This is a genomic window from Psychrobacter sp. M13, from assembly GCF_030718935.1.
GTDB lineage: Bacteria > Pseudomonadota > Gammaproteobacteria > Pseudomonadales > Moraxellaceae > Psychrobacter > Psychrobacter immobilis_G.
The window spans coordinates 3,113,329-3,170,999 of the sequence record NZ_CP132194.1 but is presented as its reverse complement, the minus strand read 5'-3'; the positions used below and the strand labels follow the sequence as shown (position 1 = coordinate 3,170,999).

The following is a 57,671-nucleotide window of genomic DNA, read 5'->3' as shown; positions in this document are numbered from 1 at the left end:
TATCACAGGTAGTCAGACGGTTATTGCTGATAATCCTAAGCTAAATGTACGCTCAACCCACTTAGGCATAGACGTAGAAAAGGTTCCTCAGCCACTGGTTGTGATACTCGATAGAAGCGAGCGTTTGGCTTATGATACTAAGTCATCTTATAAACTCTGTCAGCAAGCCGATACCTTATATTGGCGCGATGATGATCTATCGATGTTGCTAAAACGTTTGGTCAGTGAGCATCAGTGCTATGATGTTTTAGTTGAGGCAGGGGCTAGTGTCGCAGGTAGCTTTATAAGCCAGCAGTTAGTTGATGAACTTATTGTCTATCAAGCACCTTGTCTGTTGGGGTCGCAAGCGCAAGCTATGATTAACTTCAATCCTTTGACGTTAGCTCAGCAGCTGCGGTTTAAGTATCATAACGTTGAACATATGGAATCAGACATTAAGATTACTCTGACAGCACTCTAAGCCACTGGGTTAGTCAAATCGTTCATTGCCAAATAAATGTTTAAAATTGAAATATAACTAGATATTGATAAGTGTTTGATAGTTTCACATGAAACTGTGTATAACTTTGTTTCATGTGAAACTAAACTTGTAAATATATTTTTATTTAAATCTCGAAAACGTTATAGCGCAAAGGGTCTACTACATATGTAGCTATATTTTATTTTTTTCACAAAAGCATACTTGCTGTGGATAAGTTTGGAAAACCAACCTTTTTATTATGAAGTTATACAAATAGCTTATACTTATCCACAACTTATACCATTGAAAATTTCTGCAAGAATAGGTATTTTAATTAGAAATATAAATAAGATAACAAAGTGAGGTTCTATGTTTACTGGCATTATCGAAAGCGTTGGCAAAGTGAAAGCCATGCAACCTACTGGTGGGGATATTCGTCTGATTATAGAGTCGGATGAGCTGGATTTCTCTGATGTCTCTTTAGGGGACTCTATTGCCTCTAATGGCATATGCCTAACGGTAGTAGAGCTAGGTGATAATTATTATGCAGTCGATGTGTCACGTGAAACCATCGCACGTACCGCACTACAAGATCTAAAAATAGGTCACAAAGTAAACTTAGAAAAAGCGATGCTACCGACTACTCGGTTCGGTGGTCATATCGTTTCAGGTCATGTTGATGGGGTAGGCGTGGTCAGTAAGCTACAACAAGACGCTCGCTCTATCTATATAGAGATTGAAGTACCGCATGAGCTGGCACATTATACGGCGACTAAAGGCTCTATTACCCTTGATGGTATTAGTCTGACGACAAATTTAGTCCGCGATAACATCGTCTGTCTTAATATCATTCCACATACAGCAAAGATGACCAACATCTCACAGCATTGGCTGGTTGGCGATAAGGTTAATGTTGAGGTGGATCTAGTTGCTCGTTACTTGGAGCGGTTATTGACTAAAGCGCAAACAGGTACTATGAATGCCTCTGATTCTAAGAGCAATATTACCGAAGACTTTTTGGCTGATAATGGCTTTATGAAGTAATTGATTTAGCGACTTTTGAAGAGGGTAGTCTGAGAGCTCAGGAAAGCCTATAAGGGTGATTAATCAACAATAAAGCGTTTTAGTGCTGCCTCAAGTTGTTCTTTATTGACAGGCTTTGGCAAAAAGTCATCCATTCCTGAGGCATAACAAGACTCCTCATCTTCTTTTGAAGTATTAGCTGTCAGCGCTACGATAGGTATAGAGTCACCTTGTGCTCGAATAGCTTGCGTAGCTTGTAGGCCATCCATCACAGGCATTCGGCAGTCCATCAAGATAAGTGAGATTTGCGCTCTTGCCGCGGCCAACTGCTCTAGAGCTTGCTGGCCGTCTTCAGCTACGATAGTTCGATATCCTAAGCGATCTAATAGTTTACAAGCTACTCTTTGGTTGATCATATTATCTTCAACAACAAGAATAAGAGGTGCTGTCAGTTTATCTGACTTTGAGGTATCAGTACTATTTGCCGTAAGAGGAGTAGAAGTTGACAAGGCTATTTTCTCATGAAAGTTTTTGCGTTTATTATCGGTAATACTGTTCGATATATAAGCGGGCTGGGTTAAAAACTTAGGCTGGGTTAAGCGCAGCAGCTCAGATAACAGTAGTGTAACATCTAAAGGTTTATTCAAAAACCCGTCAAACTGCTGCAAATAATCTAATGAAATATCACGTTCAGGCTTCATACTTAGCAATATTTTAGGTAATGGCAAAGTAAGTAGACGATTCAAATCGCGATAAGGTGTTGTATTTTTGCCATTTTGAACATTATGCCTATCAGTATCAGTATCAGTCTTATAACTATGATGCTCTTCACTTTCTAACAACAGTATAGGAGCGAAGACTGCTCTTTTATCGGCTATATATTTGGCAAGCTCGGCGCTACTTGGCGCATCACTGATAGTATAGATACTAGCACTAATTGAGAGATGCTGGCAAAGCCGCTGTAAATAATTTAAGCAGATATCATGTTTGACCAGCGCAATAAGATAGATAGGCGTCTGGCTAGGGTGAAAATCATAGGCTGGCTGATAGATCGGTGCTAGGCAAGGTAAGTATAAAGAGAACACGTTTTCTGAGCTATTATTACTGTCGAGCTGAACAAAGCCGCCAAGTAGTTTTGCAAAACTATTAGATATCGTCAGTCCTAATTGTTTGTCATCGAACTTATGACTCGTTTTAATATTATCCTGATCAAAGTAGGAGAACAGCTTTTTTTGTTCAGCTTCAGTGATACTATTACCAGTGTCTTTAACACTGAAGCGTATCCAATGTTGATGAGTGGTAATCTCAGCTTTATCACCATTGACATCAGCAGCTTTATTAAAATAAATACTCAAAGGTTCAAGCCTTTTGCTGCTAACTGATACAACCGCCTCATCAACCAAAGAAAACTTGTCCTCACTAAAATGACTACTGAGCAAAGCCTTATTTGCATTAGGACTCTGCCGCCCAAATACTGGCTCTATCACTAAAGATACGTAACCTGATTGAGTGAGTTTTATAGCATTATTCATAAAGTTGAGCAGTATTTGCTGTAGTCGCTCAACATCTGTGCTAATAAACCGAGGACACTCAGGCATGAATAAGTACAGCAGTTCGATATCTTTTTGACGAGCATGATTCACTATCGACTCGCTAATTTGCAATCCTATCTTAAAGATATCTGTCTGTTCATTCACTATTTGTACTTTGCCTGCTGCTACCTTGGTCACATTTAACATGTCATTTAGCATAGCCAACATAGACTGGCTAGACTGCTTGAGAGTACTCAGGATCTTTTGCTGCTCGTTAGACACAGTAGAGGGTATGACAAGCTCAAGCGTATTAATAATAGATCTTAGCGGAGTGCGCAACTCATGACCTACAATAGATCTCAGGTGAGCAAACTCTTTTAGCTGTATTTGTAATTGCTGATTTTGTGAGCGCATATCATCAGCTTGCTTGATAAAAGTGCTAACTGGGCTTAGTAATGCTGTAAAGCCATGGACTTGCTCATGCTCATGCTCACCGAACCATGGAGTGATATGCAAATGATAGGCGAGTTTATTTTCGACACCATAAACGAGTAAGGTACGTGTCACACGCTGTGTGGATATTTTCTGCAATAGCTGCTGAGTGGCTTCGTTATTGCTTTGCACAAAATCTGATAAGCTATAATTGTTATCTTTTTGAAAAGTAGTCGCAAAGACTTGCTCAAAACGCTGATTAAAAAAACTAACCTGACCTTGGCTCATGATCATCAACATAGGTAGCGGCGCTTGATCCACGAGACGCTCTAAGCGATGACTTAAGGTTTTTATACGACGATAGTTGCTATGTAATTGGTAGCTGACACGACCTAAAGCATAACCTAGACGTATAAATTCAGGAGTAGAGTCTTTTTTAATGAAAGGAGAGAGAGTATGAGCCTCTTTAGCATTAGTCGGCATGTCTTCGATATAGCCTAGCAACTGTAGCCAGTTTAATCGGCGCTTAAACATATATAAAACGACTGTAGAAAATAAAGCGATAGCAATCAGTATGGGTAACCAATACTGATAAGACAGCCACTGTATATCCAAAGGCTCGTGGCGTAATACTACGTAAAGTTGGTGACCGCCTACCAGCTTGATCGCGCCCGTTAAGGTATTATCGGTCAGCTGATAATTGTTATTAGCATCTGAGGTGCTAAGGGACGGAAAAATAACGGTAGTAAACTTTTTTTCTTGAGGCCCAGTGTAGCGATGGATGTAACTTTTCCCAGAAGGCAACTTTAAAATGATCTGATAGCTCATATCTTGGAAAATTGGCTTTTTTAAGATAGCTACGATTTCGGTGTCCGTTAGTGTAGTATGTTGCGTCACCTCATAATGCAGGGCATCAAATACGGTTTGACTATGATGCTGGCTATCATTTTTTAACATTGAAAATATCATGACATAATATAGAGCTAGCATAATCAGCAAGCTTAAGGCATAAAATATAAGTAAGCGTGTTAACGACTTAAATTGGCGCATATCACTTGATCCCATATTTGTATGCAGTAGTTAAAATACCAATGACCCTATATTACTAGCAGCTAGCAACGAGCTACTATAAATTGAATAGTAAGTTTTAGTATATTAGCATGGACGACTGCTTTGAGTGCAGCATATCCATCATCATGAACTATGAATCATGAGTAATAGCACATCGCTACAAACTCACCTATAATGCATTAAGTGTTTATTCTCAACACGCCCTATATCTACTATGACTACTATTATGACTGCTACTAAGACTACTTTTACAAATCCTACTGACGATCTATTAGCTGAGCCGTTAGCTACTGACAATAAACTACAGCCACTAAGAGTAGTATTTGCAGGGACGCCTGAATTTGCGGCTATTAGCCTTAGCGCTTTGATTGCTCAGCAAGACGCGCTAAATATAGAGATAGTAGCGGTCTATACGCAGCCAGATCGTAAGGCGGGACGCGGGCAAAAGCTATCAGTATCTGCGGTCAAGCAAGTGGCGCTTGAGTATGATATTCCTGTCGAACAACCTGCTACCTTCAAAAAGTCAGTGACCGAAGGTCTTGCGGCTAGAGAAGTCTTGCGCACTTATCAGCCTGATGTGATGATCGTGGCCGCTTATGGGCTTATTCTGCCCATTGGCGTGTTAAGTATACCGGAGCTTGGCTGTCTTAATATTCATGGTTCATTATTACCGCGTTGGCGCGGGGCGGCGCCTATTCATCGAGCGCTACTCGCTGGTGATAGTGAGACGGGCATTACTATTATGCAGATGGATAAGGGCTTAGACACAGGTGATATGCTCTTTAAGACTAGCTGTGCTATCGAGACTACTGATAGCGCGGCAAGCTTACATGATAAACTGGCAGAGCTTGGCGCTAGCGCTATTGCTACTGTACTAAAAGATATCTCAAGCTATCAAGCACAGGCGCAAGTCCAAGATGAAGCCCAAGCTAATTATGCCCAAAAGCTAATCAAGTCTGAAGGCGAAATCGACTGGTCGAAGTCTGCAACTCATATTGAAAGACAAATTCGCGGCTTGAATCCATGGCCAGGCGCTTATACTTTTTTAAACGGTCAGCGAGTTAAAGTTTTAGCCAGTTTACCCGTGAATCATACTCAACCAACGGATAAACCAGCGGGTACGATTATCAGCGTCGGTCGTAAAGCAATTTTAGTCGCTTGCGGTGCAGATGAATTGGTCAACTCTACTAACAGTGACAAACCAAGCAGTACACTCGCTATCACAAATTTGCAATTTGCAGGTGGCAAACCTGTTAGCGCAGAGCAAATTTGTCATGGTAATCAGCTCGATGATGGTGACCAATTTAGCGCTGAACTTGGCACTGACTGAATGTAACACTGATAATCATAAATAATTCAAAGTACAGATCAATCAACTCAATAAGTCTATGTAAATGCCCTAATACGGCACAGGAAATTAAGTCATATGAGACAACCCGCAACCGCTAGAAACAATAAGAACAAACCATCCAGTAATCTAAAAATGATCGGCAGCGTACGGGTGCGGGTGATTCGCTGTTTGCTAGCTATTCAAAATGGGCAGTCTTTATCTAATGTCCTCGACCCGTTACTTAATAGCTTACATGAAGGTGATAAAGGCTTTGCCCATGCCTTGCTGCTAACTACTTTACGTCAGTGGTACGCGCTTGAGCGTCTGCTTGATAGCTTAGCGGATAATCCTATCGACGAGATAGAAGTACGCACGACCATCCAAGTTGGCTTGACGCAACTGCTGTATCTAGAAGTGGCTGACCATGCGGCGATTCATGAGACCGTAGAGTCGGTCAAAGAGATTGAGTTCGCTCATGCCAGTGGCTTAGTCAATGCTATCTTGCGTAAAGTCGCCAAAAATCCTAGCAAATTCCGTAAAAAGTGCGATAAAAAACATAGCCTGCCCAATTGGCTCGCCTATCAGCTAAAGCATGACTGGTCTGGTGATTATGATGATCTCATGCAAGGCCTGCGACAGCCTGCGCCGATGTTTTTGCGAGTCAATACTACAATCAATTCTGTAGAGAGTTATCAGCAGATATTGGTAGATGCAGATATTAGTGCTGATTTGGTTGAGATAAACACTAGCTTAAAGTTGTCTAGCGAAGCTTCTGAGGCGGCTACTGTAACTATACCAGTATTACGTTTAGAGCAAACCACAGCGGTCAGTGGCTTACCGTCATTCGCTGAAGGTGTCGTTAGTATTCAGGATATGTATGCTCAGTTGGCAGCGCCTTTGATCAATCAAGCGCTTATCAGTAAGATTAGTAGTGATAACAACACCGATGACTTACAGATATTAGATGCTTGCGCCGCCCCTGGTGGTAAGCTTGCCCATTGGATAGAGTTATTAAATTCCGATAAGCAAGAGTCGTTGTTTCATGTGAAACAGTCTGATACTGAACAAACCGATGAGCAAAAGCACACGCTTAAGCTAACGGCTATCGATAACGAAGCGCCGCGTATTACTCGTATTCATGAGAACCTTGAGCGTTTAAATCTTAAAAATACCGACAACGTGCAGCTTGAGATTGTTTGTGCGGATGCTACGCGCTGGCAAGGACAGAATAAAGCCAAAGACAATAATGCACCCGTATTTGACGCAATATTGTTAGACGCGCCTTGTACGGCGACTGGGGTTATTCGTCGCCATCCTGATATTAGTATCTTGCGTAGTGAAGAAGATGTCGAGCAAACCGCACGTTTGCAAAGCGAGATATTAGATAATCTATGGCCACAACTCAAAGTGGGTGGTTATCTGCTCTATATTACGTGTTCAATATTAAAACAAGAAAACGTCGAGCAGATGCAGGAGTTTGTTAATCATCATACTGACGCTAGCGTTATCGAACTTACCGAAGAGTGTAATTGGGGTATTGAGCAAGATATCGGTCGTCAGTGTTTGCCTATAGACGAGTTAAAAGGTGATGGCTTTTATTATGCGTTGCTCAAAAAGCAGTAGGATAATTAGATGAATAAGCTTTCAGTTATAACCGTGCAGAATAAATGGCGTCCTGAAATTTTTTATTCTACGTTTGCTATTGATTATATAGCTATTAATGAATGGCTTGCTCAATATACTGACAATCATAGTAAACCTTATAATGAGGTTAGTGATAGCAGCTTATCCATCGCTTTAGATTTATATGATCATGCAGAGACGGAAGCTGTCTGGCAATACTTGGGTTTGCCAGAGAATAGATCAGTTACCTATGTTCCTATTCTAACCTGCCCTGATGACGTGGATTTGGATTGCACTGTTAGAGTTGTCGAACAGCGCTACGACAAAAAATTTGTCTATTGGGAAAGATTTGGTGTTTTAATTGATGACATAGAAAAACAAAATGCTGAAGCAGTCGAATGGTTTATAGGTATTCCTAAAGTGATTTTTGACAGAGACAATTTTATACAGGTTTTTAAACAACTCAATTCAGAAATTAGTAAAGAGTATTATGATAGAGGTGAGGAGATAAACATACCTTTCCCTGCAAAACCAATAAAAGAAGAGTGGGAAAAGATTGTAGACAGCTGGTTTTAAGTTGCATAGGTTGCCTTGTGATTTGGTTAGTTAACATTACGTAGGCTGGGTTTTTAACCCAGCATCTTGATTTAGCAAAGTTATTAGCTGGGCTGAAAGCATTAGCCTACGACCAATACAAATTTCACAATCTCATATTTAAAAACGATCAAAGACAGGACAAAACATGAAATATATCAGTACCCGTGGTCAGACCGAGCCGATGGATTTTAGTGATGTGTTATTAATGGGGCTAGCTCCTGATGGTGGCTTGATGCTGCCTGAGCACTATCCAAATGTTAATGAGGCTACTTTAGAAGAGTGGCGCTCGCTGAGTTATCCAGATTTAGCATTAGCCATTATGCAACGCTTTGCCACTGATATTCCTTATGCAGATCTAAAAGATATTATCGAGCGTACTTATACTGCTGAAGTATTCGGTGATGCTGAGATCGTTCCTGTGCGTAAGCTTGAAGATGACTTGTATATTTTAGGCTTATCCAATGGCCCAACGCTCGCCTTTAAAGATGTCGCCATGCAATTCTTGGGTAATGCTTTTGAGTATGTGCTTAAGCGTCAAGACGCGCGTATTACTATCATTGGCGCGACTAGCGGCGATACGGGTAGTGCGGCCGAATATGCGCTACGGGGTAAAGATAACATCGAAGTCTTTATGCTCTCGCCGCATGGCAAAATGAGCGAGTTTCAGCGCGCGCAGATGTATAGCTTGACCGATGCTAATATCCATAATATCGCCATCGACGGCATGTTTGATGATTGCCAAGATATCGTCAAAGCGCTGCAACAAGATGCTGAGTTTAAAGCCGCTTATAACTTAGGTACAGTCAACTCTATTAACTGGGGACGGATACTGGCACAGATTGTTTATTACTTTAAGGCTTACTTTGCGGTAACTGATAGCAATAATGAGCAAGTTAGCTTTAGCGTACCATCTGGTAACTTCGGCAATATTTGCGCAGGTCACATTGCTCGTGAGATGGGCTTGCCTATCGGACGCTTGATTGTGGCCACCAATGAGAATGACGTACTTAATGATTTTTTTAATCAAGGTGCCTATCAGCCACGCGCTACGGACAAAACTTATGTCACTTCAAGCCCTTCAATGGACATCTCTAAAGCGTCTAACTTTGAACGCTTTGTCTATTTATTACTCGATAAAGATAGCGCTCGTGTACATGAGTTATTTGAAGGGGTGAAGTCAGGGCAGGGCTTTGATTTAGCAGAGCTAATGGAAGCGGTCAATTCACGCTATGGTTTTGCCGCTGGCAAATCAACTCACGCTGACCGTTTGCAAACCATTGAAGCGTTATATGAGCAACATGGTGAGCTGGTCGATCCGCATACGGCTGATGGTATTAAAGTCGCTAAAGAATTGCAGCAAGCAGGAGAGGTTATCATCTGCGCTGAAACCGCTCTGCCTGTTAAGTTTGCAGAGACGATCGTCGAGGCTATCGGCCCTATAGATATTGCTCGTCCTAAGCATACCGAAGGCTTAGAGGACTTAGAGCAGCATGTGGTTATCTTAGACAATAAAGCCGAATTAGTCGCTGAGCAAATTCGTCAAAAAGTTATGGCTAATCCAGCTTAACACTAGCTATATAGAACATTGATGCTACCTTGTTAATAGTATTTATAGACTTAGAAGCTCAGCGATATGAAAATTTTGTTTCATGTGAAACACTATGAGTATTCTGTATAAAAGTGTTCATATCTATAAGCCATAAGTTTTCTATAAAAAATCGCTAATATTATGCTATGGTACAGTTAGCTTACAGTAGTGTTAAGCTTAGTAAATTACTATTAAACGTAAGCCAGAATTTAAATTTTAATAGAGCCATTATCATAGCGTCTATTGTTTAAACGCTATACCTTAACTCTTATGGATATAATAATGAAAATAAGCTTTAACGGTTTAGCGAAAGCGCTATTGATGACCACCTTTAGTGGTGCGCTATTAATGGGCAACGCGCATGCCAATAATCCAGCGCCTACTATCAAAGCCGATGCTCCCAATCGATATATCGTCAAAAAAGGCGATACTTTATGGGATATCTCAGGTCGCTATCTGGACAGTCCATGGCGCTGGAAAGAGATTTGGGCAACTAATAAGCAAATAAAAAACCCTAATCTTATTTATCCTAATGACGTGCTTATTTTATGTATTATCAAAGGTAAAACCTTGATCGGTGTTGATACCGGTGAGGGCTGTGCTGGGATTGAAAAACAAATGAGCGGTGTGGCAGTGAGTAGTGCAGTCACTGTGACCTCAGTTGCCAACAGCATTCCTGCTATTCCACTCTCTGCTATTAAGCAATGGCTCGACAAAACCGTAATCGTCAATCCACAAGACTTTAACAGCACACCTTATGTATTGGCCTCAAAAAACCGTAATTTAATCACTGCTAGCGGTGATAAGATTTATGCCAAAGGAATACCGCTTATTGTCGGTCAGACCTATGGGGTTTATCGTGAGGGTGAGTTATATACTGATCCAAAAACCCTAAGAGTCATCGGCTTAGAGGTGACCCAAGTAGCGACAGGATTGGTGACGAGTTCCACGACAGAGGGCGTCTCTAGTATTCAGCTGACAGCCAGCTATGGCAAAGAAGTCCGTGAAGGGGATCGAGTATTCGTCGAGCTTAATAATAACATCGCGCCAGTATTCTATCCTGAACCTGCAACAGTCACGCGCGGTGGTATGATTATCCGAGTCATGGACTCTATTAGCTCAGCGGCTCGTGGTAGCGTGGTTGCCATTAATTTAGGGAGCACACAAGGCGCAAAACCTGGCGATGTATTAACCGTCTATCAAAAAGGGCCACTAGTACGCGATACTATCGATAACGACACCCCAGTACGCTTGCCAAGCGAGCCTAGCGGTATGGTCATGGTATTCAACACTTTTGCCGATATTAGCTATGCTTATGTTCTAAGCTCGGAGCTGCCATTAGGGGTAGGGGATCAATTGCTACCACCGCCGTATCTGTAGTGATTAAGGATAGTTGCAGTCGTTATGCAATGAATTAAAAGTCTGAGTAACTAAAGATAATAGTAACTAAAAGTCAGGTTAACTAAGAGCTAAGAATTATGACGGCATCTAAGCCCACCTTGTCAGCAGATCAGCGCGCAACAGTAGCGCTGTGGTATGAGGTGAATGCGTCATTAAAGGCTTTTCATAAGCTAATTAGTTATTTTGGCGGCGCACAGCAAGCATGGTCTGCGACGCTAAGCGCTTGGCGAGAGTTAGGTATTCACCAGACCCATCTGGCACGTCATGAAGAGCCTGAACAAACTATCGCTAGTATTGATAAGATTGTAATAGCGCTAGATAGTGGTAAGTATCAGATACTCTTCGCCGATCAGCCAGCATATCCTACTCAGTTATTACAGATCTACGATCCGCCGCCACTGCTATTCTGTCGCGGCAATAGTGCGCGCCTGCAACAAGCACAGATAGCTATGGTCGGTAGTCGTAAGCCGACCCCTCATGCACAAAAGACTACTTTTGATATGGCGCAGTATCTAGCTCAAGTCGGCTACGTGATTACTAGTGGCTTGGCAGTAGGAGTAGATAAATGCGCGCATCTAGGGGCGCTGACACAAGCTCATGTCGAGCATCAAGGGCGAACTATCGGTGTGATGGGCACAGGTATTGACGTCTGCTATCCTACTCATCATGAGCAGCTATTCACCCAAATCATAGAGCAAGGCGGCTGTCTCGTTAGTGAGCTACTCCCGCACACTCTTCCGCATAAGCATACTTTTCCGCGGCGCAACCGCTTAGTTGCAGGTCTCAGTCTAGCCACTATTGTCACCGAGGCGACTATAAAAAGCGGCTCGCTGATCACAGCAAGATTGACCTCCGAGCAAGGCAAGCAAGTCTTTGCTATTCCCAGTCATATCGATAATAATAATGCGACAGGCTGTCTGCATCTGATTCGCGAAGGCGCAACATTGATCTATCATCCTGAGCAAGTGCTCGATGATGTCGATGCGCAGCTCACTATCCCAGCAGGGTACTCTAGGTCAGACCACTCTAAGGCAGATAGTGCTAAGCGACCAGTAGGCTTCTCTTCTCAATCTAAAAATTCTGAGTCTGTCAGCAAGCAGAGCACTCAGGTCCAGCCAGATAGTAGTACTGATGTTAGTAGCGATAAAAGTAATAATAACAATACCAGTATCAGTACCGCTATAAAAATGAAAGTGACCATTCCTGAGCATTTGACTGACGTTTATGAGCAGCTAGATTGGCATGGGCAGGATTTAGACGCGCTACTTGTTACCACTAAATTAAGTACCGCTCAGCTCATCGCTCAGCTCATGGAGCTAGAGTTATTAGGGGTTATCAACGAGCAAGGCGGTCGCTACTTACGCCTATAAAAGCTTAAAGTTAGTCTTTATTATCCTATAAAGTCATCTATCACTCTCTATTTTCCCGTATTGATTCTTATGAAACCATCTGATCCTCTATCAAACCCAAATATTACGACCGATATCAGCCAAGCTGCTAGATGGCTAAAAGCGGGTAAGCTGCTTTGTTACCCGACTGAAAGCGTTTGGGGTATAGGCTGCGATCCGTTCAATGAGACGGCAGTAGCGCAGCTTTTAGCGATTAAACAGCGCCCAGTGGATAAGGGTATGATCGTAATCACTGATAATATAAAGCGGATTGCGCCATTATTAGCATCCTTAAATGCTAAACAGCGTCAAAGCGTAACGGATAGTTGGCAGCCTCTTTTAAATCATTATCCTATTAATCAACAAGCTGTAAGCTCACAAGTACAGCAGGCACAAACTTGGCTACTGCCGTTACCTGAATCGCTTGAGGTGACTATTCCATCTTGGATTACAGGTATTCATAATAGCGTTGCGGTGCGATTGATCGCTCATCCCATGATCCAGCAGCTCTGCGCGCAGATGGTCACGCCGAATAACCCTTATGGCTTTGTCGTATCGACCAGTTGTAACCCCGCAGGCAAGCCGCCAGCTTCAGGGTTAGCGCAAGCACAAGCTTATTTTGCAAATCTAGATATAGATACAGATAAAAATGATAACTATGCTAATAATGTACGTTATCTAACAGGTGAAACTTTAAATTATCAGCGACCTAGTCAGATTAATGATGCACTGACGGGACAAGTTATACGCTGACTCAAACTATAGTTGTGGAATCATCTGAATAACATATTTTCACTGTTGACAGAAATAATAGAAAGGTGCATGATGGTTTTAAGCTGTTTATATATAACCTATAAATAAAAACCTTTTGAGTACTTAGATTAATCAATAAAGAGCAAGTACTACTATGAAACTTAACCCAGTTACCGAAAAGTTCGTTTTACATTGGGGCGAGATGGGCTCGAAGTGGGGCGTCAATCGTACGATGTCACAGATTCATGCCTTGTTATACATTATCGGTAAGCCGTTAGATGCTGAAGAAATCACTGAAACGCTTGGCGTGGCTCGCTCAAATGTGTCTACTAGTATTAAAGAGCTGCAAAATTGGGGACTGGTACAAAAGGTCTCGGTATTAGGCGATCGGCGTGATCATTTCACCACTAATACTGATGTCTGGGAGCTGGCACGTATCGTAGTAGTTGAGCGTCAAAAGCGTGAACTTGATCCGACGGTACATTTCCTACAAGAGCTAATGGACAGTCCTGAGTTTGAATTTGAGAATAGCGAAGTCAAGACACGCATTAAAGATACTCAGGAGTTTGTAGCCACCGTCACTACTTGGTCGTCAGAGATGTTGAGACTGCCGACAAGTGCGCTAAAAAAGGTATTGAAACTAGGCGCTAGTGTAAAGAAGTTTTTGGGATAGGATGTATTAAAAAATAAAAATTTAGCTGCTCATTTCAGTTTTGACAGAAATTATTATAAAAATACCTATTGAGTTTATGAGATTAGTTTTTGAAATATTAGGAGCCTCTTATGTCATCCAACGATATAAAGAAAAATGCTACTACCGCAGCAGCTATTCAGTTGCCTGAAGAAGAGTTTAAATTGGATGAAACGCTAGTAGTAGAAAGTAATTATCCTACTGGTAAAGTGATACTTATGTATTTATTGCTTGGTGGTCCTATCGGTGGAGCTTTCTTAATGAGTCTTGTTTTAATTGAATCATTTGCACTAGAGGACTTTTACCTTATTTTTGCAGGACTGTTTCTTGGCTTTGTATTTGGTGTCATTCCAGCAACTTTAGCAGGTTTTTTGATAGCCAGCTTTAAGCTGCATCGCAATGCTAAAGGATTGTTATGGTCAGCTGTCATTGGTGCATGTACAACTACAGTTGTTGCTACATTTATAGCAAATGATATAGAGGGTGTGATCTTTATAACATTAATAGGAGTCGTCAGCGCTATATTAACAGGACTATTTGCTTTGCCAAGACCATAACTTAATACTCTTGAAAAACCTATTCATCAACTCTCCATAACATATCCATAGTTTGTACCAATGCTATACCTATACTAAGTGAATACTCACTTTTGTAGGATATGTAAAATGAAAAATAATAAAGCAGAACGCTACCCCTATTTACAGGTGATTACGATGTTTACAGGGCTTAGTAGTATCATTGGTGGATTGCTCGTTCAGCTGATTCTATTAATTATATTTAGAGAGGCTAATTTTGCGCAGATCGGCTTGCATCCATTGTTACACGTCGGATTATTAGGACTTATTCCTGCATTATTAGCGGGTATGGTTATTGCTAATAAACAAATATGGCAGGGTGATGCACACAGTACTCGCACAGTATTTCTAATTGGCTTTGTTATCTCAGCGCTTTATATCGCTGCCATAATTATATATTTGGGCATTGGTAGCGTAGAGGAAGTCGGTATATTATCCGTTGCCATGCTAACTATAGGTCTATTTGGCGGTGTCAATTTAGTTATCGCCAGTCTCGCAGCCTTACCAAAAGCCTGTACAACGCGTTTTGACAATCCAGTGAAAAAGGGCGACGATATTTATCAAGACTTTATAACCTTAGATAACCAATCAGTTGAATAGCTTTTTACGCCAATAAAAGAGGGATGTCGCAATGAATATTTTGATCAGTGGTGGTACAGGATTTTTGGGTAGCGCATTTAGTGATGAGATTATCAAACGTTATTACCAAACGGGTAAAGAGGTCGCTATCACTTGGCTGACTCGCGATACGAGTCAAGCGCATCCTGATACTGTTAGCCTGATGACCTATGATGAGCTGGCAAAAACCGATAACCGCTATGATGTGATAATGAACTTAGCAGGAGCGGGGATTGCCGACTCGCGTTGGAGCGATGAGCGTAAAGAGGCACTACTTGCCAGCCGTATCAAGCCTACAGAGTCGCTACTCGCCTTTATCGCGCGTACGCCTAATAAGCCTAAGCTGCTGCTCAGTGGTTCGGCGATTGGCTGGTATGGTACACAAGGCGATAAACCGTTGACTGAGAGCAGTGGCTTTGAGACTGATTTTTCGCATCGTTTATGTGAGGACTGGGAGCAGCTAGCATTAAAGGCTACTGAATATGGCGTCCCTGTCGCTATTGTACGTACTGGTGTAGTAATCCATCCTTCAGGCGGTATGCTCGGCAAGTTATTGACGCCATTTAAATTTGGGGTAGGCGGTCAGTTAGGCGATGGCCAGCAAATCATGAGCTGGGTCAGCCGTGACGATTGGGTAGGGGCTGCTATCTTTATTATTGAACAGCATTTAGCTGATAAGATTGAAACGCATAATAATACGCTCAGCACGACGAGCGATACACCAGCGCTAGTCTATAACTTGACTGCGCCTAATCCTGTGACTAATCATAAATTTACCAAAGACGTCGGTGCATGGCTACATCGCCCGACTATCTTTACTTTACCTGAGTTCTTGCTTAAGCTGATGTTTGGTGAAATGTCGACGCTTTTGATTGATGGGCAAAAGGTATTGCCGCAAGCGCTACTTGATGCTGGTTACGAGTTTGAGCAGCCAACGCTTGAGACCGCTTTAGCGGAGCAGAGCTAATTGACGATAGCCGATGTTTCATGTGAAACAATATATATTTAAAGTAGATATACTTGTGAATAAAGTTAAGGCTGACTATCCCAAAAGAGATGTAATTAATCAGTTTGTGCAGTTCGGTGGTGCTATTGGAGGCCTGTTTCTTTGGCTGACAATGGCGCTGCCTGCTATGCCAATAAAAGCTAATAGTTTTAGCGCAGTTGATGCATTGAATACAGCTTTGCTATCAGGATTATCATTAATCCTCTATATAGCTTTTGGTTTCTTATTGGGTTTGTTGCCTTCGCTGTTCACGGGTTGGGTTCTTGCACAAATGAATATCAATTATAGCTATAAAGGTTTGTTTATATCTTTAGTTGTTGGTAGCGTTATAGGTTTTGCTTTTTTATCAGTAATAGAGCTACCTTTGATTATTCAGATTTTGACAGGCGGTATTAGTGCCTTGATTCTAGGCTGGTCTATATTGCCTAGACACTAGACACTAGACACTAGACACTAGACACTATAAATTTTTATCTTATAATTTCACTATTGACAGAAATAAAGTAAATAATACTTCTAAAATTATCTAAGAAGGAGTAGAGTAATTACATAACAATTGTTTTAACTAAAGTTTCCAGTGCATACTTCATCGGTGATTACATTATGAATAGTAAAGAGACAGGCATAAGCAATTATTTATATCCGACAAGTTCGGTCATATGGACTTATACTTTACTAGGTGGCGCTATTGGCGGTGCAGTAATAGGATTCGGTAGTGTATTGTTTGAAATAATCTTTGGTAATAGCAGTCCTATGTTTGCGATGATAATGGGTACTATATTGTTTGCTACTGTTGGTGCGATTATAGGACTTGTGCCGTCTATTCTGACAGGATGGTTTGTAAGCAGACATAGAATTGTGATCGTCGGTGTAGAGGATTATTTAAAGCTATTTATCACAGGTTTTGTTATGACGGTTTTGTGCCTCATGCTTTTGATAACAGCTTTGGAGCTTCAAAGCTTTATCCAGACTTATCTAGGTACTACTTTTAATCATAGTAATTATGCGGATACTCCTTCTGGTTTTAATAGTGACGATATTTTAGCGTTTTTAAAAGGCGCACTGTTTTTAGGGTCGGTAGGTGGGCTGAGCAGCGTAGTGTTAGGCAAAATAATAGTACCAAAGGTAAAATCTTAAAATAAATAAATTAAAGCTTTGCCTTATTATTTCAGTTTTGACAGAAATTTAAGAAATATTATAGTAGTCGTCTATATGTTCTTTGCTACTACTTAACACTCATTAAGGAGAGCATCATGCGTCACTTATCAAATAACCATTCATTAGCTAATATCGAATGGCAAGACTTGCGTCAACTAGGTGTTACAGAGACGGTTTATAACGTGCTGCTATCCCTGCCATTTTTACTACTATCGTGGTGGAGCGCGGCTCAAAGCTTTTGGTTACTTGCGCTTGTCAGCTCGTTTTTCTTCTTTGTGGCAGCACTTAGACAGGCACATGATTGCTATCATCGTACTTTAGGCGTGAGTAAAGTTGCTACAGAGCTGATGCTATTTATGCTTAGTATCACCATGCTTTGTAGTACCCATGCGATTCGCCATACGCATCTTAATCATCATCGTGATCCATTAGGCGACAGCGATGTCGAGGGCAATTGGGCGCGTCTGCCTTGGTATAAGGCGATAGTAGGCGGTGGCAAGTTCTCTATTGCCATTCAGTGGTTTGGACTGACTCATGAGAGCCGTCGCAATCGGCTATTGGTCGTCATTGATATGGTGCTGATATCAGCGGTGATTACTACGGCATTTATCACTATGCATCCTGTACTTATGTATCACGTACTGGTCATGCTAGTGGCGAATATGTTGGTAGGCTTCTTTGCAGTATGGAGCGTGCATCACGGCTGCGATGAGCTGGTTTATGCGCGTAGTGAGCGCCATCCGCTTATTAATCTACTGACCTTTAATCTGCTCTATCACATTGAGCATCATCTATTCCCAGCGGTGCCGACTAACCATTTGCCAGAGCTGGCAAAGCGTTTAGATACTATAGCTCCAGAGTGGACACAGCAGCCTGTAATTCCTATATTAGCTAGTAAGACACTCTGTTCAATACAGACTGCTAATGATGTTATTAGTAAGAAAACCACTAATAATAAAGGGGATAATGTTATTTATATTAATAATCATATCGCAAAAAATAATGCTAATTCTCAACCTACCCGAACAAAGCTATCAGCCAATACTAATAGAGTACTAGCTATAAATAACAGTGATATTTTATTCAAAAAGCCAGCTGATCATGTGAGTCATGTGAGTCATTTAGATCATAAATATTCTTGTCCTATTGGAGGTGCTCTAAAAAGACTAGGGTCGGCTTAAACAATATGTTTAATCGAGATAAATTAATCAGTATAAAACTAGGAATTGCATGATGAATACTCAAACTGAATCAACGCCACTTACAAGCCAACATAAACTGGCAATCACTATGTACTATGACGATGCTTGCGTGCTGTGCAGTACGGAGGCACATAATATGCAAGCGCGTAACCCTCAGGCCATTGAGCTGATATCAGTGGATAAAGGCTTGGATATGTTACAAGCAGCAGGGTTTAATCGCGCTGATGCGATGACTTATCTTTGCGTGCAAGACAGCAACGGTGATTGGCATACGCATATGGATGCAGTAAGACTGCTATATAAAACTGCAAATGTCAGCTGGGCAAACTGGCTTTATCTACCTGTTATTAAGGAATTGGGCGACTTTGCTTATCCTTACGTCGCGCGTAACCGCTATCGAATCCCAAACTGGGTAACAAAAGCGATTTATGGCAAAGCTGCTGTAGAAGCTTGTCAAAATGGTCTTTGCAAAATCGCGCCTGACAAGCGTTAATTAGACTACGCATTAATTATGAAATATCAGTGAATAATAGCCACAAGGGTCAGAGTTGATAAAATAAAAGCTAAACTAAGCACACTTTTATTCACTTAGATTCAATTATGTGGCTCTTTATTATCGTAACTCAGTTATTAGCAGTAACCACTAGTGTTATTTTATGGTGGTTAATACAGCCTAAGACCACTGTTAAAAAGTTAGTACTGATTTTCAGCATTTTTATTATAAATAATATAGCGCTAGTCTATGGGTTAAGCGAGTTTTGGCGAGCGCGATTCAATGTCTATTTAGTGATAGAGATATTGCAAGGATTTATGATTTATGCGGCGCTAGTTACCGCTGTGATTGCACTAATATATTGTCGATTGCTTAAACGACCGCAGCGTCCAAAGTTGATACGCGCTATTGGTGTAATGATCTATATTGGTATTGTTGGCTTAGCAGTATTTAACGCTTATGTACCAGCAGTAAAGCGCCTAACTGTCAGCACAGATAAACCTTTGGCTGAACCACTAAAAATAGCGCTAGTATCGGACACGCATTTAGGTCGCTGGTTTGGCAATCGGCAATTGGATAAATTAGTCAATCTCGTTGAGACAGAGGGCGCTGATGTCGTGGTTTTGGCAGGCGATATCATGAATGATGATACTATTTATTATGACAAAACCAATATGCATGAGCGCTTATCGAAGCTGACAGCACCGCTTGGGGTCTATGCGGTATTGGGTAATCATGATTATTTTGGTTATGAAAAGCAAATAGCCAAGGCGGTGACAGATGCAGGTATAACGGTGCTAGATAACCAAAGCGTATTGCTTAATGAAGCCGTTTGGCTGATTGGACGCTCAGACGATATTGACCTGACGCGCTTATCGGCAAAGGAGCTATTAGATAAAGTCGATACCGATAAACCAGTTATATTCTTAGAGCATCGTCCCTCAGCTATCGATGAGATAAGCGCTTTGCCCATTGATCTGCACCTATCAGGGCACACCCATGGCGGACAGATATTTCCATTGACGACATTGATGAAAATATTTAGCCCTTTAGTTCATGGCACGAAGCAAATAGATAATACTCAGTTCTTAGTATCGTCTGGCTTCGGCTTTGGTAGCGTACCGTTTAGACTCGGCACGCGCTCTGAGATTTGGATTATTACCTTAAAAGCAGATACTTTACAGCCAGCATTATAATCTACAATTATCTAATACCCTTCACGAAAAATAGAGTAGGAGTAGGGTGCATTCCATGCACCGATGGTTAGTGAACTAACTATAAGTTTTACAGTTTCGCTATAGCCTTAAAGGCTGCCTCATCATAATCATCATCGTGCGTGACTACTACGGTGCGCTCAGTACGATTGACATTGACCCAGCGCACACCTGTGATACTAATAGTGTCAGCTACTAGCTTTTCAGCACTCTGTTTATCACTGATATCAATATGATATAGGGTCTGCGGCATGATGATCCTCAGTCTGCAATGATAGCTATCGTTGAATGACTTCACTTATACTATAAACTATTTCACCTTGTTATTACTGCGTTTTATCAACGATAAGCACACGTAATAGCGTCGTAATTTCAAGCAGTTAGTATTATTATAACCGTTATTATTTTATTTGAGATAACAGATGCGTTATACGTTTTTTATCATTGTCTTTAGCTTGTTGCAGCTATTTAGCTTAGGAGCGGCATATAGCTTAGCGTGGTGGCTACAGCCTTGGCTGTCTGATTATCCAGCGAAGCTTATGGTATTTGCAGTGATATTTATCATAACCAATGGCCTGCTACTATTGAGCGTGAGTAAAGTATTAGCCAATGCCTATCGCTGGATAAGTGCTTGGATGCTGGTCATGCATTATCTAGTGTTGAGTGCGCTGCTAGGCGTTCTACTATACGGTAGCTATTGGCTATTTATGACTGTCACAGGGATAGCTTTGCAGGATGTAAACACGCTGATTTATACTCTGCGCCTGATAACGCTATTCGCTTTTGTAGGGTTGTTTATCCACTCATTTTACAGCGCTTATAGTCCTGCAGTACGTAGACTGAACATTACTATCGATAAGCCGTTTGCCCAGCCGATAAGCATGATGGTTGCCAGTGATTTGCATATTGGTCGCCTATTTGGCAATAAGGCTATCGCTAGATTACAGCGACTTATTGATAATAATCAGCCTGATATATTGTTGATGCCAGGCGATATTATGGATGATAATGTTAAGGCCTTTACCCATTATAATATGGTGGATGATTTAGCGAAGCTATGTGCCAGCTTACCTTTTGGTGTTTATGCGACTTTAGGAAATCATGATCTATATGGACACGAGCTGCCGATTAGCGAGTCGCTGCGTAGTGCGGGCGTGCAGCTATTAAATGATGAAGTATTGCGCCTTGATTATAAGGGTCAATCGATTTGGCTAGCAGGGCGCTTTGATAATCATAAACGGGCGCGGGTTGCGACCACCGAGCTGTTGGCGCAAGTCGACACGAGTGAGCCAGTAATATTGTTAGATCATAGACCTAGCGATATTATGGCGCATAGTCAGTTGCCGATAGATTTACAAGTGTCAGGTCATACCCATAATGGACAGATATTCCCAGCAAATTTCATCGTCAGCGCTATCAATCGCATAGGCTATGGTTATGAAGCTATTAACAATAGCCACTTTGTGGTCTCCTCAGGCTATGGCTTTTGGGGTATACCGTTTCGCTTAGGCTCGCGCTCTGAGGTTTGGCTCATTATCCTCAATGGGCAATAAGCCTTTAGCAGGCGGTAAGCTATTATTAGGCAATAAGTTCTTGTACAAAGCCTTCAAACTCATTAATGATATGAGTGGTCTCTCGGTTTAGACCTTGATGAACGCTAAGCAGATTGATAAAGCCATGTGGCGCACCAAGTACGGTATAAGTTTTTACTTCTAAACCCTCATTTTCTAAATACTGAGCGTAAACAAGGGCTTCATCGCGCAAAATATCTAGCTCAGCGGCGACGATATAGCTTGGGCAAATATTGCTACTATCACCCTTCATCACTGACACTAGCGGATGAGCTTGTGGCAGCTTGCTTTGCTTAATGTAAGCAGTATTAAAGGCGTCGGCTTCCGCATTATCTAGCAATAACCCTTGACCATATAGCGACCAGCTTGGATGATCGCTGCCGTAGTCCGTCACTGGATATAGAGGCAACTGAGCCAATGGTGGCGGCAGGTCACTCATAGTATTTATAAAATAATCAATAGCCTGCTTATCGTCATCATTAGCTGTGTCTTGCCACAATGCTGGCGTTGGCATAGTGACTTGCTGGCCGACTAAGGTAGCCAAACAGCCACCAGCACTATCTCCTGATAATACAATACGCGAGGCAGATGCACCTAGTGTATCAGCGTTCTCAGTTAGCCAAGTATAAGCTGCTAGACAGTCCTTGAGGGCTGTTGGAGCGCGATATTCTGGCGCTAGGCGATAGTCGACACTGACCACAGCCCAGCCCGTTTGATGACAGACGGTGTGACAAAACTCATGATGAGTATCGAGATCACCGATACAGTATCCGCCCCCATGAAAAAACAGCATCACGACTTCATCAACGTTCTGCTGGGTAGATCGGTAACAGCGAATAGTCATGTCACCACCATCGCCATTAGCAATAGTCTTATCATGCCAGTTAACGCCAGATTTTTTGTTATTAGCCTCAGCCTGTCGCCAAACCGTTGGTGATTGAATAGAGACGACATCAGTTGCGAATGTTTTACGTAATTTAAGCAACTTATCGACAGTAAGAGAGCTTTTTAGCTTACCGTTGATAGCCATAATCAGCCGCAAATGTGCATCAGCATGGGGATACTGTTCAGCAGTAGTCGCTCCTAGACGATGATTCAATCGCTCAATGACTGACTCAGGTAAGCTATCTAAGCTTTTAAATAAGTAATGTAGTCTATGCCGAAAAAGCGTCTGACTAACAGGCAGGTTTTTAATAGCGCTATCAATAGTCTTATTGGTTTTTTTAATCAAAGCGTTAAGCGATGGAAGCGGTAAAATAGACATAAACTCACCTTTTAGCTAAAAAATATTTTCCTAAAACTTATCAAATATAGAGCTAAGCCGCCAAAGTCTTTTGAGCGCTCTGTACCTTTTGAGTGCTTATTACTTGATATACAAACTGCTCAAATTGCTTAATTATATTCTGAGTCTCTTGGCCAATCTCTTTATGCACACTCATAAAATGAATAAAGCCGTGCGGTGCGCCCAATATAGTTTGAACTTGGACCTCCACGCCGCAGTAGGTCAGCTGCTTGGCATAAGCAAACGCTTGGTCACGTAGTACATCTAGCTCCGCTGCTACAATGAAAGTCGGGCAGACCTTTTCATTATTTCCTGTCATTGGTGACAGCAGTGGATGCTCGCGAGGTAGCTTGCTATATTGCAAACAGGCCGCGTCAAACACTGCGATATCTGCGTGATCAAGCAACAGACCCTTACCATACAATGCCCAACTTGGATAATCCGTCTCAATATCAGTCACAGGGTATATCGGCATCTGCGCTAGGGGATGGGGCAAGTTTTGCAATTGATTAAAAGTTTTTTGCCCTTGTAAGCCTAAGTCTAGCCATAAAGAGTTAGTGGGGCCAACGATTTGCTGCGCTAGCATTGATGCCAGACAGCCACCAGCGCTATCCCCTGCTAGTAGGATACGCGAAGGCTGTGCACCTAGCGTATGACAATGCTCAGCCAGCCAAGCATAGGCGGCGATAGAGTCTCTTAAAGCCGTTGGTACAGGATGCTCAGGGGCTAGGCGATAGTCAACACTGACAATAGACCAGCCTGTTTGTGCACAAATAGCATGACAGAACTCATGGTGGGTATCGGTATCACCGATACAAAATCCACCACCATGCAAGAACAACATAACGACTTGATCACGGTTGTAGTTATTAACAGTGTTATTAGCTTTGTCAGCATCAGTGCTAGACGCAGCACCATTACCGTAACACCGAATATTCATATCACCATCATCGGCATTGGCAATCGTTTTATCTTGCCAGCTCACAGGTGCGACACTACGTTTAGTAATAGGCTTCAAATTTTTAATAAAATTGCCTCGCTCCTGTTGCCATACCTTTGGTGCTTGCATAGCAACAGCGTCAACAGCAAACCTTTTGCGCAGTCCGATCAATTCTATTAGTTGCAGAGGAGTCTTGAGCTTGGCATTAACCGCTATAATCAGACGTAGATGCGCGTTAGCGTGTAAGTATTGCTTTGAGGTTGGCCCTTTTAAATAACTGACAAGTGCTTCTAGTAAAGGTGTCGGTAGATAGCCAAGTGTTTTTAGCGCATAGTGCAAAGTATGCTGCTGGTGAAGCGCTATCGGCTTATAGCTCAGCACTTTTTTAGTTATTGAGCGTTTTTGCATTAATTGTTTATTATCATTTTTATCTAAATCTTCATCAGTAGCTCGACCCAAAATAGCTGGATTAAAACTTTTAACCGCCTTATTAAATCGTGTACGCAGCGGAATTGAGGTTATAGGTAAGATCGACATAACAGTCCTTCTTGATAATTCTCCAACAGTAAGGTTGTAAGTATCAATAGTTGTAAATCAGGGATTAGTTCATTACAAAATATAATAGAGTAATTTATAAAATATTAAGTTTCGTTTGGTAATAAAATCGTTAGGTTTATAGTATGTTGAATAGTCACAAGTAACCTATATAAGGTCTAGTAATAAACAATATAACCACCCTTTACAGACCTAGCCAGTCACTTCAGTCAAAGTTTTGAATAGGCTGCAGCGTACATCTACAGACAATTAGAAAAATTCCTGTACTTTAGGCTTGAAATTTACCCTCATCACCTTTATCAAGCAGCTATTGAACCATTACTCTAAAACGCTTGTGACTTATGCAGCAATACAGATAGAAGTGCTAGCTATTAGCCAATACAAGGCATAACCTCTAAGCGTCAGTACGCCCTAAAACAAGTTATTCATTATCAATAATTACAAGACTTCTAGACCCCATTTAATATAAGTAACATAAGGAATCATTATGAACGAGCAGACCCCAAATCATGAGTTCGATACGCAAGACCCAAAAGTGGCACAAAGCAATATCGAGCGTGAGGGTAGTGTTTTAGAAGAAACTATTGAGGAGTTCAATCCTGAGACTAACGACGGCGAAAACGCTACTATCGACAATGAAATCGATATCGACGCCTTTAAAGCTCGTATTAGCGAGCTAGAAGGCGAGGTCAAGCAGTCTAAAGAGAGTACGGCTCGCGCCAATGCTGAAACCTATAATGCGCAAAAGCGTATGGAGCAAGAAGCGGATAAAAGTAAAAAATTTGCGCTACAGAAGTTTGCCAAAGAATTGCTTGAAGTGCTCGATAATTTAGAGCGCGCTATTATCAGTGTGCAAGACGATACGGATGCTGATGATGCTATTATGGAAGGCGTCAAGCTGACTCATAAATCGCTGTTAGATGTACTTAATAAAAACGGCGTAGAAGTCGTTGATCCACAAGGCGAGAAGTTTAACGCTGACTTGCATGAAGCTGTTGGTATTGACACCGATGCCGACGCTGATACCGTTGGTACCGTGTTGCAAAAAGGCTATAGCTTGAATGGTCGCCTATTGCGTCCAGCTATGGTACGTGTTGGTCAATAGCGTCATCACCGCTATAAATAGAGTATTCCTTATTAAGATTGAGGATATTCACAAATATTCACACAAATATATCGGTTTGCGGATGAGTCGCCTTGAAAAATATCAAGGGTAAACCGATATAAAGCAACAAGTGACCGTTCATGGTCTGATAATTTTAGCTCACAGCTTGATTTATTCAAATGATAAGAGCTTTGAGCTAACAAAAATTTAGCTATACAAACATAAATCTAATCAAATTGGAGTAATTAATTATGGGTAAGGTTATAGGTATTGATTTAGGTACAACTAACTCATGTGTCGCGGTAATGGAAGGCGATAAAGTTAAAATTATCGAAAACGCTGAAGGTACTCGTACAACCCCTTCAATCGTCGCTTATAAAGATGATGAAATCCTTGTCGGTCAGTCGGCTAAGCGTCAAGCGGTAACGAACCCAAACAAAACGCTTTTTGCTATCAAGCGTTTAATCGGTCGTCGTTTTGATGACAAAGTCGTACAAAAAGATATCGGCATGGTGCCGTACAAAATCGTTAAAGCTGATAATGGTGATGCTTGGGTTGAGATCAACGATAAAAAACTAGCGCCACCACAAGTTTCTGCTGAAATCTTGAAAAAGATGAAAAAGACAGCAGAAGACTATCTCGGTGAGAGTGTTACTGAAGCGGTCGTGACCGTTCCTGCTTATTTCAATGACTCACAGCGCCAAGCGACTAAAGATGCGGGTAAAATCGCAGGTCTCGATGTAAAGCGTATTATCAATGAGCCAACAGCTGCAGCATTAGCTTATGGTATGGACAAAAAGCAAGGCGATCGCACTATCGCAGTTTATGACTTAGGTGGTGGTACTTTTGACGTGTCAATCATTGAGATTGCTGATGTCGATGGCGAGCAACAGTTTGAAGTACTTGCGACTAATGGTGATACGTTCTTAGGTGGTGAAGACTTTGACTCAGCTTTGATTGAGTACTTAGTTGGTGAGTTCAAAAAAGAGCAAGACTTTAACTTAAAAGGTGACCCTTTAGCGATGCAGCGCCTCAAAGAAGCCGCTGAAAAAGCTAAAATTGAGCTATCAAGCGCGCAAAGCACTGAAGTAAACTTGCCTTATATCACTGCTGATAGTACAGGTCCTAAGCATTTAGTCGTGACAATTAGTCGCTCAAAGCTTGAGAGCTTAACCGAAGAGCTAGTACAACGTACTATGGGTCCTTGTAAGATTGCTCTTGATGATGCTGGCTTGAAAACTAGCGAGATTGACGACGTTATCTTAGTTGGTGGTCAGACTCGTATGCCACTGGTACAGCAAAAAGTACAAGACTTCTTTGGTCAAGAGCCACGTAAAGATGTTAACCCTGATGAAGCTGTTGCTGCTGGTGCGGCGATTCAAGGCGCAGTATTATCAGGTGAGAAAACTGATGTACTTCTTCTTGATGTGACGCCATTGACCCTAGGTATCGAAACGATGGGTGGGGTTATGACTCCAGTTATCGAGAAAAATACGATGATTCCTACTAAGAAATCACAAGTATTTTCAACCGCTGAAGATAACCAGCCAGCGGTCACGATTCAGGTGTATCAAGGCGAGCGTAAAATTGCTAATCAGAATAAACAGCTTGGTCGTTTTGACTTAACGGATATTCCACCAGCACCACGTGGTCTACCGCAGATCGAAGTATCTTTTGATATCAACGCTGATGGTATCATGAACATCTCAGCCACTGATAAAGGTACTGGTAAAGCGCAAAGTATTCAAATCAAAGCAGATTCTGGTTTGTCGGATGAAGAAGTCGAACAAATGGTGCGTGATGCCGAAGCTAACGCTGCCGAAGATGAGAAATTTGCTAACCTTGCGCAAGTGCGTAATGAAGCCGACGGTCGTATTCATGCGGTACAAAAAGCATTGAAAGATGCTGAAGACAAAGTAACTGATGAAGAAAAATCATCAGTAGAAGCGGCTATCTCAGAGCTTGAAATGGCAGCTAAAGAAGATGATCATGATGACATCAAAGCCAAGCTTGAAGCATTAGACAATGCTTTCTTGCCTGTTAGCCAGAAGATCTACGCGGATAGTGGTGCAGGCGCTGAAGGTATGGATCCGAACCAGTTCCAACAAGGTGCTGATGCTGGCGCTGATAATAGCCAAGCTGATGATGACGTTGTCGATGCTGAGTTCACTGAAGTTGAAGACGATAAGAAATAATGAGCTAGATTCAGCCAAAGTACAATCTTTTAATAAAATAGCGCATCCTTAGGGGTGCGTTTTTTATTTTTTGATGCCAAGTAATAAGTCTTTTGTGACCTGAAAGTTAGATTTCTTGTACATAATTTTTAGCAAAAAGATATGAATGTAACAAAAGATTTCATATCTTTGCCTTTGTAACTCATTGAGCCATAAAGGCTTGCAAAACTTAACTATCAGACTGCTAAACACTGACAGATTGAAATATGTTATTTGCTATTATAACTACATCGTTAGCAAACAAGGCGATAAGTCTATAAAAGACATAGTAAAAAGAGACATAGCAAATAAATATATAACTTGTTTGTACACATTGTACGTTAAGGAGATTAAGATGAAAACTTTACAAAAAACTCTACTTGCTCTAGCAGCTACTTCTTTAGTAAGCGTAGGCGCACAAGCTGCTGTCGCTTATGGTAATGGCTATACAGGTACACCTTATGTCGGCGTCAAAGTAGGTCAGTTTGATCTAGATGTCGCTGGTGCTGATGACCCAACCGCTTATGGTGTTTATGGTGGTTACAACTTCGATCCTAACTTTGGCGTAGAAGCCGAATACGTAGGTTCTAGTGATGCCGATTACTATAATGGTGATATCGATGCTAAGACTTATGGCGTCTATGGTACTTATCGTTATTTTGTACCAAACACAGCTTTATATGGTAAAGCAAAGCTAGGTGTTGCTAGAACTGAAATCGAAGGTGATTTTACTGATAGAGTTGGTGGTGTAGACGTTAGAAGAAACAGCTACTCAGATAGTGATACAACCGTTGCTGGTGGTCTAGGTGTTGGCTATGCGGTTAACCCCGACTTTGGTATCGAAGCTGAATATGATATCGCTGGTAGCAATGCTGATTTAATGACAATTGGCGCACATTTAAAGTTCTAATTTAAAAGTATTTACTCTTTAGATTAGATAAATGTAAAGTAAAAAACGACCACTTCGGTGGTCGTTTTTTATGTCTATAGTTATAATCATAATAAAAGGTTTGGTGCTATCGTTGTAATCATAACTAATGCTATAATATTGATATATAAGACAATATTGCTCTTATAAGTATGCTACATTGATAAGTAAGAATAAAAAGGAGGGTATAACCATGATTGAAGCTGTGTTTATGATTGAACCCTGGCATTGGCTAGTATTAGGCTTTACCTTGATGATTGCCGAGATATTTATTCCTACTTTTGCTAGCCTTTGGTTCGGTGCAGCCGCTATTATTGTTGCCGCACTAGCTTGGTTATTACCACTTCCTGCCTTGTTTGAGGTGTTGATCTGGCTAAGTCTATCGGTGCTGTTTATGTTCGCTTGGGTCAGGTACATCAAGCCTTTATCGGTAAATCGTACCAAAGCAGGACTTGGCGGTAGTGTGATTATCGGTGAGACTGGCATGATTGTGCTTAAGCCGCAAACCAATTCGCTTGGTGTAGTGCGCTTTAATGTCCCCATTGCCGGTGCTGATGAATGGCCTTGCCGTACCGGAGATGACAAGGTCGAAGTAGGTGATAGAGTGGTCGTGACTGATATCGTAGGTAATGATCTTATTGTAGCGCCAACCAAACGTATTACTATGTCTAACGTCGTGCAGCCTGACATCATCTCTAAAATCAATCCTGCGGTTGAAGCTCAACCTATAGCCCAAAAAGTTAAGGCGAGTAGTCTTAACCTGAATAAGCCTAATTTAGACCAAGTGCGTCTTAAAAATAAGTTCATGGACAAATAATACCTTTGATAAGTGATTTATTTAATTAAAGCTCTTAAAAATAAATATCTCAACTATTAAGTATTCTAGTAGCATAATTTATATAAGTTGAAAAGCGTAAACACATACGACATTGCTGATTGAATAGAGCAATGGCTCAAGGAGAGCGTTATGAATAGCATTTTAAGTAGTTTAAATGGCGGTAGTATCGTAACCTTGGTATTGATTGCCTTAATTATATTTACTGTTTTAAAGGCGGTGCGTATTGTACCGCAAGGCTATAAATGGGTCGTACAGCGGTTGGGTAAATATCAGCAAACACTGGAGCCTGGTCTGACGCTCATTATTCCTTTTATCGATAGAGTAGCCTACAAAGTCACGACCAAAGACATTGTGCTGGATATCCCCTCACAAGAAGTCATTACTCGTGATAATGTGGTGATTATTGCTAATGCGGTCGCTTATATTAATATTCTTCGTCCAGACAAAGCCGTCTATGGTATCGAAGATTATGAGTATGGTATTCGCAATCTAGTGCAGACATCTCTACGTTCTATCATCGGTGAGATGGATTTGGATAATGCTTTATCTAGTCGTGATGAAATCAAAGCTTTGCTCAAGAATGCTATCTCAGAAGATATCGCTGATTGGGGTATTACCCTCAAGACCGTTGAGATTCAAGATATTAACCCCTCACAGACTATGCAAGCCTCGATGGAAGAGCAAGCAGCGGCCGAGCGTCTACGTCGTGCGACAGTGACTCGTGCTGATGGTCAAAAGCAAGCGGCTATCTTAGAAGCTGATGGTCGTCTAGAAGCGTCACGCCGTGATGCTGAAGCGCAAGTAGTACTGGCTAAGGGTTCTGAGGAGTCTATTCGTCTTATTACTGCAGCGATGGGAGATGAGGAGATGCCCATTGTTTATCTACTTGGTGAGCAGTATATCAAGGCGATTCGCCAATTAGCAGAGTCTGACAATTCGAAAATGGTCGTATTGCCCGCTGATATCTTAAGTACGGTAAAAGGTATGGTCGGTGACAAGTTAAAAGTGTAGTACTTACCTTTCAATTTTTATTTTACTCACAAACTAAAAAAGACCTCATCATTGAGGCCTTTTTATTGACTTAATTTTAAACAAAATATGAGCGCTTAAATCACTTTAGAAAATCGATCTTTGTGCTTCTCTGTAAGATACTCATCAAATACCATCGCCACATTACGACCTAATAGACGACCCTTTGGCATGATACGAATACCAGCAGCATCCATGTCAATAAGTTTATCTGCTTGCATCTCGCCTAACTGCTGGATCTCATCTATAAAGTAGGTGATCGCATCGATACCGAACTTTTGATTCACATCACGAAAGTCAATATAGTCATGACAAAGCAGATTCATAATCACATACTCACGCAAGCGATCTTTGACAGAAGTTTTGATAACTTTGACGGCTGGCATGACAGCAGGATTGTTAATTGAGGCATTAATGCTGTCTTGATAAACGCTTAAGTCAGTATGGTTCTGCAAAATATAGCTACTATTGGCGTTGGTAATCTGACTGATTGACGAGACCCCAAAGCCTAATAGATCACAGTCGCCCATGATCGTATAGCCCTGAAAGTTGCGATGCAGCTTGCCTTCGCGCTGCGCTACTGCCAGCTCATCATCAGGCTTGGCAAAGTGATCAATACCAATAAACTGATAGCCTGCATCCGTTAAAGTATTGATAGTATTGCCGAGCATCAAGATTTTATCGCTTGGATTTGGCAGGTCTTCATCTTTTATTCGACGCTGGGACTTAAAGCGCTCAGGTAGATGCGCGTAGTTAAAGACCGATAGACGATCAGGCGACATCTTAATAATACGCTCTACCGTTTTATTAAAGGTAGCAGGTGTTTGATGGGGCAAACCATAAATGAGATCAAGATTAATAGAGTGAAAGCCCAAATCACGCGCCTCGGCTAGGACGTTTTCAATTAACTCTGCTGAATGCACACGATTGACTGCGATTTGTACGGTCTCATCTAAGTCTTGTACGCCAAGGCTGATACGGTTAAAGCCAAGATTACGTAGCACTTTTAGCGTATTACCGCTCAGCTCACGCGGGTCTATCTCAATAGAATAATCGCCTTGATCTTCTGGCAAAAAATCAAACTGGGTCTGCAAAAACTCCCACAGCTGTACTATTTCTTCATCACGCAAAAACGTCGGCGTACCACCGCCTAAATGCAGCTGCTTAACCAGTGGGTTCTTGCGAATACCAGTGCCATCTTCTGGTGTCGATAGTAAGCTGCGCTTATGTTTAATCTCACTAATAAGGTATTGTAGATAGTCGCCTGAATCGCTGTTCTTTTTAGTGATGATTTTATTACAAGCACAGTAATAGCAAAGATGACGACAAAACGGAATGTGAAAGTATAGCGATAATGGCGCCCGCGCTTCACGGTTTTGTAATATCTGTGCCTCTAAGCCCTCAGATATCGGGGAGAACTCAAGCGCGGTCGGATAAGAAGTGTAGCGTGGCCCTGAGCGGTTGTACTTATTCACTAGCGATTCATCAAACGCAGGGAGTTGTTTGTTACCGCTAGTCCCACGTAGGCTGGCATAAGGGTTGTTTACTTCGACCACGGGACGCGCAGTAGTCGGCTGTTCATTAGCAGGGTTGTAGGGCTGCTGCGGGGCAGTACTGGAGATTGAATTGGCTTTTGAATCCGATTGTGAGGACATGTAACTTTCCTTATATTGGTTCTATAGGCGTCTAATCTTTTATAGTGATTTATTAGATAATACTCAACGCACAATAGGGGTTGCTTATTATAACAAATCCTTATATTTAGTGGGGTGATTGGTAAGCCCTTTCCTTATAAAAAAGCGATCCTAAGATGAACTTAGAATCGCGTTTATAGCTGTCTAATATTTTAACTTTTAACTAGCAGGTAGGTTTTCTCTTAATTGAAGCTTATTACCAATCGCTTTATCAGCCACTTCATTGACACTAAAGGGCAGGCGTATCCAGTTTTTATCTGAATAACGACGAGTCTGGTCACGGTGAAAAGGACGCGTGCTATCAGCTGCTTGCGAATAAGCTAATAGCGCATCTACGACAGGACCTTTATCATCAAAAGTGACTGATTGCATGTAGGTCGGACCATTTACTACTGGACCATAAGTGCCATCACTGTTTTGACTTGAAGTTGCGACATTAAAGACGCCTTCACCGCCAAAGCCGCCATGCATAGGAATTTTCTCACCATTTTTGCTCGCATCAATAACGAACTGTAAGCTACCTAATGGCGCATCGAGTGCGACATTTTTACTATTATAATAGGCAATAGAATCACCTAAAGCTTTACGAGTCCTATCACTAATGATTAAGCCACGCGGCGTGTTAATAGGGTCAGCCTTATCAAAGGGAACACTAAATCCTGCATAGCTATTAACGTTAAGGTTAGACCAGAACTTTCTAAAGACATGAGCGCCTTTACTATCTAGGTTGTTACGACGATCCCAGCTGCTTAAGACATTACAGGCTTGAGTGGCATCAATAGTACCCCCACTAGTTAAAGGTAACGCCGCATTGTTTCGACAATCTGTTAACACATCATCAAGGACTAATTCAGCGCCATAACTGCGATTGCTGTAGACTACTTGTTGTAAGTTATTAAGATTAAAGGTATTGCCACCCAAACCGTCTTTATTGCTTAATCGATCAAATATCTGGGTAAAAGCCATACGAGTACGCGGAGATAATGGTTCAGCATCTTCAGATAAAGGTAGCAATTCACGTTTTAGTAACGGTGAAAACCCAGTCAACGGCTGTTCTGCATTACTGAGCCAATAGCTATCATTAGAATTAAGAACATAATCATAACGAGTCAATGAAGGTAAGTTTGAACCACCAAAGATACCCTTTTGTGGCGAGTCAGTATCATTGCCCCATTCACAATTAGCTTTACTACCATCTAGGGCTGGCAAGTCCGCTGCACCAATCAAGGTTTGCAAGTATATGCCTGCATTGGTACCACAAGATTGTAGCTGGCTTTTGGTGACATGAGGAACAGTTGAGATATCAGCATAGAAAGCCTTGCCATTACGGTCAGTGGCTATGGTATTAACAAAGCCCAGACCGAGAATTTTTTTCATTCTACTTTCTAAGTCGGCGACACTAGTGGCTTTATTCATACTACGCCATTGATTCAGAGCGCGTGGATTCTCAGAGGCGGCATCACGGATAGTATAGGCTAAACCTTGAGTACCCCAAGCAGGTATCGGTAGATTTTCATTAAGTAAATTAGCGGCTAGCATAGGACCATAATGCGATATATATAAAGGACGAACTACGGGTGGCAGATTACCTGGTAACTGAACGGTTACAGGTACAGCTTTAATCTCTCGTTGTTCAGTCACCCCAGCGCTATTTTGGTAACTATATTTCGTAGGATCGCCCTCTACTAGATTAAGCTGATAGAGAGTAAAACGATTGGCAGTCGATACCGTATGACTCCAAGCCACGTCTTTATTAAAGCCGATATTTATAAAAGGCTGGCCTTGTTGCGCTGAACCCATCACGTCAATCTCACCTGGTATAGTCAGATGAAACTCATAGAAGCGCTGCACACCATTCCAAGGCTCATGCGGATTGCCATACATCACCCCGCTACTAGTGCCTGTAACCTCGCTACCAAAGGCGTAAGCATTACTACCACCTTCCAATACGTTAATAGTCGTCATATCGAATTTAGGAGCAGCTTCGGCTATGGGATCTATATCAGCGCTACGCATTCTAGAGCTACCCATGACCGTACCTGGCGTAGGCGGTTTAGCGGATATGATAGCGCCTACAAAGTTAGAGAGACCGCCACGCAAATTGGCTTTGCCATAGACACTTAATAAGTCGTCAACGGTGATTTCGCGTACCCATGCCGCATTGGCGCAAGCAGGATCAATATTAGCGACGCCTTTATCACGCAGATATCGACTAAAACCTGCGGCATAACCTGTGACTGCATCAATCGTTTCAGGGTCTTGAGCCGCTAAAAACTCAGCTTTTCTCTCAGTAGAGTTATACCAAGTATAGAAAACATCACGAGCAACGGCAGCATTTATTGCGTCTGGCGTACCATCGGTCAGATAAAGTGCACTTTGGCCCTTAGAGACGACCACTTCCCGAGCTAATGAGCAAAAGTTATCTTCGGCAAAGGCATAACCTACACCATAGCCTAACCCTTTGTAGTCTTTGGCTGTGATATGAGGAATACCAAATTCGGTACGTTGTATATCTGCTGAATAAGTTACTGGAATAGCAGTACTAGTCACTTTATCGTCATCATCGGAACAACTTGATAACCCTAACGAAACTGCTATCGTCAACAAAGTAAGCGTTGGCGTGCGCCAACTGTGAGCTTGAGTTTTCATAAGCTTTACCATCCATGGTTAAGTATTATTGCTCAAAATCGCTGTTGCTACTCTGAGCTATCAATAAAATCCTTTTTTATTGCTATACAAGCCCTATTGATAATATAACAATTTATGCCTGCTTAGCCAGCAGATTTATTGCCTGATTTGTTGTAAGATAAATGTACCGATAAAGTTTTAATATTTAATAATATCAACTGATTATCTAATGACTAGTTTAATAACCAAGGGCATTATTCTGCCGTATATATTGGCTCATTATCATCATAAGAGTAGGCCCTCTTTTATAAATAAATGAACGACATTTGCGCACTACTAACTAATGCTCTATTATCGATATATACTTCTATCAGGATACGCTTATGTCGTTTGCTCAGGTCTATACCCGATCGGTCGTTGGCTTGCATGCGCCGCAAGTGATTATAGAGGTACATCTATCACAAGGTTTGCCCGCATTAACGATTGTGGGCTTACCAGAGGCGGCTGTACGCGAAAGTAAAGATCGGGTGCGCTCGGCGATTCTGAATTCTGGTTTTCAATTTCCTAATCGTCGTTTGACGATCAATCTAGCGCCTGCTGACTTGCCCAAAGACGGTGCACGGCTTGATTTACCTATTGCTATCGGTATTTTGGCAGCGAGTGATCAGCTTGACGCACAGGTATTATCAGCATTTGAGTTTATTGGTGAGTTGGCACTTAACGGTGAGCTACGCCAAGTCACAGGTAGCTTAGCCGTCGCACGAGCGATAAAAGCTGAGGCGCTAGTGGCTAACAAGCTATTAGAAAAAAAATCGTCAGAAAAAAAGCAGGTGGGAATAAAGACATCTGTAAAAAAGTCATCTATCCACGAACAAGATCTGGTAGAGCCATTGCTACCGCCTGCGCAATCAAGGCAGCTAATAGTGCCCAGCGTCAATGGTGCAGAGGCGAGTCGGGTTGAGGGTATAACAGTATTAGCTGCACAGAATCTAAAGGCGGTTTGCAATCATCTGCAAGCGTTAGCTCATCCTAATGGTCATCTGAATACTGATAATCACCTGTTAGAGACGGTTGCTCCGAGTCCTACGCAGCAACATGCAGGCTATAAAGTTGATCTTGCCGATGTCAAAGGTCAACATCACGCTCGGCGCGCATTAGAGATAGCGGCAGCAGGCGGGCATTCGCTATTATTTACAGGGCCGCCTGGATCTGGCAAGACGCTAATGGCGTCGCGGCTACCGACGATATTGCCTGATCTAAGCGCGGAGGATGCTTTAGAGGTCGCCAGCACTTATTCGGTCGCCGATAGTGATTATGACTATGGTACGCGCCCCTTTCGTCAAGTTCATCATACGATATCAGCAGTAGCGCTAGTCGGTGGAGGCTCACGACCCAAACCTGGCGAGATAACGCTTGCCAATAAGGGGGTTTTATTCCTTGATGAATTGCCTGAGTTTGATCGTGCGGTGTTAGAGGTATTGCGTCAGCCATTAGAGGCCAAGCAGATCACTATTAGCCGTGCCAATTCACAAATGACCTTTCCTGCTAATTTTCAATTGGTTGCGGCGATGAATCCTTGCCCCTGTGGCTATGATGGCGATGCTTCAGGACGCTGTCGCTGTCGTCCTGAGCAAATCAGACGCTACCAAGACAAGTTATCAGGACCACTACTAGATCGAATTGATCTACATATTACGGTGCCAGCACTACCGATTGCCGATCTACAAAACGCAAAAGCAGGGGAGAGCTCAGAGCAAGTAAGGATGCGAGTCGCTGCTGCTCATAAGCGTCAGCTGGCAAGGCAGAACAAGGTCAATAATGAGCTTAGTCCAAGCGAGCTGGATGAACATGTTCAGTTAGGCAAGGGCGAACAACAGTTATTACAGCTCGCTCAGCAGCGTCTAAATCTGTCAGCGCGTGGCTATCATCGCGTGCTGCGAGTGGCGCGAACGATTGCTGATCTAGCAGATAGCCAAGGCATCACTAGCGCTCATGTATCAGAGGCACTGAGTTATCGCAGCAAGTAGATTGTTTGCGTTAAAACAACCCTGTGATATTACCTTTATCGTCAACATCAATGCGCTCTGCTGAAGGATGTTTGGGCAGACCTGGCATCTTCATAATAGCGCCACAAATAACTATGATAAATCCTGCGCCAGTGGAGATACTGATATCGCGTACATGAATATTAAAGTCAGTAGGACGCCCAAGCAGCTTGGCATTATCACTGAGTGAATATTGCGTTTTGGCAATACAGATAGGCATCTTGTCTAGGTTTAGCGCCTCTAAGTGCTTAATTTTTGATTGCGCAAGGCTGCTAATATCGATGTCATTTGCGCCATAAATCCGCTGAGCAATCGTACGAATTTTTTCCTCAACGCTATTATCGCTATTATAAGCCAAACGAAATTGGCTAGCTGATTCATTATTTTTATCTAATAAATCAAGCAACGAATGCGCCAATGCTTCGCCACCAGCGCCACCTTTCTCCCATACTTGCGTCAAGGCAACCTCAACGCCTTTTTGCAGGCAAGCTTTGCGCACTAGGGCAACCTCGGCATCAGTATCACTAATAAAGTGATTGATAGCTACCACGACTGGCATCCCATAAACATCGCGCATATTATCAATATGCTTAAACAGGTTTGGCAAGCCTTGCTCAAGTGCCGCTAAGTTCTCATCAGTCAGCGCATCTTTCGCAACACCACCATTGTATTTTAGCGCGCGAATGGTCGCTACTATAACCACAGCATCTGGCGTTAGCCCTGAAAGTCGACATTTTATATCGAAGAATTTTTGCGCACCCAGATCCGCACCAAATCCGGCCTCAGTCAAAGTATAATCGCTCAAGTGCATAGCCACCCGTGTCGCAATGACTGAATTACAGCCATGAGCAATATTAGCAAAAGGACCACCATGCACGATGGCAGGCGTACCTTCGATAGTCTGTACTAAATTTGGTTGTAGCGCGTCTTTAAGCAGGGCTGCCATCGCACCATGCGCTTTAAGATCTCTAGCATAAATAGGCTGCTTGTCATAATTATAAGCGACCAAAATATTACCTAAACGCTGTTTGAGATCAGCCAAATTAGCCGCCAAGCAAAAGATAGCCATTACCTCAGAGGCGACGGTAATATCAAAACCATCTTCGCGCATGACGCCATCGGTCTTTTTGCTGATACCACTGATAATGTTACGCAGCTGACGGTCATTCATATCTACCGCACGTCGCCATAGCACCTGTTTGGGGTCGATATCCAGCGCATTACCTTGATAGATATGATTATCGAGTAGCGCAGCTAAGAGATTGTTGGCGGCACCGATAGCATGGAAGTCGCCAGTAAAGTGCAGGTTGATATCTTCCATAGGTAACACTTGCGCATAGCCACCACCCGCAGCGCCACCTTTAATCCCAAATACAGGGCCAAGTGAAGGCTCACGCAGGGCGACCATGGTGACTTTTTTAGCATTAATCGCGTTAGTATGCTGCTGCTGATGAATACGATTTAGGGCATCGGCTAGACCAATAGTCACGGTAGTTTTACCTTCGCCCGCAGGTGTTGGATTGATCGCAGTGACTAGTATCAATTTGCTATTGATAGATTTTGCAGGTTTAGCGAATACATCGTTTGGATTTATCTTAGCTTTATAGTGCCCATAAGGCTGTAAATTATTAGCAGAGAGACCAATTTTTTCGGCAATAGTAGTAATAGATTGTAAAGTGGCGCTTTGAGCAATATCAATGTCGCTAAGGGTAGTCGTCATATAAAAAATTCCTACGAACAAATAGACGATAGATTTAACTTATTATCATTGGCAAATAGTTATCATTTTCTGGGTTTTAAACCCAGTCTACAACTTGATAGCTTATACTATTCAAAAAAGCCAGAGTAGGCGTAGGGTGCATTCTATGCACTATTGATTTAACTCAGCGGTGCATAAAATGCGCCCTACAAAAACCTAAAAGAAATAAACGCTATATATTGTATTTTTGGGTTTCGTATTAGTCTTTTAATAAGTATTTCATCAAATCAGCAAAGTTATCAAAAGCCTGATTAGGCTGACTATCGCGAATATCTTTGCCGTAGTTATAGCCATAAGATAAGGCTAAAGTATCGATGTTAGCGTTCTTGCCTGCTGAGATATCATTGATTGAATCGCCAATCATGTATGCTTGGGCAGGCTCAAAGTTTAGTGTCTTACAGACTTGCAATAAGGGCGCAGGGTCGGGCTTTTTAACGGACAAGCTATCACCGCCTAATACTTTGCTAAACAGCGCTGTCCAGCCAAAGTTTTCTAATATTTTGGGCACAAAACGTATTGGCTTATTAGTGACCAAAGCTAAAGTAAATCCTGCTTCTTTTAATTGACGCAATCCTGCATCGACATCAGGGTAAGCAAGGGTTTTACTATTAGTAATATTTTTATAGGCGTCAAAAAATATTTGCTCAGCGTGATCGGCTTCCTCTGTCGTTAATTCGCCCCCTAGAACTTCCGTCTTACCAACCAACGCTCTTTCTATCAATAACCTAGAACCATTACCGACCCACTCTTTTATCGTTGCCAGCGAATGAGTCGGCTTATCTAGTTGCTCAAGCATAGTATTGGTTGCATCTGCCAAATCAGGAACACTATCGATCAAAGTACCATCAAAATCAAAAATTAATAGCTGCTTATCATTCGTTGTTTCGCTCATTATTTTTCGCCTGTAAGTTAGGTCATTTAATATTAGTTTTTGGCTGTTATTACCTTAGCACAGCAGTTAGACCAGTCTACTTTATTCTACCTCTTTATAGCGCTCGCGGTGTTCCTTCTTCATGCGAAGATAGTCCTCATTCTCGCGGCAGTCGTCCCATTTTTGCTTAAAGATACGCGCCGATTCTGCTTTGATAGGATCTTCCTCTTGCCTAGGTAATTCATCGCGACCATGCGCGCCACTTTGACCTTTTTTATCATCAGGCACAGGCCCTTTGTATTTCTTGCCACCTTTATGGTTGGCGTAGCGCCGCGCGCGGGTAAAGCCCATCTGGATAAACTTACGCGCCATATCCGCTCCGACAAAATCATCGTCAGCCAAATAATCTAAAAACATCTGCCAAATAGTCTCACTACTTTCGGTCGCGAGATCAGGAGTCGCAAAGCGCCAATGCGGCAATATCTCTGACTTATAAGGCTCAACCAAGAGCACACCTTGCTCACCACGCCCAACTCGATACAGCTCAGGCTGCGCGCGCAGGTCTAAATTTTTATAATCTAAGTCGTAATCAAACTCTCGCATAGTCTCCTACCTTCAATATTAAGATAACTTCAGTATACTGAGCGTCCTTAGTTAAAAAACAGCACAAAAATGTTATCTAAGCGTGACAGTAATCCTTTACTATAGCGCCAAAGTAATCATCTATTTAACATACAGTTTAGTATAGTTAAAGAGCTAAAAACCAAGCAGAAAGGTCATACCTTTATGAGTAAATTCATTACTAATAAGTCATTTTTATTAAACGGCGTACAAGCTAAAGCAGTCGTGATATTAGGTCTAATAATAATGAGTATGATGAGTACAAGTCATGCGTATGGTGCTTGGTATGAGCGATTTATGGTTAAGGATGATACTTATCAAAACGAGACTTATAAAGTTAAAGAAGCGGATGGTGATGAGATATTTGTGATTGATAACTACATTTATGACGCGCGTAGCTTTTGTCAATTATCAGTAGGGGATCAAGTTTTTTTTGCTGAGGGTCGACATGGTGTTGACTATCGTGCAACGGTCTATAATTTAAATTCTCAGCAGCGTTGTGAGTTACTGTTACGTGATCCAGTTTCATAAAAATAAACCAATCAAAAATCAGTAAATATAACTCAAAACTTACCGACAAAAAAAGACCTCAAACACGAATGTCTGAGGTCTTTTTGGTCGCTTATTTAAAAGCTGAATGCAATTAACGAATGGTGGCTCGAGGCAGGTTCGAACTGCCGACACACGGATTTTCAATCCGTTGCTCTACCGACTGAGCTATCGAGCCGTCTTCGTTGAGGACGCTATTAAACTAAATATAGGCTCAGCTGTCAAGGTATTTTTGCTTTTTTATGCTAAATAAATTATTTTAAAGGCAAAATTATGATTTTAGCTGTAATAAGTCATATTCACTCATAATACGGTGGATATCCTCATCGACAGGGACAAACTGACGCACGCCTTTTTTGATCTCCGCATCGTAGACCATTTTGATAAATTTGGCATCGATAGCGCGGCCGCGATTTTGCTCATGAACCGTTAAATACTGCAAACGTCTAGCGTTAGTCTGCCCATCATCAAAACAGCCAACGGCGGCGATAGGCTTGTCATTGAACATACCGACATACAGCCATTGCCCACGCTTAAAACCTTGCTCGATAATAGCCAAAACTGATTCGCCACAGGGATGATTATCATCGCTGTCATAAAGGGACTGCAAGCGCTCAGCCAGCTCATTATCGTGTGTCGGCTTCTCCATCAGCGGCGTACTTAAGTCATTGATAGCAATTGCTTCTAAAGGCATAGCGGTTTCCTATAATGTCGAGCAGTGATGTAGTTAAAGATAATATAGGGTAAAAAGGAGCGATTAAAAATACTAAACACGCTATTTTAGCAGAATAGGGCAAATATGTGCGTGCTTTACGGTCATACCATAGCTGTTATGATGCTGTTTTGCTATGATAAGACCATCTTTTAATATCATCACTTTTGATAACAATTATTTTATAGAGAGTAGCTATGACTGCCAATTCTACTACAGCATTTAACGAACAAGATTTAAAACTTAATCAATACGGTCGTCCTGCCCGTATCGCTACTGTGACCCGCGATACTGCTGAGACTCAAGTGACTTGTACGGTCAACCTTGACGGTACAGGTCAGGGTACGGTCGATACTGGCGTGCCTTTTCTAGATCATATGATCGATCAAATCAAGCGTCACGGTCTGTTTGACTTAGATATTAAGTGCACCGGCGATACCTTTATTGATGATCACCACAGTGTTGAGGATACAGGTATTACGCTAGGCCAAGCATTTAACAAAGCGCTTGGCGATAAAAAGGGCATTCGTCGTTATGGGCACTTTTATGCGCCACTCGATGAAGCTTTAACTCGCGCTGTTGTCGATCTATCAGGGCGTCCAGGTTTACATATGGATATTCCGTTTACCCGCTCGCATGTGGGTCGCTTTGATGTGGATCTATTTAGCGAATTCTTCTACGGTTTTGTCAATCACTCGTGGATGACGGTGCATTTGGATAATCTCAAGGGTAAAAACAGCCATCATCAAATCGAGTCTACCTTTAAAGCCTTTGCCCGTGCGCTACGTATGGCTTGTGAGTATGATGAGCGCGCACTGAATACCTTGCCGTCGACCAAAGAGGCGTTTTGATGAGTAAAGCGACCAAAATAGCTCTCCTAGACTACGGTATGGGTAACTTGCACTCAGCTAGCAAAGCACTCTCAGCAGTTGGCGCGGAAGTATCGATTACTAATGATCCAAAGGTTGTCGCGGCGGCTGATAAGATTGTCTTCCCTGGTGTCGGTGCCATGCGCGATTGTATGATCGGCATGCACGATGCTGGTATTGATGAAGTCGTGCGCCATGCTGTATTTAATAAGCCGGTGATGGCGATCTGTGTCGGTATGCAAGCATTGTTTGAGCAGTCCGCTGAGAATGGTGGCACGGCATGTTTAGGCATCTTAGAGGGCAGCGTAAAAGCGTTTGATCCAACTTGGAAAGACGAGCAGGGCGCCACCATTAAAGTGCCGCACATGGGCTGGAATACTATTACCGATATGGATTTTAATCATCCATTATGGACTGGTATTGAAGATAACGCCCATTTTTACTTTGTGCACAGTTATTATTGCGCGCCTGCTGATAGCATTCAAGTCGCAGCTAGCTGCGATTATGGCCAGCCATTTTGCGCTAGCGTGATCAAAGACAATTTATTTGCTACTCAGTTCCATCCAGAAAAAAGCCATAAAGCAGGCTTGCAGCTACTAAAGAACTTTGTAGATTGGGATGTCTAGATAATATTGATGCACATATTTGAGTTTGAGGTGAGTTAGTATGTGTCTAACTCACCTTTTTATTTATAGTAATAGCTGTTATTTAGAGAGAAATAAGTGGATTTTGAAACCTTTAAACTAGGCGTAATAGCGGCTACGGGCCTCGATAAGGACGCTCTACATATTTATGTCGGTACCAGCGTCTATATATTAAGCCTACTGATACTACGTCCAATTATTAAAAGACAAGGTATAAGATCGTTTATTGCCTTAATCATAGTAACGTGCGTGGCTTTGGCAGGCGAGTATCTGGACAATCGTTATATCATTGCACCTAAAGGCTTCTCGGCGTTAGGCAGTGTAAACATAAAAGCCAGTATTCATGATCTGATTAATACTTGCCTATTGTCTTATGTGCTGTTTGCGCTGATGAATGGGACGAGAGTTTTTCAGCCTACTATCACGCCTAGTAAAATGCTAAAAAAACTACGTTAGAAGCACTCTATAATTTAGTAACTGTCATGGCTCTGCAACTACTTATAACTTAGCAACCTTTACTTTACAAAGCTTACGAAACATAAAATTTTTCATCTATTTATAGACTCCTTAGTTTGTTATCTTATTGTCAGACAATAGCCAAATTGATATATCTATCAGGTTTATCAATTCTAGCTATTTATGATGATAAATAATAAAAAAGGAAAATTCATGAACATTCAAAACATAATGGACAAAGCTAAAGATACTTTAGATAAAGCCAAAGACACTTTAGGTCTAGAGCCACAAGAAACCGAAGCAGGGATTTATATCCCCTCAAAGTCATCGCTTAAACTCGCTGCACCTAGCAAAACCAACTATGATAATACCGAGTACGACACGCCATATATGGGTAATAAAAAAATTCTAATGGTCTGTACCGAGCAGCAGTATATGACCATGGAGAACGGCAATAAATTTGATACGGGTAATCATCCCGTTGAGATGATGGTGCCTTTATTACATTTCAGAAAAGCAGGCTTCGAGGTGGATGTCTTTACCCCAACGGGTGACCCTGTCAAAGTTGAGCAGTGGGCGATGCCTGATCAAGACGAAGACGTCAAAGCTATCTATAACGAATATAAGTCAAAGCTTGAGAACCCAAATAGTATTGCAGGCTTTGTAGCAAACGATATGGCAGGTAGCGACGACTACGCGGCAATATTTATCCCAGGTGGTCATGGCGCGATGCTAGGTTTGCCTGAAGATAAAAACCTTGGTGAACTGCTACGTTGGGGTCATAAAAAGGATTTATTTACGCTAGCGATTTGTCATGGCCCCGCGGCTTTACTAGCTGCTAATCTTGATAGTCCTGATGGAACGGCTAAGTCTGAAAGCGATTTTATTTTTAAAGGTTATAAAATAGTGGCGTTCCCGACGGGTATGGATAAGCAAATGCCCAAGCTTGGCTATTTGCCGGGACTAATGCCATGGTACTTCGGTGAAAAGCTGGAAGATTTAGGCATGACTATTGATAATAAACTAGCCTCAGGACAGACGCATCAAGATAGAAAGCTCATCTCAGGCGATGGGCCATTAGCAGCTAATGAATTTGGTAAGCTTAGTGCTAATGAATTACTAAAAGCGCTCAATTAAGAGAGCTTAGTTAAACTATTGCTATACGCCTACAGCATAAAAAAACGGACTAATGAATAGTCCGTTTTTTTGTTTTTGATCTTAGTTTTTTTAAAGCTATTTATTTAGCCTCATCATACAACCCACGAACCACCTCACCGATCACAGTAATACCTTTTTTCAAAGTATCTTCATCAGCGGCGATGCTCATGCGAATACATTCATGCGCATGTTTATAGTTATCTACATCAACACCGGGGAAGAAGTATTTGCTGGGTACGATAAGCGTGCCTTTTTCTTTTAGAATCTCGTACAGCTCGACGGTAGTAATCGGTAAGTCTTTAAACCATAACCACAAGAATATCGCGCCTTCAGGCTTATGAATCACTAGCGGATATTCACCCAAGGCTTTTTTTAGCAGACGTACTGCAGTAGTGGCTTGCTGCTGATAAAAGGGCTTAATCGTGTCATCAGATAATTGCTTGATACGGTCATCATTCACGAGTGGCGTAGCAATCGCTGCGCCAAAACGTGTCGGCGCTAGATTGACCACCGCATTCATCGAACTAACCGCTGCGATAACTTCGGACGCTGCTACGATAATGCCTGTACGTACTCCTGGTAGGCCAATTTTAGACAGGCTAAAGCAAAGAATCGTATTGTTATCCCAATTTAGATGCGCGTCTGAATAAATGATATTAGGGAAGGGCATGCCATAAGCATTATCGATGATTAACGGCACGTCATAACGCTTGGCAATCTCAGCTAACCGCGCCATTTCATCATCAGTGAGTACGTTACCTGTTGGGTTGGTCGGGCGTGAACAACAAATCGCGCCAATACGACCCTCAATAAGCGCTGGCAAGCTCTCTAATGCGTCAAAGTCTACGCGATACTTAAAGAATCCTTCCTCGCCATCATGAGTGACTTCATCAATATGCGGCAATACTGATAAAAAATGCTGACCATCGACATGGACATCGCTATAACCAATATACTCAGGCGCGAGCGGCAACAAAATAGATTTATCAACAGACTCATTCTTTTCATTAACGAACGTCCCGCCAAATAAGTTAAACAAGTAGAAAAACGCATTCTGCGAACCATTGGTCAGGGCAATATTCTCTGCCGTCAAATTCCAATCATAATGACGATTAAAGAAGCCAACTAAAGCATCGATAAAAGCTGCATCGCCTTGCGGATTGGAATAATTCGCCATGCTATTAATAGAGGTAGTATTCACTTCGCCTGTATCATTATCGTTGCCAAGCGCTCTATAGGTTGCCAAAAATAGCTCGTTTACTGCTTCAATCTTGGCAGGATTACCGCCGCCTAGCATGTTGATGGGCTGATCGCTTTTTAGCGCGTCACCTAAATCATCCATTAATTGCGAGATACCAGTTGGCTGAGTAAATTTCTGACCGAACTTTGAGAATTTCATAGCGTTACCGTGAGGTTATAAGAGGTTATTTGTTTGATAAAGTGGCGCTATTATAGCAAAGGTTTACACAGCTTTTATGACGTATAGAATATATTGAGTTGACAGTCAGACTGCCTATCAACAACATGCACAGTTACGCTTAGTTTTCGATGTTTGACCGATACCAGGATTAAAGGTATTGGTTGGGTCTAGGCTTTTATAAAAGTTTTGCAAATCAGGTTCCGCCTCATACAAGTGCCCGACATTATGCTCGGCAGGATATTTTGCCCCGCGCTCGCTCAAGCGCTTTAACATCATCTCTTTAACATGCTTGGCATCGCTGCCTTTTTTTAAGATATAGTCTTGGTGAAACACATAACAAAAGAAATGCCCATAATAGAGCTTCTTTTCTAAATGCTGTGCTATGTCATCAGGCAACACCTCAAACCATTCAAGCTCGTTACGGGGTATGGCAATATCAAGGGCTAGCATCTCGCCAACCTCTCTTTCATACATCACTTCATACCTAATCGCAGCGCCTGCTGCGGCAAAACGGTTGAGAAGAGCACTTTCTGACTCTGCTTTATCACATTCAAAATAAGCACCTGTTTCTGAGCGTTCAAAAAACGAGCGTAAAAAATCTTGCGCCTCCTTTATTCCCTCATCACTCATTTTTATGATCAGATGATGCTCGTACTCATCACGATACTCTGTCATGCGCTTGGGCAAATGCTTTGGAAATAGATTACCTATCATCTGCATCACTTTATCGGTGAAGTGTTTGGGCATCCAAGACCATTTATTCAATCTAGCATCAATAGCGCCTTTGATAGAAAATAGTCTCGGTAAGGCGTTAGTTCCTAAATGCTTAATACTCAAAAAAGTATCTTTACCATATTTGGCAGAGATATCGAATATATCACGGTGCATATATTCGCCTACTTCAGGAATATGGTTAAAGCTTGATAATATCTGTCGTCGCAGCTGTGCCAGCTCGTGCGTACTATTGCTGCCTATATAAAAGGTCTGCTCTTTTACCGCGATGGGATAAGTGTCAAGGCGTACGGCAAATACGGCAAGCTTGCCAGCGCAGCCACTGGCTTCATACAGTCTGCGCTTGTCTGCATTAAAACGGCTCGGCGTACTGGCATCAATATCGGTCACACGAGCGATATATTCTTTATCGGATGCCAGCCTACCACTGTCAGGTAAGCCACTTTTAGCAAAATTACCTGTTTGTAGGTTAGTGAGTATCTCTTCAGGGGAGTCACCTAGCTCGACGTCTAAATGATTGACTAGTACGAGCTGACCGTGTTCATTTATTTGGGCAAATAATGCAAGCTCAGTATAAGCAGGGCCTCTTTTTACCAGAGCGCCTCCTGAATTATTGGAGATGCCACCGATAATAGAGGCGCCCAATGTCGATGAGCCAATGACGGAATGCGGCGCTCTATTAACAGTATTGAGCTGACTTTGCAGATGGTGCAATGTCGTTCCAGGCAAGCCAATCACTTGCTGGTTATCGTTAATCAAATACAGATGGTTTATGGCAAGGGTATTAATCACGACAACAGGTCTATCGTAGTCGTTACCGCTTGGCGTCGAGCCTTCGGTCAATCCCGTTTTTGCCGCTTGCATGATAATAATGCAATCGCCTTACACACATATCTCTAAGCTACGCCAAATCTCCAATAAGGTTTGTGGGAATACCACCGCCAAAGCACTGCCACCGCCAGAGCGCCAGCCCATTCTATAGTGCTCGTTTTTCTCAGGATCTGCCTGCACGTTACTAGCACCCAGTACGTCGGTTAGTTTATCTAACACGTGATCGGTGCTGAGGTTATCTTGAGAGACTATACTTGATAAAGAAATGGGATTTTCCTTGTGTAGCGATTGCTGGTCAGTCATAGGGGTAACGCCTTTAAAAGCCAAAAGTTGCTTTGCAATTATTGCTACTAACGCTAGTATCTTACAAATAAATCTAGGTTAATAAGGTAGCTTTATTATAGCAAAGGACAGGTCTATTACGTGAGCAGACCGCATGGCTGATAATAAGTTATATTTCTATATATATGTAGATTAAAAACGCCCTCTAAATGAATAGAGGGCATTTTGGTTTTAGGTGCTTGGGATTTTGGAGCTGATCTCGCCATCCGCTACTATCTTATATGTCCACTGGCGCGGTGACTAAAGGCTGATAGTGTTCCTGTTGCCTCGATAACCCTCTCAGCCAAGTCCCCGCAAGCCAGTGATCACATAAGTATATCCGCTACTGTCGAGGCTAAACCGCTCTACGAGGCGAGTATCACTAGTTAAGCAAAGTTTGGTTGAGATCTGAAAAATATAATAAAACCTAAGAATGTACTGTATAATTAAATAAACAAAAATCGAAATTTTACATTCTTATATAGTTTTAAAAGGGAAAGGTTGTTTATGTTTGATTGCTCTAAAGAGTTCCAAAAGTTTTACAAGGATTATGTAAAACTGTCTGAACAAGAAAAAAACGTTTTAAGAGACAAAAGAGATAAAAATATAAAGAGATTGATAAAAGGTTTAGAAAAATATAATAACGATAAAAATACTAGTTATAAGGTTGCGGAATCTAGAACACAAGGATCTATGGCGATGCATACTATAGTCCAGAATGATAAGAAAGATTATGATATAGATGTAGCAATAGTTTTTGAGTCAGAACACTTAGGCGAATTAGGTGCACAAGCTGCTAGAAATATTATAGCTAATGCACTAAAACGAGAAATGTCTCAGTTTTCAGAAGAGCCCGAAGTAAAGACTGGATGTGTTAGGGTGCGTTATACAACTGGCTATCATATTGACTTTGCAATATTTAAGAGGTCAAAACATTTTGAGTGGCAAGAAGAGTACAGTTATGAATATGCTGGAGATACATGGTCTGTTAGAGATATTAAGGCTTTAGACGATTGGTTTATAGATGAAATAAAAGCGAAAACTGATAATTTACGAAAAGTAGTAAGATTATCTAAGATGTTTTGTAAGTCGAGAGATACCTGGGGTTCTCTGCCGAGTGGTTTGATTCAAACTATTTTATGCTCCGAAAATTTTGACTCCATTCATTCTCGTATAGATGAAAATTTTTATCATACCTTAAAGTCTATTCGGAATAGGCTAGAATGGAATTTACAAGTCAATGCACCAAATAATATCGATAATTCTAGATTGATAACAACTAGGCAGGTTGATCTTGAGAACATGCGTAGATGGAAAGATAAACTGTCTACGCAATTAGAAAAGCTAGATATACTATTTGAAAGTGATTGCACATATCAAGATGCTATATCTGCTTGGGGAGAATTTTTTAATCATGATTACTGGTCTGGATTAGGTAAATCAACAGTTAAAATAACTGAATCTTTAGAGTCAAGGAGCTATAAAGACACTGAGGAATTTATAGGCGAGCTTTATCTAGTGTTGGAGAGATATAGTGTAGATATTGATTGTCAGATATCGGGAAATGGATTTAGAGACATGTCTGTTTTTGAATATCTGACAAGATATGCTCCAACGTTCGAAAGGTTTGTTCCATTTAATTGTAAAGTCAAATGCAAAGTAGGTAATACCGATTGTCCTTCCTATGACAAAGTCCTTTGGAAAGTAAGAAACGTTGGAGAAATTGCAGAGAGAAAGAACTGTATTCGTGGTCAAATTCAAGAAAGAACAAATGAAATAATTGAGCCAACTTCGTTTAAAGGTAGACATTATATTGAGTGTTATCTGATAAAGGGTAGGGTATGCGTTGCAATTGGACGTGTTGATGTTCCAATTGGTCAAGAATAGGAGTTTTCTTTGAGAGAAATTAAGAAGTTATTATTCCCATTAGCCATAATGATTTCAATTCTATTGATTATAGTTTATCTAGAAGGGTATGAACAAAATGTACTTGTCGGAATGCTTACATTCCTTGGAGGTCTATACCTTAAGGATAATGGAAATAAATTTTATTCACAATTAAAGGTTTTGTTAGGACAACAAGGTTGGAAGCGTTCACAAAAAGAATTAGAAATAGCTGGTAAGTTACAAGAGGATACGTTAGTTAGAATTTCATTCGCTTATCTATTTAGAATCAAAATAGGTGATAAGTATTTCTTAGTTCCCAATTCAAGAACAGGCAAGTATCAGCCTGTTGGCGGAGCATATAAATTCGGAGCAAATGAAGCTAAGTACTTAGTTGCTAAGTTTTCAGTCAAAGATGATAACCGTATCAAAGTTGATGAAACTACAGAGTCGGATTATAGATTGTTAGTTAAGAATAAAAATTTGAGAGATTTTGTAAAGAGGTTTGATAATACTGTAGATAGAGAAAATATAGATGATTTATCTAGAGAATTTATAGAAGAGATTTTCAATACTAATATCTTAAAAAGAGATATGTTTAGCGACTTTGCTTATAGTTATTGCGGAAGGCACATATCAAATATTGAGAAAACAGCTTTTGGTCTGTATGAGTTGTTACTAGCTGATATTATTGAAGTAGATTTAACAAATAATCAGAAGAAATTATTTAAGGCACTTGAGGATATTGATTCTAAGTGGTATAGATTCGCAACATCTGAAGAAATAAATAATCTAGGTATGGATTATGATAACCAAAATTTGACAGATGTCATTGCTAATCATACATATAAAGTGCTGAGCGAAAATAATGATCAACTATTTAAAAAAATAAGATATAAATATAAGAGCAAATATAAGGCGCCGATAACTGTTTTATTATAGAATTTCATCGAGCTGAGATAAAACGATATTATTATTTTAAAATCATTTTCTGTCTAAGCTAATAGAAAGTATCTAACAAGTAAGTTTTGATAAATTACTGAGTTGCAGTTTAAGTGTTAGTTCCGATAGGAAGCGCGTTTTAGCCGTGATTGTCGCGGATATACTTGGCACAGCACAGGGTTGCAGATGCTTAGTTAGAGACGCTATCGCTGAGTCAGGAACGCATCTAACCTTAGCGACTCCTCCTGTGCCAACCAAGGTAGAAGCAAAAGCAGGATTAGCTACAAGCGTTAAATCATCGCCCGAACCCTAGCCATAATCCCACGCCCAATCACCAATCTCACATAGATAATAGCAATACCAAGCAGCAGAGCGACTAGCGCTGTACCACCAATGCCTAAATTCACCCACGGTACGCTATAGCGTAGATTGAACCATTGCGTGATTGCAAGCCACGCCCCGACACTAGCGATAGTCACCGCAAACAATGAAGCGCTGATACCGAGTACCCCAATCTCTAGCATATTGAGCTTATACAGATCTGACTTTTGCATGCCGAGTAGACGGAATGATGCACTCTCCTTCATCCGATCTTGTGACGTTGAGAGTAGCGAGCTGATCAGCACCATAATGCCCGTGAGTAGCGCTAGCAAAGTAAAGATATAGACTAAGCGACTCATCTGTGCGACGAGTCCTTGGACTTGCTCAGCGATAATCGTACCATCGATACTCGTCACCGCTGGGAACTCACGTACGAGATCGCTTTGTAGATCAGGAATAGCCTCTGGTGATACGTGCGCGGTGGCGAATTGAATTTGCGGCGCAGCAGATAGCACAGACGGCTCAAATAAGAAGTAGAAGAAAGGACTAGGACCACGCTCAAAACGTGAGCGAATACTAGTAATCTGTCCTGTTAGCTCAATGCCTTGAATATTAAAGCTGATCTGATCGCCCATACCGACGTTCAGCATATCGGCGGCAGTATCTAAGATAGATAACGGCTGTACTTGGGTAAGGGTAGAGGCATTCGCATCCTGTTCAGCTTGTTGATTATCAATAGGCGTGTATAAGGTATCGTCAGTGAGTGCCTCGGTAATATACTCGGTGTCCATGACCGTATCGGCATAGCTCAGATTGAATACTCGAGTAGGGTCATCATCATTCTCGTTTGCTTCGATATCTTGTGTCGCCACCCCGTTGGCAGTGACGACTCGCGCGCGTATAACAGGATAATAAGTGACAGGTACCTTGAGGATATCATCGATAGCGTCGTGCTGTTCGGTCTGTACATCTAATAAGAATAGATTGGGTGCATCCTCTGGATAGGCATTAATAAACTGCTCATTAATACTGTGATTAATAGTGGTGATAAGAGTCAACACTGCTACTGACAGCGCCAAGGTCACAAAAAACAAAGCTGACTGATTGCCCTTACGAGCTAGATTATGAATAGCAATCCGCTGCATCCAACTGATTTTGCCAAGGTTACTCAAACGGGCTAGCAACCCTAACCAGCCACGAGCCAATGCCCAAAATACAGCAATAAATACGATCAAACCGATGAGTATTTGCGCGCCAAATGTAAAGGAATTGACTTCATAAGCGAGGAAGGCATAGAGTCCAATCAACAGTAGGCCATAACGTAGCAGTGGTGCTCTTTGCTGCCATGTCAAACGTTTGGTAGCTTGATTACCACCTTGGTTGAGCAGCGCCGCAGGCTTGGTATCATCGAGCGCTTGTAGACCACGCTGAGTAATCAAGAGGGTTAGTACTAGAGCGATGACGATAGTCTTAATAATACTAATAGGGTTAATGGCTAAGCCTAGATTGGCAGGTAAGATAGCCGTTAGATAAGGCTGACCGATTTTTAGTAACACCAGACTGAGCGCGACTGCTGCAATACAAGCGATCACCGCCATTAGCAATAGTAGCCAATAGTAGCTGCGCTTAATAGAGCTATTGGTCTCACCCAGTGCCATACGTATCGCGTCATTAGACTGCTGCTTAGTCACAAAAGCGGTAATCACCCCATACATAGCCACTGCCGATAACAGCAGTACGGCGATGACCAGCAGTTTGAGGAACATTAATACATTATCAGAGATGCGTGAGACCGAAGTTTCCTCAGTTTCAGGATCAGATAGCTCAATATCGGGGTAGTTGACGAGTATATTGGTTAACTGCTCACGTTGAGCGGCTATTAACTCAGGCTCACCCGCCAGCTCAATTTGATAGCTGACGCGACTGCGCTGACCCATTAGGTTAGTCGCTTCTAACGCTTCCTGCGTCATCATGACACGACCACCAAAACCAAAGGCAGTCAGCGGACGATCTGGCTCGCGAATCAGCTCGTCACTGATAGTGAATTGTCCTTCACCGATAGCGATAGTGTCACCAATATTGACATTTAGACTTCTGAGCACTTCAGGCGCGACGACGACCTTGTTGGCATCAAGTTGTTCCCACAAGGGCTTGCCAGAAGCCAGCTCAACCTCGCCATATAGTGGATAAGCCGAGGTCACGCCTTTGATCCGTGCCAATAAGGTTTGCTCGCCAGCCACTAGCATGGCATTGAACTTATAATCGTAAACGGTTTGGTCTTCAGGTAAAGTCTGGACTTGCGTGAGCACCTCTTCAGGCCACGCTTGATTGCTCTCTAATATCAGATCGCCACCGACCAGTGCTAGCTGATTGTCATTGACATAGGTATTCACCGACTGCTGCACAGAATCCAAAGTCAGATAAGTGGCCAGTGATAGCATCAGCGTAATCAGAAATAGCAACGGATAAATCCAGCGTCGCCACCAGCTGCGGGAGAGCGCTTGTGCGCCTAAGGTTCGGCCAGTAAAAAAACCGCCAGTATTGGCGGTAGCAGCTTCATCATTACTCATATTGTCTGTAGTACTATCATTATTCATAAGGTTAGAGCTATTGAGTTGATTATCTGTAGAGCGCCTATCCATGAGCCAATTGCTCTTTAAAGCGATTATTATCGATAGAGTGGTCAATCATCCCATCATGCATAGTAATCACTCGATCGGCGGTTGCTGCCAGTGCGGGATCATGGGTCACAACTACTAACGCCGAGCCTGTACGCTTACGCAAATCTAATAATAGATCCATAACTTGATCAGCGTTTTGCTCATCTAGGTTGCCCGTTGGCTCATCAGCAAAAACAATCTTTGGACGAGATACTAGTGCGCGCGCTACGGCAGTACGCTGCTGCTCACCGCCTGACAATTGACTCGGCAGGCTATTACGCCTGTGACTGAGATCTACCGCAGCGATCAACTCATCGACTCGTGCAGCATCGGGACGTCGGGCAATATCGAGTGGAAAGGCGATATTCTCAGCGACGGTCAGCGTTGGCAATAGATGAAAGGATTGAAACACAAAGCCCATATCACGTTGACGAATCACGGCTAGTGCATCTTCATCCATCTGACTGAGCATTTGATTAGCTAGCTCAACCGAGCCATTATCAGGATAATCCAATGCTGCTAATAGCCCGAGCAGCGTCGATTTGCCCGAGCCTGATTTGCCCATGATCACCACAAACTCGCCAGCATCGACATGGATACTGACGTCTTTGATAATCGCCAGCTTCTGCTCACCGACGGTCACGGTTTTGTTGAGTTGCGTGGCACGAAGTAGTGCATTGTCTTGGCTAGCTGAGATATTAGAATTTGTTGAGATATTAGAAGTCATTGGACATTCTCAGTTGCTGACGTAGCTACAGAAGCCTGCGAATTTGCTTGAGTCGATAGTAGCATTTGCTCAAGCTCCGGTTTTAGCACAGGTAGAATATTATCATTAACGATAATGGTATAGCCCTCGCGAGTCGGATGAATAGCATCCGCTTGATTGAGATTAGCATCACCACCGACACCCTTTAAGAAAAAAGGAATAAGAGGTACGTTCATATCTTCGGCAACCCGAGGATAAATAGCGCTAAATGACTTAACGTAATCATTACCTAAATTGTCATAGATTTGCATACCACCTAAGATGACCTCGCTGCCATTATCTTGCAGCTTTTTAACCGCAGTACGAATATTCGCCTCAATCGTTGCGATATCTAGACCGCGAATAGCGTCATTTGCACCGATAGTCAAAATAGTAATATCAGGCTTAGTCTGCAATACCCAATCTATGCGATTAACCAAGCCTGTGCTAGTCTCACCGCTCAGTCCTGAGTTCACCACTTCAATATTTTTATAGCCCATGTTTTGTAGGCTGGCTTGTAATTGCGCAGGGTAATTGTCATCGTTTGCCACGCCTAAGCCTTCGGTCAAGGAGTCGCCTAAGGCTAAGACTGTTACAGGAGCCAGCATGCCTTGTTCCGTTAAGCCACTGGCATTAACATCAGCGTTATCAGAATCATTGCTTTGTGCAACAGGAGCCGTTACCGTTGCAGGCTCAGAGGTTTGAGTCTCAGTTGTAGGATCGGCAACGACATCAGTTTCAGGCGTTTTTTGGCAGCCACTAAGCGCGACTACTGAGGACAATACAGCGACCGTTAAATAGGATAAGGGTCGCCATACTAGAGATTTTTTTTTGTTGGATTGAACTGAATTACAAGAGCGGTTTATCATAACTATCTTATCCTATGAGCAATATTACTAGTGTAGCAAACCAAGCTACTTAGCAATATTGCGCAACCGTTAAGATTATCATTTTAGTTTAAATCTTTTTACCATCGACCATCACTGGACGACTAACTAGCCAAGCAATGCCTACGTTCATAATCATCAAAATAAGCGTTATAAATAGTGGTAAATCCCAGCTATCGGTGATCTTATGTAACCAGCCAGTGCCTAGTGGACCAAAGAACGCAATAATATAGCCGACGAACTGTGCCATGCCAGATAGCTCACTCGCTTGATTAGTGGTATAAGTGCGTAAGGAAAACAGCATGATACTTAAGGTAAAGATAGCGGCGCAGCCTAAGCCCATAAGTGCTGACCAAACCCAAGCCAAATCTACTGACAAATAGCTGAGACCTAAAATACCGATGACGTTAAGAGTAGCGGCAGATACCGCTAGCGCCTGAATAGGACGACCGCGATTAATGAGCCACGTTATAATTAAAATAGCCAATGGTGCCATAAACTGAAATACCGCACTCATTTGCCCCCCTTGCACAGCGTCCATACCTTTACTGACTAAGATCGACGGTAAAAAGCTAGCAACCGTGTAGTACAGCAAGGATTGAACACCCAAGAATATGCCGATTTGCCACGCAAAGCTGGTGCGCCAGACAGAAACGTTGGATGATCCTTCAACGGCGGCAGGAATCACTTGATCACGTGATGAACCAAGACGTATGCGCAAAAATATCCAAATGACAATGGTAAATAGTCCTAATATCGACCAGCCACCTAGCGCCCATTGCCAGCCGACCCATTCCGATAATGGCAATACCACGCCCGCAATAATACCGGCAGCGACTGTCATGGTCAGACTGAACAGGCCCGTCACTAACGGAATATTTTTTGGCGTACGCTGCTTAATCACAGGCGCAGCTAAGGTATTGGCAAAGCCAATCGCTAGAGTCAATAGCACCGTACCACTCAAAAACCCAATCCACGTCGGCACAACGGCTCGCAGCACCATACCAAAGGTCAGCATGATAATCATAACGATCAAGGTATTTTCGATACCAAAACGCTTCCCAATGCTTGGTGAGATCAGAGCCCCAAGTGCAAAGGTCAGCATAGGCACTGCACCGAGCCAACCGATTTGGATTTCTGAGATATTTAGCGCCTCTTGCACTACTGGGGCAATGGAGCCCAGCGCCACAATGGGCGCACGCATGTTGGCACCGAGCAGCATCATAGCGCAGAGGACTAGCCAAAAGGTGAATTTTGAAGAAGGCGGATTTATCATTTTACGCTTAGTTGGCGCAGGATTAGAGTGTAAATTAGCAGGGTTAGACATAGCAGCACTGTATAGTAAGAAAAAGGACACGTTATTGGGTAATTGCTAACAAAAGAGCACTTTTTAAAATAACACCAAAAAAATTCCACCATAATGGTGGTGAATACAGCAGATAAGCAAAAAAAACTTACAGAAAGCAAGTGATATGGACGAGCAATTCTATTAACTATAAATAGAGTTACTAATAATTTTTGGACTTTAAGATGACATAGCTTGATATAAAAATAACGCTAAACCTCTTTTATAAGGGCTAGCGCTATTATAGGAGCATATTAGAGACGGTACTACCAGCGTATGGTAACTAATCGTTTATAGTGCAGATTTACCCAATTGAGCGGCTTTAAGTGCGCTTGTAGATTGCTCAGTAATATTAGCATCACATTTATTGGGATCATCGCCACAATAATCACATTTTTCATTGCCCATGAGTTTAGCGACGCCGCCGCAAGAGCCTTTAAGCGGTTCTTTTTTGTACATATAACCGATGCCCATAAACACAAAGAACAACACGAACACAGTAAAAGTAATGGCAAGCATAGGAAGCAATTGGCTAAGCATAAGAGTGACCTCTAGTTATAATCTTAATCTTTATTTATAATAATGATATAACGCTAGTATAGCAAAATTTCAAGCGCTTCGTTTATTATCAATAGTTTATCGGCTATCTATAGATGACGATTAGTGATTCTAAATTCAGCTCTTTTTATCTGCACGCAGATTTTGCATAGCTGGCGTTTCTACTATTTGCCAGTCCTCAAGACTATCGGCAGCATCACCTGCCTCAACACTGTCCGCTAATATCACAAACAATGCAGCTATGTTTTTCTCTTTAGCGATACTTAAAGCTTTCTTGTATGGCATAGCGGTCAACGCTGTGGCCCAAGCATCGGCTAGAGCTACTGAATCCGCTGCCACAGTGACCGATGGTGCACCGCCTACTATCGGATCTCCCGTAGTCGGATCTATAGTATGGCTATAA

General features: G+C 42.0%; 50 protein-coding genes, 1 tRNA gene and 1 pseudogene (2 of these 52 only partly in view). 32 read left to right on the top strand and 20 right to left on the bottom strand.

Annotation, left to right across the window (positions count from 1 at the left end; all coding sequences use genetic code 11):
- A protein-coding gene (gene ribD, locus Q9G97_RS13385; protein ID WP_305899209.1) for a bifunctional diaminohydroxyphosphoribosylaminopyrimidine deaminase/5-amino-6-(5-phosphoribosylamino)uracil reductase RibD crosses the window boundary here: on the top strand, positions 1 to 460 show its 3' portion. Its footprint begins 596 nt before the window's first position; the window shows 460 of its 1,056 coding nt (coding positions 597–1,056); its start codon lies off the left edge, out of view; it ends in the stop codon at positions 458 to 460.
- A 369-nt stretch (positions 461 to 829) separates the two neighbouring features.
- Entirely contained in the window at positions 830 to 1,504 is a 675-nt protein-coding gene (locus Q9G97_RS13380; RefSeq protein ID WP_305899208.1) for a riboflavin synthase, read from the top strand.
- Positions 1,505 to 1,563: 59 nt separating this feature from the next.
- On the opposite strand, the gene Q9G97_RS13375 is transcribed toward Q9G97_RS13380, so the two are convergent.
- Positions 1,564 to 4,404: a response regulator gene (locus Q9G97_RS13375; protein WP_305899207.1), complete on the bottom strand. Its 2,841-nt coding sequence runs from the start codon at positions 4,402 to 4,404 to the stop codon at positions 1,564 to 1,566.
- Between the two features lie 340 nt (positions 4,405 to 4,744).
- Between Q9G97_RS13375 and fmt the strand changes: the two genes are divergently transcribed.
- The 16 genes from fmt to Q9G97_RS13295 all read left to right on the top strand — a co-directional run bounded on the left by fmt (position 4,745) and on the right by Q9G97_RS13295 (position 20,137).
- A complete protein-coding gene (gene fmt / locus Q9G97_RS13370; RefSeq protein ID WP_305899206.1) occupies positions 4,745 to 5,848 on the top strand; it encodes a methionyl-tRNA formyltransferase in 1,104 nt (367 codons plus the stop codon).
- Between the two features lie 96 nt (positions 5,849 to 5,944).
- The gene (locus Q9G97_RS13365; protein WP_305899205.1) at positions 5,945 to 7,471 is read left to right on the top strand and encodes a transcription antitermination factor NusB; all 1,527 of its coding nucleotides are present in this window, start codon (positions 5,945 to 5,947) and stop codon (positions 7,469 to 7,471) included.
- Between the two features lie 9 nt (positions 7,472 to 7,480).
- Positions 7,481 to 8,047: a hypothetical protein gene (locus tag Q9G97_RS13360; protein WP_305899204.1), complete on the top strand. Its 567-nt coding sequence runs from the start codon at positions 7,481 to 7,483 to the stop codon at positions 8,045 to 8,047.
- 166 nt (positions 8,048 to 8,213) lie between these two features.
- The gene (thrC, locus tag Q9G97_RS13355) at positions 8,214 to 9,635 is read left to right on the top strand and encodes a threonine synthase (protein ID WP_305899203.1); all 1,422 of its coding nucleotides are present in this window, start codon (positions 8,214 to 8,216) and stop codon (positions 9,633 to 9,635) included.
- A gap of 303 nt (positions 9,636 to 9,938) precedes the next feature.
- On the top strand, positions 9,939 to 11,036 hold the full coding sequence (locus tag Q9G97_RS13350) for a LysM peptidoglycan-binding domain-containing protein (RefSeq protein ID WP_305899202.1): 1,098 nt from the start codon (positions 9,939 to 9,941) through the stop codon (positions 11,034 to 11,036).
- A 98-nt stretch (positions 11,037 to 11,134) separates the two neighbouring features.
- On the top strand, positions 11,135 to 12,427 hold the full coding sequence (dprA, locus tag Q9G97_RS13345; RefSeq protein WP_305899201.1) for a DNA-processing protein DprA: 1,293 nt from the start codon (positions 11,135 to 11,137) through the stop codon (positions 12,425 to 12,427).
- A gap of 69 nt (positions 12,428 to 12,496) precedes the next feature.
- Positions 12,497 to 13,198 carry an L-threonylcarbamoyladenylate synthase gene (locus Q9G97_RS13340; protein ID WP_305899200.1) on the top strand — a complete coding sequence of 234 codons (702 nt, stop codon included), beginning with the start codon at positions 12,497 to 12,499 and terminating at the stop codon, positions 13,196 to 13,198.
- A 154-nt stretch (positions 13,199 to 13,352) separates the two neighbouring features.
- Positions 13,353 to 13,871 (top strand): GbsR/MarR family transcriptional regulator, encoded by a 519-nt coding sequence (locus Q9G97_RS13335; protein ID WP_305899199.1) that lies wholly within the window; start codon positions 13,353 to 13,355, stop codon positions 13,869 to 13,871.
- A 110-nt stretch (positions 13,872 to 13,981) separates the two neighbouring features.
- Entirely contained in the window at positions 13,982 to 14,446 is a 465-nt protein-coding gene (locus tag Q9G97_RS13330) for a hypothetical protein (protein WP_305899198.1), read from the top strand.
- Positions 14,447 to 14,554: 108 nt separating this feature from the next.
- A complete protein-coding gene (locus Q9G97_RS13325; RefSeq protein WP_305899197.1) occupies positions 14,555 to 15,064 on the top strand; it encodes a hypothetical protein in 510 nt (169 codons plus the stop codon).
- A gap of 31 nt (positions 15,065 to 15,095) precedes the next feature.
- Complete coding sequence (locus Q9G97_RS13320) at positions 15,096 to 16,049, top strand: TIGR01777 family oxidoreductase (protein ID WP_305899196.1); 954 nt, start codon at positions 15,096 to 15,098, stop codon at positions 16,047 to 16,049.
- 13 nt (positions 16,050 to 16,062) lie between these two features.
- Positions 16,063 to 16,524: a hypothetical protein gene (locus tag Q9G97_RS13315; protein WP_305899195.1), complete on the top strand. Its 462-nt coding sequence runs from the start codon at positions 16,063 to 16,065 to the stop codon at positions 16,522 to 16,524.
- A 167-nt stretch (positions 16,525 to 16,691) separates the two neighbouring features.
- Positions 16,692 to 17,225: a hypothetical protein gene (locus Q9G97_RS13310; RefSeq protein WP_305899194.1), complete on the top strand. Its 534-nt coding sequence runs from the start codon at positions 16,692 to 16,694 to the stop codon at positions 17,223 to 17,225.
- Between the two features lie 116 nt (positions 17,226 to 17,341).
- On the top strand, positions 17,342 to 18,427 hold the full coding sequence (locus Q9G97_RS13305; RefSeq protein ID WP_305899193.1) for a fatty acid desaturase: 1,086 nt from the start codon (positions 17,342 to 17,344) through the stop codon (positions 18,425 to 18,427).
- A gap of 49 nt (positions 18,428 to 18,476) precedes the next feature.
- Positions 18,477 to 18,941 (top strand): thiol-disulfide oxidoreductase DCC family protein, encoded by a 465-nt coding sequence (locus tag Q9G97_RS13300; RefSeq protein WP_305899192.1) that lies wholly within the window; start codon positions 18,477 to 18,479, stop codon positions 18,939 to 18,941.
- Between the two features lie 107 nt (positions 18,942 to 19,048).
- A complete protein-coding gene (locus Q9G97_RS13295; RefSeq protein WP_305899191.1) occupies positions 19,049 to 20,137 on the top strand; it encodes a metallophosphoesterase in 1,089 nt (362 codons plus the stop codon).
- Positions 20,138 to 20,225: 88 nt separating this feature from the next.
- Here Q9G97_RS13295 and Q9G97_RS13290 read toward each other — a convergent pair whose 3' ends face one another.
- Positions 20,226 to 20,408: a hypothetical protein gene (locus Q9G97_RS13290; RefSeq protein ID WP_305899190.1), complete on the bottom strand. Its 183-nt coding sequence runs from the start codon at positions 20,406 to 20,408 to the stop codon at positions 20,226 to 20,228.
- A 169-nt stretch (positions 20,409 to 20,577) separates the two neighbouring features.
- On the opposite strand from Q9G97_RS13290, the gene Q9G97_RS13285 reads away from it, so the two are divergent.
- Entirely contained in the window at positions 20,578 to 21,708 is a 1,131-nt protein-coding gene (locus tag Q9G97_RS13285) for a metallophosphoesterase (RefSeq protein ID WP_305899189.1), read from the top strand.
- A gap of 25 nt (positions 21,709 to 21,733) precedes the next feature.
- Here the strand turns inward: Q9G97_RS13285 and Q9G97_RS13280 are convergent, their stop codons facing one another.
- Together Q9G97_RS13280 and Q9G97_RS13275 are read right to left on the bottom strand one after the other, a co-directional pair.
- Positions 21,734 to 22,990: an alpha/beta hydrolase gene (locus Q9G97_RS13280; protein ID WP_305899188.1), complete on the bottom strand. Its 1,257-nt coding sequence runs from the start codon at positions 22,988 to 22,990 to the stop codon at positions 21,734 to 21,736.
- Between the two features lie 52 nt (positions 22,991 to 23,042).
- Entirely contained in the window at positions 23,043 to 24,485 is a 1,443-nt protein-coding gene (locus Q9G97_RS13275) for an alpha/beta hydrolase (RefSeq protein ID WP_305899187.1), read from the bottom strand.
- 505 nt (positions 24,486 to 24,990) lie between these two features.
- Between Q9G97_RS13275 and grpE the strand changes: the two genes are divergently transcribed.
- From grpE to Q9G97_RS13250, 5 genes and pseudogenes are all read left to right on the top strand, one after another.
- Entirely contained in the window at positions 24,991 to 25,608 is a 618-nt protein-coding gene (gene grpE / locus Q9G97_RS13270) for a nucleotide exchange factor GrpE (RefSeq protein WP_305899186.1), read from the top strand.
- A 251-nt stretch (positions 25,609 to 25,859) separates the two neighbouring features.
- Positions 25,860 to 27,803 (top strand): molecular chaperone DnaK, encoded by a 1,944-nt coding sequence (gene dnaK, locus Q9G97_RS13265; RefSeq protein WP_305899185.1) that lies wholly within the window; start codon positions 25,860 to 25,862, stop codon positions 27,801 to 27,803.
- 373 nt (positions 27,804 to 28,176) lie between these two features.
- Entirely contained in the window at positions 28,177 to 28,731 is a 555-nt protein-coding gene (locus Q9G97_RS13260) for a porin family protein (RefSeq protein WP_305899184.1), read from the top strand.
- 211 nt (positions 28,732 to 28,942) lie between these two features.
- A pseudogene (locus Q9G97_RS13255) lies at positions 28,943 to 29,398 on the top strand (NfeD family protein); the annotation flags it as partial.
- A gap of 318 nt (positions 29,399 to 29,716) precedes the next feature.
- Positions 29,717 to 30,598, top strand: a complete 882-nt coding sequence (locus tag Q9G97_RS13250; protein ID WP_305899183.1) for an SPFH domain-containing protein — start codon at positions 29,717 to 29,719, stop codon at positions 30,596 to 30,598.
- Positions 30,599 to 30,693: 95 nt separating this feature from the next.
- Here the strand turns inward: Q9G97_RS13250 and hemN are convergent, their stop codons facing one another.
- Both hemN and Q9G97_RS13240 read right to left on the bottom strand, forming a co-directional pair.
- Complete coding sequence (gene hemN, locus Q9G97_RS13245; protein ID WP_305899182.1) at positions 30,694 to 32,271, bottom strand: oxygen-independent coproporphyrinogen III oxidase; 1,578 nt, start codon at positions 32,269 to 32,271, stop codon at positions 30,694 to 30,696.
- A gap of 198 nt (positions 32,272 to 32,469) precedes the next feature.
- The gene (locus tag Q9G97_RS13240; protein ID WP_305899181.1) at positions 32,470 to 34,959 is read right to left on the bottom strand and encodes a penicillin acylase family protein; all 2,490 of its coding nucleotides are present in this window, start codon (positions 34,957 to 34,959) and stop codon (positions 32,470 to 32,472) included.
- A gap of 362 nt (positions 34,960 to 35,321) precedes the next feature.
- Between Q9G97_RS13240 and Q9G97_RS13235 the strand changes: the two genes are divergently transcribed.
- Entirely contained in the window at positions 35,322 to 36,965 is a 1,644-nt protein-coding gene (locus Q9G97_RS13235) for a YifB family Mg chelatase-like AAA ATPase (RefSeq protein ID WP_305899180.1), read from the top strand.
- Between the two features lie 10 nt (positions 36,966 to 36,975).
- Here Q9G97_RS13235 and Q9G97_RS13230 read toward each other — a convergent pair whose 3' ends face one another.
- From Q9G97_RS13230 to Q9G97_RS13220, 3 genes are all read right to left on the bottom strand, one after another.
- Entirely contained in the window at positions 36,976 to 38,703 is a 1,728-nt protein-coding gene (locus Q9G97_RS13230) for a formate--tetrahydrofolate ligase (protein ID WP_305899179.1), read from the bottom strand.
- Positions 38,704 to 38,941: 238 nt separating this feature from the next.
- Positions 38,942 to 39,634 carry a phosphoglycolate phosphatase gene (locus Q9G97_RS13225; RefSeq protein ID WP_305899178.1) on the bottom strand — a complete coding sequence of 231 codons (693 nt, stop codon included), beginning with the start codon at positions 39,632 to 39,634 and terminating at the stop codon, positions 38,942 to 38,944.
- An 81-nt stretch (positions 39,635 to 39,715) separates the two neighbouring features.
- Positions 39,716 to 40,216 (bottom strand): DUF4385 domain-containing protein, encoded by a 501-nt coding sequence (locus tag Q9G97_RS13220; protein ID WP_305899177.1) that lies wholly within the window; start codon positions 40,214 to 40,216, stop codon positions 39,716 to 39,718.
- Between the two features lie 183 nt (positions 40,217 to 40,399).
- Here Q9G97_RS13220 and Q9G97_RS13215 point away from each other — a divergent pair, with 183 nt between their 5' ends.
- Entirely contained in the window at positions 40,400 to 40,765 is a 366-nt protein-coding gene (locus tag Q9G97_RS13215; RefSeq protein WP_305899176.1) for a hypothetical protein, read from the top strand.
- A gap of 120 nt (positions 40,766 to 40,885) precedes the next feature.
- On the opposite strand, the gene Q9G97_RS13210 is transcribed toward Q9G97_RS13215, so the two are convergent.
- Positions 40,886 to 40,961: transfer RNA gene (locus Q9G97_RS13210), tRNA-Phe, on the bottom strand.
- Positions 40,962 to 41,054: 93 nt separating this feature from the next.
- A complete protein-coding gene (locus Q9G97_RS13205; RefSeq protein ID WP_305899175.1) occupies positions 41,055 to 41,477 on the bottom strand; it encodes a hypothetical protein in 423 nt (140 codons plus the stop codon).
- Between the two features lie 215 nt (positions 41,478 to 41,692).
- On the opposite strand from Q9G97_RS13205, the gene hisB reads away from it, so the two are divergent.
- The 4 genes from hisB (at position 41,693) to Q9G97_RS13185 (ending at position 44,601) form a co-directional block, all read left to right on the top strand.
- Complete coding sequence (gene hisB, locus Q9G97_RS13200; RefSeq protein ID WP_227680296.1) at positions 41,693 to 42,346, top strand: imidazoleglycerol-phosphate dehydratase HisB; 654 nt, start codon at positions 41,693 to 41,695, stop codon at positions 42,344 to 42,346.
- The gene (hisH, locus tag Q9G97_RS13195) at positions 42,346 to 42,990 is read left to right on the top strand and encodes an imidazole glycerol phosphate synthase subunit HisH (protein ID WP_305899174.1); all 645 of its coding nucleotides are present in this window, start codon (positions 42,346 to 42,348) and stop codon (positions 42,988 to 42,990) included. The genes hisB and hisH overlap by 1 nt, the downstream gene beginning before the upstream one ends.
- A 96-nt stretch (positions 42,991 to 43,086) precedes the next feature.
- The gene (locus Q9G97_RS13190; RefSeq protein ID WP_305899173.1) at positions 43,087 to 43,464 is read left to right on the top strand and encodes a hypothetical protein; all 378 of its coding nucleotides are present in this window, start codon (positions 43,087 to 43,089) and stop codon (positions 43,462 to 43,464) included.
- A gap of 213 nt (positions 43,465 to 43,677) precedes the next feature.
- Positions 43,678 to 44,601: a DJ-1/PfpI family protein gene (locus Q9G97_RS13185; protein WP_305899172.1), complete on the top strand. Its 924-nt coding sequence runs from the start codon at positions 43,678 to 43,680 to the stop codon at positions 44,599 to 44,601.
- Positions 44,602 to 44,701: 100 nt separating this feature from the next.
- Here Q9G97_RS13185 and Q9G97_RS13180 read toward each other — a convergent pair whose 3' ends face one another.
- The 3 genes from Q9G97_RS13180 to Q9G97_RS13595 form a co-directional block, all read right to left on the bottom strand.
- Complete coding sequence (locus tag Q9G97_RS13180) at positions 44,702 to 46,021, bottom strand: valine--pyruvate transaminase (protein ID WP_305899171.1); 1,320 nt, start codon at positions 46,019 to 46,021, stop codon at positions 44,702 to 44,704.
- Positions 46,022 to 46,138: 117 nt separating this feature from the next.
- Positions 46,139 to 47,638 carry a D-lactate dehydrogenase gene (gene dld / locus Q9G97_RS13175; RefSeq protein ID WP_371747891.1) on the bottom strand — a complete coding sequence of 500 codons (1,500 nt, stop codon included), beginning with the start codon at positions 47,636 to 47,638 and terminating at the stop codon, positions 46,139 to 46,141.
- Positions 47,639 to 47,656: 18 nt separating this feature from the next.
- Entirely contained in the window at positions 47,657 to 47,908 is a 252-nt protein-coding gene (locus Q9G97_RS13595; protein WP_371747890.1) for a hypothetical protein, read from the bottom strand.
- Positions 47,909 to 48,433: 525 nt separating this feature from the next.
- On the opposite strand from Q9G97_RS13595, the gene Q9G97_RS13170 reads away from it, so the two are divergent.
- Together Q9G97_RS13170 and Q9G97_RS13165 are read left to right on the top strand one after the other, a co-directional pair.
- Positions 48,434 to 49,813: a cyclic GMP-AMP synthase DncV-like nucleotidyltransferase gene (locus Q9G97_RS13170; protein ID WP_305899170.1), complete on the top strand. Its 1,380-nt coding sequence runs from the start codon at positions 48,434 to 48,436 to the stop codon at positions 49,811 to 49,813.
- 9 nt (positions 49,814 to 49,822) lie between these two features.
- On the top strand, positions 49,823 to 50,752 hold the full coding sequence (locus tag Q9G97_RS13165) for a hypothetical protein (RefSeq protein ID WP_305899169.1): 930 nt from the start codon (positions 49,823 to 49,825) through the stop codon (positions 50,750 to 50,752).
- 290 nt (positions 50,753 to 51,042) lie between these two features.
- Here Q9G97_RS13165 and Q9G97_RS13160 read toward each other — a convergent pair whose 3' ends face one another.
- The 6 genes from Q9G97_RS13160 to Q9G97_RS13135 all read right to left on the bottom strand — a co-directional run.
- The gene (locus Q9G97_RS13160; protein WP_305900343.1) at positions 51,043 to 53,643 is read right to left on the bottom strand and encodes an ABC transporter permease; all 2,601 of its coding nucleotides are present in this window, start codon (positions 53,641 to 53,643) and stop codon (positions 51,043 to 51,045) included.
- A gap of 64 nt (positions 53,644 to 53,707) precedes the next feature.
- Complete coding sequence (locus tag Q9G97_RS13155; protein WP_305899168.1) at positions 53,708 to 54,460, bottom strand: ABC transporter ATP-binding protein; 753 nt, start codon at positions 54,458 to 54,460, stop codon at positions 53,708 to 53,710.
- Entirely contained in the window at positions 54,457 to 55,347 is an 891-nt protein-coding gene (locus Q9G97_RS13150; protein ID WP_305899167.1) for an arylesterase, read from the bottom strand. The genes Q9G97_RS13155 and Q9G97_RS13150 overlap by 4 nt, the downstream gene beginning before the upstream one ends.
- Positions 55,348 to 55,435: 88 nt before the next feature.
- Positions 55,436 to 56,692: a CynX/NimT family MFS transporter gene (locus tag Q9G97_RS13145; RefSeq protein ID WP_305899166.1), complete on the bottom strand. Its 1,257-nt coding sequence runs from the start codon at positions 56,690 to 56,692 to the stop codon at positions 55,436 to 55,438.
- A 309-nt stretch (positions 56,693 to 57,001) separates the two neighbouring features.
- A complete protein-coding gene (nqrM, locus tag Q9G97_RS13140) occupies positions 57,002 to 57,250 on the bottom strand; it encodes a (Na+)-NQR maturation NqrM (protein WP_201570619.1) in 249 nt (82 codons plus the stop codon).
- Positions 57,251 to 57,385: 135 nt separating this feature from the next.
- Positions 57,386 to 57,671, bottom strand: the final stretch of a protein-coding gene (locus tag Q9G97_RS13135) for an FAD:protein FMN transferase (protein ID WP_305899165.1). 854 nt of this gene lie beyond the right edge of the window; 286 of the gene's 1,140 nt are visible here — the last part of the coding sequence; its start codon lies off the right edge, out of view; it ends in the stop codon at positions 57,386 to 57,388.

What these genes read in the sequence shown, in the direction of transcription:
- Q9G97_RS13380 (WP_305899208.1), top strand. Translation starts at nt 830, where the DNA reads ATGTTTACTGGCATTATCGAAAGCGTTGGCAAAGTGAAAGCCATGCAA.
- Q9G97_RS13375 (WP_305899207.1), bottom strand. Translation starts at nt 4,404, where the DNA reads ATGTTAAAAAATGATAGCCAGCATCATAGTCAAACCGTATTTGATGCC.
- fmt (WP_305899206.1), top strand. Translation starts at nt 4,745, where the DNA reads ATGACTGCTACTAAGACTACTTTTACAAATCCTACTGACGATCTATTA.
- Q9G97_RS13365 (WP_305899205.1), top strand. Translation starts at nt 5,945, where the DNA reads ATGAGACAACCCGCAACCGCTAGAAACAATAAGAACAAACCATCCAGT.
- Q9G97_RS13360 (WP_305899204.1), top strand. Translation starts at nt 7,481, where the DNA reads ATGAATAAGCTTTCAGTTATAACCGTGCAGAATAAATGGCGTCCTGAA.
- thrC (WP_305899203.1), top strand. Translation starts at nt 8,214, where the DNA reads ATGAAATATATCAGTACCCGTGGTCAGACCGAGCCGATGGATTTTAGT.
- Q9G97_RS13350 (WP_305899202.1), top strand. Translation starts at nt 9,939, where the DNA reads ATGAAAATAAGCTTTAACGGTTTAGCGAAAGCGCTATTGATGACCACC.
- dprA (WP_305899201.1), top strand. Translation starts at nt 11,135, where the DNA reads ATGACGGCATCTAAGCCCACCTTGTCAGCAGATCAGCGCGCAACAGTA.
- Q9G97_RS13340 (WP_305899200.1), top strand. Translation starts at nt 12,497, where the DNA reads ATGAAACCATCTGATCCTCTATCAAACCCAAATATTACGACCGATATC.
- Q9G97_RS13335 (WP_305899199.1), top strand. Translation starts at nt 13,353, where the DNA reads ATGAAACTTAACCCAGTTACCGAAAAGTTCGTTTTACATTGGGGCGAG.
- Q9G97_RS13330 (WP_305899198.1), top strand. Translation starts at nt 13,982, where the DNA reads ATGTCATCCAACGATATAAAGAAAAATGCTACTACCGCAGCAGCTATT.
- Q9G97_RS13325 (WP_305899197.1), top strand. Translation starts at nt 14,555, where the DNA reads ATGAAAAATAATAAAGCAGAACGCTACCCCTATTTACAGGTGATTACG.
- Q9G97_RS13320 (WP_305899196.1), top strand. Translation starts at nt 15,096, where the DNA reads ATGAATATTTTGATCAGTGGTGGTACAGGATTTTTGGGTAGCGCATTT.
- Q9G97_RS13315 (WP_305899195.1), top strand. Translation starts at nt 16,063, where the DNA reads ATGTTTCATGTGAAACAATATATATTTAAAGTAGATATACTTGTGAAT.
- Q9G97_RS13310 (WP_305899194.1), top strand. Translation starts at nt 16,692, where the DNA reads ATGAATAGTAAAGAGACAGGCATAAGCAATTATTTATATCCGACAAGT.
- Q9G97_RS13305 (WP_305899193.1), top strand. Translation starts at nt 17,342, where the DNA reads ATGCGTCACTTATCAAATAACCATTCATTAGCTAATATCGAATGGCAA.
- Q9G97_RS13300 (WP_305899192.1), top strand. Translation starts at nt 18,477, where the DNA reads ATGATGAATACTCAAACTGAATCAACGCCACTTACAAGCCAACATAAA.
- Q9G97_RS13295 (WP_305899191.1), top strand. Translation starts at nt 19,049, where the DNA reads ATGTGGCTCTTTATTATCGTAACTCAGTTATTAGCAGTAACCACTAGT.
- Q9G97_RS13290 (WP_305899190.1), bottom strand. Translation starts at nt 20,408, where the DNA reads ATGCCGCAGACCCTATATCATATTGATATCAGTGATAAACAGAGTGCT.
- Q9G97_RS13285 (WP_305899189.1), top strand. Translation starts at nt 20,578, where the DNA reads ATGCGTTATACGTTTTTTATCATTGTCTTTAGCTTGTTGCAGCTATTT.
- Q9G97_RS13280 (WP_305899188.1), bottom strand. Translation starts at nt 22,990, where the DNA reads ATGTCTATTTTACCGCTTCCATCGCTTAACGCTTTGATTAAAAAAACC.
- Q9G97_RS13275 (WP_305899187.1), bottom strand. Translation starts at nt 24,485, where the DNA reads ATGTCGATCTTACCTATAACCTCAATTCCGCTGCGTACACGATTTAAT.
- grpE (WP_305899186.1), top strand. Translation starts at nt 24,991, where the DNA reads ATGAACGAGCAGACCCCAAATCATGAGTTCGATACGCAAGACCCAAAA.
- dnaK (WP_305899185.1), top strand. Translation starts at nt 25,860, where the DNA reads ATGGGTAAGGTTATAGGTATTGATTTAGGTACAACTAACTCATGTGTC.
- Q9G97_RS13260 (WP_305899184.1), top strand. Translation starts at nt 28,177, where the DNA reads ATGAAAACTTTACAAAAAACTCTACTTGCTCTAGCAGCTACTTCTTTA.
- Q9G97_RS13250 (WP_305899183.1), top strand. Translation starts at nt 29,717, where the DNA reads ATGAATAGCATTTTAAGTAGTTTAAATGGCGGTAGTATCGTAACCTTG.
- hemN (WP_305899182.1), bottom strand. Translation starts at nt 32,271, where the DNA reads ATGTCCTCACAATCGGATTCAAAAGCCAATTCAATCTCCAGTACTGCC.
- Q9G97_RS13240 (WP_305899181.1), bottom strand. Translation starts at nt 34,959, where the DNA reads ATGAAAACTCAAGCTCACAGTTGGCGCACGCCAACGCTTACTTTGTTG.
- Q9G97_RS13235 (WP_305899180.1), top strand. Translation starts at nt 35,322, where the DNA reads ATGTCGTTTGCTCAGGTCTATACCCGATCGGTCGTTGGCTTGCATGCG.
- Q9G97_RS13230 (WP_305899179.1), bottom strand. Translation starts at nt 38,703, where the DNA reads ATGACGACTACCCTTAGCGACATTGATATTGCTCAAAGCGCCACTTTA.
- Q9G97_RS13225 (WP_305899178.1), bottom strand. Translation starts at nt 39,634, where the DNA reads ATGAGCGAAACAACGAATGATAAGCAGCTATTAATTTTTGATTTTGAT.
- Q9G97_RS13220 (WP_305899177.1), bottom strand. Translation starts at nt 40,216, where the DNA reads ATGCGAGAGTTTGATTACGACTTAGATTATAAAAATTTAGACCTGCGC.
- Q9G97_RS13215 (WP_305899176.1), top strand. Translation starts at nt 40,400, where the DNA reads ATGAGTAAATTCATTACTAATAAGTCATTTTTATTAAACGGCGTACAA.
- Q9G97_RS13205 (WP_305899175.1), bottom strand. Translation starts at nt 41,477, where the DNA reads ATGCCTTTAGAAGCAATTGCTATCAATGACTTAAGTACGCCGCTGATG.
- hisB (WP_227680296.1), top strand. Translation starts at nt 41,693, where the DNA reads ATGACTGCCAATTCTACTACAGCATTTAACGAACAAGATTTAAAACTT.
- hisH (WP_305899174.1), top strand. Translation starts at nt 42,346, where the DNA reads ATGAGTAAAGCGACCAAAATAGCTCTCCTAGACTACGGTATGGGTAAC.
- Q9G97_RS13185 (WP_305899172.1), top strand. Translation starts at nt 43,678, where the DNA reads ATGAACATTCAAAACATAATGGACAAAGCTAAAGATACTTTAGATAAA.
- Q9G97_RS13180 (WP_305899171.1), bottom strand. Translation starts at nt 46,021, where the DNA reads ATGAAATTCTCAAAGTTCGGTCAGAAATTTACTCAGCCAACTGGTATC.
- dld (WP_371747891.1), bottom strand. Translation starts at nt 47,638, where the DNA reads ATGCAAGCGGCAAAAACGGGATTGACCGAAGGCTCGACGCCAAGCGGT.
- Q9G97_RS13595 (WP_371747890.1), bottom strand. Translation starts at nt 47,908, where the DNA reads ATGACTGACCAGCAATCGCTACACAAGGAAAATCCCATTTCTTTATCA.
- Q9G97_RS13170 (WP_305899170.1), top strand. Translation starts at nt 48,434, where the DNA reads ATGTTTGATTGCTCTAAAGAGTTCCAAAAGTTTTACAAGGATTATGTA.
- Q9G97_RS13160 (WP_305900343.1), bottom strand. Translation starts at nt 53,643, where the DNA reads ATGAGTAATGATGAAGCTGCTACCGCCAATACTGGCGGTTTTTTTACT.
- Q9G97_RS13155 (WP_305899168.1), bottom strand. Translation starts at nt 54,460, where the DNA reads ATGACTTCTAATATCTCAACAAATTCTAATATCTCAGCTAGCCAAGAC.
- Q9G97_RS13150 (WP_305899167.1), bottom strand. Translation starts at nt 55,347, where the DNA reads ATGATAAACCGCTCTTGTAATTCAGTTCAATCCAACAAAAAAAAATCT.
- Q9G97_RS13145 (WP_305899166.1), bottom strand. Translation starts at nt 56,692, where the DNA reads ATGTCTAACCCTGCTAATTTACACTCTAATCCTGCGCCAACTAAGCGT.
- nqrM (WP_201570619.1), bottom strand. Translation starts at nt 57,250, where the DNA reads ATGCTTAGCCAATTGCTTCCTATGCTTGCCATTACTTTTACTGTGTTC.